The 54,986-nt window shown below is 55.0% G+C and carries 51 protein-coding genes and 10 pseudogenes; 30 read left to right on the plus strand and 31 right to left on the minus strand.

Features of this window, described 5'->3' with window-relative positions; translation table 11 throughout:
- Positions 1 to 688, minus strand: a 688-nt coding sequence (locus AC2FND_RS06755; protein ID WP_496768718.1) for a HesA/MoeB/ThiF family protein, incomplete at its 3' end; no start/stop codon positions are given.
- A 15-nt stretch (positions 689 to 703) separates the two neighbouring features.
- Positions 704 to 1,171 (minus strand): SET domain-containing protein-lysine N-methyltransferase, encoded by a 468-nt coding sequence (locus tag AC2FND_RS06760; RefSeq protein WP_496768720.1) that lies wholly within the window; start codon positions 1,169 to 1,171, stop codon positions 704 to 706.
- Between the two features lie 148 nt (positions 1,172 to 1,319).
- On the opposite strand from AC2FND_RS06760, the gene AC2FND_RS06765 reads away from it, so the two are divergent.
- The gene (locus AC2FND_RS06765; RefSeq protein WP_496768722.1) at positions 1,320 to 2,000 is read left to right on the plus strand and encodes an ArsR/SmtB family transcription factor; all 681 of its coding nucleotides are present in this window, start codon (positions 1,320 to 1,322) and stop codon (positions 1,998 to 2,000) included.
- A gap of 392 nt (positions 2,001 to 2,392) precedes the next feature.
- Here the strand turns inward: AC2FND_RS06765 and AC2FND_RS06770 are convergent, their stop codons facing one another.
- Positions 2,393 to 3,025 (minus strand): tyrosine-type recombinase/integrase, encoded by a 633-nt coding sequence (locus tag AC2FND_RS06770; RefSeq protein WP_093037018.1) that lies wholly within the window; start codon positions 3,023 to 3,025, stop codon positions 2,393 to 2,395.
- A gap of 303 nt (positions 3,026 to 3,328) precedes the next feature.
- On the opposite strand from AC2FND_RS06770, the gene AC2FND_RS06775 reads away from it, so the two are divergent.
- The gene (locus AC2FND_RS06775) at positions 3,329 to 4,243 is read left to right on the plus strand and encodes a homocysteine S-methyltransferase family protein (protein ID WP_480600899.1); all 915 of its coding nucleotides are present in this window, start codon (positions 3,329 to 3,331) and stop codon (positions 4,241 to 4,243) included.
- Positions 4,244 to 4,597: 354 nt separating this feature from the next.
- On the opposite strand, the gene AC2FND_RS06780 is transcribed toward AC2FND_RS06775, so the two are convergent.
- Positions 4,598 to 5,206: a TetR/AcrR family transcriptional regulator gene (locus tag AC2FND_RS06780; protein WP_496768725.1), complete on the minus strand. Its 609-nt coding sequence runs from the start codon at positions 5,204 to 5,206 to the stop codon at positions 4,598 to 4,600.
- Between the two features lie 109 nt (positions 5,207 to 5,315).
- Here AC2FND_RS06780 and AC2FND_RS06785 point away from each other — a divergent pair, with 109 nt between their 5' ends.
- Positions 5,316 to 6,161: a DUF6920 family protein gene (locus tag AC2FND_RS06785; protein ID WP_496768727.1), complete on the plus strand. Its 846-nt coding sequence runs from the start codon at positions 5,316 to 5,318 to the stop codon at positions 6,159 to 6,161.
- An 87-nt stretch (positions 6,162 to 6,248) separates the two neighbouring features.
- On the opposite strand, the pseudogene AC2FND_RS06790 reads toward AC2FND_RS06785, so the two are convergent.
- The 4 genes and pseudogenes from AC2FND_RS06790 to AC2FND_RS06805 form a co-directional block, all read right to left on the minus strand.
- Positions 6,249 to 6,716: pseudogene (locus AC2FND_RS06790) on the minus strand (DDE-type integrase/transposase/recombinase); the annotation flags it as partial.
- A gap of 233 nt (positions 6,717 to 6,949) precedes the next feature.
- A complete protein-coding gene (locus tag AC2FND_RS06795) occupies positions 6,950 to 7,975 on the minus strand; it encodes an IS110 family RNA-guided transposase (protein WP_496768729.1) in 1,026 nt (341 codons plus the stop codon).
- 68 nt (positions 7,976 to 8,043) lie between these two features.
- Positions 8,044 to 8,286 (minus strand): annotated as a pseudogene (locus AC2FND_RS06800) (IS6 family transposase); the annotation flags it as partial.
- Positions 8,287 to 8,412: 126 nt separating this feature from the next.
- Positions 8,413 to 9,258: an isocitrate lyase/PEP mutase family protein gene (locus AC2FND_RS06805; RefSeq protein ID WP_496768731.1), complete on the minus strand. Its 846-nt coding sequence runs from the start codon at positions 9,256 to 9,258 to the stop codon at positions 8,413 to 8,415.
- Positions 9,259 to 9,496: 238 nt separating this feature from the next.
- Here AC2FND_RS06805 and AC2FND_RS06810 point away from each other — a divergent pair, with 238 nt between their 5' ends.
- Positions 9,497 to 10,372: a LysR substrate-binding domain-containing protein gene (locus AC2FND_RS06810; protein WP_496768733.1), complete on the plus strand. Its 876-nt coding sequence runs from the start codon at positions 9,497 to 9,499 to the stop codon at positions 10,370 to 10,372.
- Positions 10,373 to 10,681: 309 nt separating this feature from the next.
- Here AC2FND_RS06810 and AC2FND_RS06815 read toward each other — a convergent pair whose 3' ends face one another.
- Positions 10,682 to 11,275 carry a TetR/AcrR family transcriptional regulator gene (locus AC2FND_RS06815; protein ID WP_170733120.1) on the minus strand — a complete coding sequence of 198 codons (594 nt, stop codon included), beginning with the start codon at positions 11,273 to 11,275 and terminating at the stop codon, positions 10,682 to 10,684.
- A 103-nt stretch (positions 11,276 to 11,378) separates the two neighbouring features.
- On the opposite strand from AC2FND_RS06815, the gene AC2FND_RS06820 reads away from it, so the two are divergent.
- Both AC2FND_RS06820 and AC2FND_RS06825 read left to right on the plus strand, forming a co-directional pair.
- On the plus strand, positions 11,379 to 11,804 hold the full coding sequence (locus AC2FND_RS06820) for a VOC family protein (RefSeq protein WP_170565567.1): 426 nt from the start codon (positions 11,379 to 11,381) through the stop codon (positions 11,802 to 11,804).
- 365 nt (positions 11,805 to 12,169) lie between these two features.
- Entirely contained in the window at positions 12,170 to 12,958 is a 789-nt protein-coding gene (locus tag AC2FND_RS06825; RefSeq protein ID WP_496768736.1) for a VOC family protein, read from the plus strand.
- Positions 12,959 to 13,207: 249 nt separating this feature from the next.
- Here the strand turns inward: AC2FND_RS06825 and AC2FND_RS06830 are convergent, their stop codons facing one another.
- Positions 13,208 to 13,438 carry a hypothetical protein gene (locus AC2FND_RS06830; RefSeq protein ID WP_480489035.1) on the minus strand — a complete coding sequence of 77 codons (231 nt, stop codon included), beginning with the start codon at positions 13,436 to 13,438 and terminating at the stop codon, positions 13,208 to 13,210.
- A gap of 97 nt (positions 13,439 to 13,535) precedes the next feature.
- Complete coding sequence (locus AC2FND_RS06835; protein ID WP_496768739.1) at positions 13,536 to 15,128, minus strand: tetratricopeptide repeat protein; 1,593 nt, start codon at positions 15,126 to 15,128, stop codon at positions 13,536 to 13,538.
- 163 nt (positions 15,129 to 15,291) lie between these two features.
- Between AC2FND_RS06835 and AC2FND_RS06840 the strand changes: the two genes are divergently transcribed.
- Both AC2FND_RS06840 and AC2FND_RS06845 read left to right on the plus strand, forming a co-directional pair.
- Entirely contained in the window at positions 15,292 to 15,603 is a 312-nt protein-coding gene (locus AC2FND_RS06840; RefSeq protein WP_170451072.1) for a hypothetical protein, read from the plus strand.
- Positions 15,604 to 15,623: 20 nt separating this feature from the next.
- Positions 15,624 to 16,223: an HdeD family acid-resistance protein gene (locus AC2FND_RS06845; protein WP_170451070.1), complete on the plus strand. Its 600-nt coding sequence runs from the start codon at positions 15,624 to 15,626 to the stop codon at positions 16,221 to 16,223.
- 67 nt (positions 16,224 to 16,290) lie between these two features.
- Here the strand turns inward: AC2FND_RS06845 and AC2FND_RS06850 are convergent, their stop codons facing one another.
- The 4 genes from AC2FND_RS06850 to AC2FND_RS06865 form a co-directional block, all read right to left on the minus strand.
- Complete coding sequence (locus tag AC2FND_RS06850) at positions 16,291 to 16,788, minus strand: DUF6653 family protein (protein WP_170733118.1); 498 nt, start codon at positions 16,786 to 16,788, stop codon at positions 16,291 to 16,293.
- 93 nt (positions 16,789 to 16,881) lie between these two features.
- Positions 16,882 to 17,259, minus strand: coding sequence for a nuclear transport factor 2 family protein (locus tag AC2FND_RS06855; RefSeq protein ID WP_496768741.1), 378 nt, complete (start codon positions 17,257 to 17,259; stop codon positions 16,882 to 16,884).
- Positions 17,260 to 17,298: 39 nt separating this feature from the next.
- Positions 17,299 to 18,228, minus strand: a complete 930-nt coding sequence (locus AC2FND_RS06860; RefSeq protein ID WP_170756587.1) for a DMT family transporter — start codon at positions 18,226 to 18,228, stop codon at positions 17,299 to 17,301.
- On the minus strand, positions 18,228 to 19,178 hold the full coding sequence (locus AC2FND_RS06865) for a glutathione S-transferase family protein (RefSeq protein ID WP_480537486.1): 951 nt from the start codon (positions 19,176 to 19,178) through the stop codon (positions 18,228 to 18,230). The genes AC2FND_RS06860 and AC2FND_RS06865 overlap by 1 nt, the downstream gene beginning before the upstream one ends.
- A gap of 115 nt (positions 19,179 to 19,293) precedes the next feature.
- Here AC2FND_RS06865 and AC2FND_RS06870 point away from each other — a divergent pair, with 115 nt between their 5' ends.
- Entirely contained in the window at positions 19,294 to 20,214 is a 921-nt protein-coding gene (locus AC2FND_RS06870) for a LysR family transcriptional regulator (protein WP_480489043.1), read from the plus strand.
- A gap of 206 nt (positions 20,215 to 20,420) precedes the next feature.
- On the opposite strand, the gene AC2FND_RS06875 is transcribed toward AC2FND_RS06870, so the two are convergent.
- Positions 20,421 to 21,350 carry a LysR family transcriptional regulator gene (locus AC2FND_RS06875; RefSeq protein WP_496768744.1) on the minus strand — a complete coding sequence of 310 codons (930 nt, stop codon included), beginning with the start codon at positions 21,348 to 21,350 and terminating at the stop codon, positions 20,421 to 20,423.
- A 90-nt stretch (positions 21,351 to 21,440) separates the two neighbouring features.
- Here AC2FND_RS06875 and AC2FND_RS06880 point away from each other — a divergent pair, with 90 nt between their 5' ends.
- A complete protein-coding gene (locus AC2FND_RS06880; protein ID WP_170367324.1) occupies positions 21,441 to 22,169 on the plus strand; it encodes a pirin family protein in 729 nt (242 codons plus the stop codon).
- 18 nt (positions 22,170 to 22,187) lie between these two features.
- The gene (locus tag AC2FND_RS06885; RefSeq protein ID WP_170367325.1) at positions 22,188 to 22,778 is read left to right on the plus strand and encodes an isochorismatase family protein; all 591 of its coding nucleotides are present in this window, start codon (positions 22,188 to 22,190) and stop codon (positions 22,776 to 22,778) included.
- A gap of 257 nt (positions 22,779 to 23,035) precedes the next feature.
- On the opposite strand, the gene AC2FND_RS06890 is transcribed toward AC2FND_RS06885, so the two are convergent.
- The 3 genes from AC2FND_RS06890 to AC2FND_RS06900 form a co-directional block, all read right to left on the minus strand.
- Positions 23,036 to 24,451 carry a pyridoxal phosphate-dependent decarboxylase family protein gene (locus tag AC2FND_RS06890; protein WP_216602535.1) on the minus strand — a complete coding sequence of 472 codons (1,416 nt, stop codon included), beginning with the start codon at positions 24,449 to 24,451 and terminating at the stop codon, positions 23,036 to 23,038.
- A gap of 518 nt (positions 24,452 to 24,969) precedes the next feature.
- On the minus strand, positions 24,970 to 25,272 hold the full coding sequence (locus AC2FND_RS06895) for an SH3 domain-containing protein (RefSeq protein WP_480501173.1): 303 nt from the start codon (positions 25,270 to 25,272) through the stop codon (positions 24,970 to 24,972).
- Positions 25,273 to 25,374: 102 nt separating this feature from the next.
- Positions 25,375 to 25,767 (minus strand): GFA family protein, encoded by a 393-nt coding sequence (locus AC2FND_RS06900; protein WP_496768746.1) that lies wholly within the window; start codon positions 25,765 to 25,767, stop codon positions 25,375 to 25,377.
- A gap of 251 nt (positions 25,768 to 26,018) precedes the next feature.
- Between AC2FND_RS06900 and AC2FND_RS06905 the strand changes: the two genes are divergently transcribed.
- The 9 genes from AC2FND_RS06905 to AC2FND_RS06945 all read left to right on the plus strand — a co-directional run bounded on the left by AC2FND_RS06905 (position 26,019) and on the right by AC2FND_RS06945 (position 34,967).
- Positions 26,019 to 26,324, plus strand: a complete 306-nt coding sequence (locus AC2FND_RS06905; RefSeq protein ID WP_496768748.1) for a WGR domain-containing protein — start codon at positions 26,019 to 26,021, stop codon at positions 26,322 to 26,324.
- Positions 26,325 to 26,851: 527 nt separating this feature from the next.
- A complete protein-coding gene (locus AC2FND_RS06910; protein ID WP_496768750.1) occupies positions 26,852 to 27,256 on the plus strand; it encodes a DUF3768 domain-containing protein in 405 nt (134 codons plus the stop codon).
- 221 nt (positions 27,257 to 27,477) lie between these two features.
- Positions 27,478 to 29,022: a ParB/RepB/Spo0J family partition protein gene (locus AC2FND_RS06915; protein ID WP_496768751.1), complete on the plus strand. Its 1,545-nt coding sequence runs from the start codon at positions 27,478 to 27,480 to the stop codon at positions 29,020 to 29,022.
- Positions 29,023 to 29,030: 8 nt separating this feature from the next.
- A complete protein-coding gene (locus AC2FND_RS06920; RefSeq protein WP_496768753.1) occupies positions 29,031 to 29,492 on the plus strand; it encodes a hypothetical protein in 462 nt (153 codons plus the stop codon).
- Positions 29,493 to 29,547: 55 nt separating this feature from the next.
- Positions 29,548 to 30,495, plus strand: a complete 948-nt coding sequence (locus AC2FND_RS06925) for a response regulator (RefSeq protein WP_496768755.1) — start codon at positions 29,548 to 29,550, stop codon at positions 30,493 to 30,495.
- Between the two features lie 66 nt (positions 30,496 to 30,561).
- Positions 30,562 to 30,861: an Hpt domain-containing protein gene (locus AC2FND_RS06930; protein ID WP_496768757.1), complete on the plus strand. Its 300-nt coding sequence runs from the start codon at positions 30,562 to 30,564 to the stop codon at positions 30,859 to 30,861.
- Between the two features lie 92 nt (positions 30,862 to 30,953).
- Entirely contained in the window at positions 30,954 to 33,017 is a 2,064-nt protein-coding gene (locus tag AC2FND_RS06935) for an ATP-binding protein (protein ID WP_496768758.1), read from the plus strand.
- A 16-nt stretch (positions 33,018 to 33,033) separates the two neighbouring features.
- The gene (locus AC2FND_RS06940) at positions 33,034 to 33,417 is read left to right on the plus strand and encodes a response regulator (protein WP_496768760.1); all 384 of its coding nucleotides are present in this window, start codon (positions 33,034 to 33,036) and stop codon (positions 33,415 to 33,417) included.
- Positions 33,418 to 33,587: 170 nt separating this feature from the next.
- Complete coding sequence (locus AC2FND_RS06945; RefSeq protein ID WP_496768762.1) at positions 33,588 to 34,967, plus strand: sensor histidine kinase; 1,380 nt, start codon at positions 33,588 to 33,590, stop codon at positions 34,965 to 34,967.
- A 173-nt stretch (positions 34,968 to 35,140) separates the two neighbouring features.
- Here the strand turns inward: AC2FND_RS06945 and AC2FND_RS06950 are convergent, their stop codons facing one another.
- The 5 genes and pseudogenes from AC2FND_RS06950 to AC2FND_RS06970 all read right to left on the minus strand — a co-directional run bounded on the left by AC2FND_RS06950 (position 35,141) and on the right by AC2FND_RS06970 (position 37,755).
- The gene (locus AC2FND_RS06950) at positions 35,141 to 35,596 is read right to left on the minus strand and encodes a CBS domain-containing protein (protein WP_496768764.1); all 456 of its coding nucleotides are present in this window, start codon (positions 35,594 to 35,596) and stop codon (positions 35,141 to 35,143) included.
- 251 nt (positions 35,597 to 35,847) lie between these two features.
- Positions 35,848 to 36,288: pseudogene (locus AC2FND_RS06955) on the minus strand (IS5 family transposase); the annotation flags it as partial.
- Between the two features lie 75 nt (positions 36,289 to 36,363).
- On the minus strand, positions 36,364 to 36,792 hold the full coding sequence (locus tag AC2FND_RS06960) for a pyridoxamine 5'-phosphate oxidase family protein (RefSeq protein WP_480489172.1): 429 nt from the start codon (positions 36,790 to 36,792) through the stop codon (positions 36,364 to 36,366).
- On the minus strand, positions 36,785 to 37,327 hold the full coding sequence (locus tag AC2FND_RS06965; RefSeq protein WP_480489170.1) for a DUF2867 domain-containing protein: 543 nt from the start codon (positions 37,325 to 37,327) through the stop codon (positions 36,785 to 36,787). The genes AC2FND_RS06960 and AC2FND_RS06965 overlap by 8 nt, the downstream gene beginning before the upstream one ends.
- Entirely contained in the window at positions 37,324 to 37,755 is a 432-nt protein-coding gene (locus AC2FND_RS06970) for a DUF3995 domain-containing protein (protein WP_480489169.1), read from the minus strand. The genes AC2FND_RS06965 and AC2FND_RS06970 overlap by 4 nt, the downstream gene beginning before the upstream one ends.
- A gap of 94 nt (positions 37,756 to 37,849) precedes the next feature.
- Between AC2FND_RS06970 and AC2FND_RS06975 the strand changes: the two genes are divergently transcribed.
- From AC2FND_RS06975 to AC2FND_RS06990, 4 genes and pseudogenes are all read left to right on the plus strand, one after another.
- Positions 37,850 to 38,389, plus strand: a complete 540-nt coding sequence (locus AC2FND_RS06975; protein WP_496768766.1) for a TetR/AcrR family transcriptional regulator — start codon at positions 37,850 to 37,852, stop codon at positions 38,387 to 38,389.
- A 147-nt stretch (positions 38,390 to 38,536) separates the two neighbouring features.
- Positions 38,537 to 39,220 carry an IS6 family transposase gene (locus AC2FND_RS06980; protein ID WP_496768779.1) on the plus strand — a complete coding sequence of 228 codons (684 nt, stop codon included), beginning with the start codon at positions 38,537 to 38,539 and terminating at the stop codon, positions 39,218 to 39,220.
- A gap of 97 nt (positions 39,221 to 39,317) precedes the next feature.
- Positions 39,318 to 39,599, plus strand: a pseudogene (locus tag AC2FND_RS06985) (transposase family protein); the annotation flags it as partial.
- A gap of 58 nt (positions 39,600 to 39,657) precedes the next feature.
- Positions 39,658 to 40,589, plus strand: a pseudogene (locus tag AC2FND_RS06990) (IS5 family transposase).
- 2 nt (positions 40,590 to 40,591) lie between these two features.
- On the opposite strand, the pseudogene AC2FND_RS06995 reads toward AC2FND_RS06990, so the two are convergent.
- Positions 40,592 to 41,080: pseudogene (locus tag AC2FND_RS06995) on the minus strand (transposase); the annotation flags it as partial.
- Between the two features lie 259 nt (positions 41,081 to 41,339).
- On the opposite strand from AC2FND_RS06995, the gene AC2FND_RS07000 reads away from it, so the two are divergent.
- The 4 genes from AC2FND_RS07000 to AC2FND_RS07015 are packed head-to-tail and all read left to right on the plus strand — an operon-like array spanning position 41,340 to position 45,700.
- Positions 41,340 to 41,720 carry a hypothetical protein gene (locus AC2FND_RS07000; protein WP_480508938.1) on the plus strand — a complete coding sequence of 127 codons (381 nt, stop codon included), beginning with the start codon at positions 41,340 to 41,342 and terminating at the stop codon, positions 41,718 to 41,720.
- A 44-nt stretch (positions 41,721 to 41,764) separates the two neighbouring features.
- Positions 41,765 to 43,765: a glycosyltransferase gene (locus AC2FND_RS07005; protein WP_496768768.1), complete on the plus strand. Its 2,001-nt coding sequence runs from the start codon at positions 41,765 to 41,767 to the stop codon at positions 43,763 to 43,765.
- Positions 43,766 to 43,782: 17 nt separating this feature from the next.
- The gene (locus AC2FND_RS07010; RefSeq protein ID WP_496768770.1) at positions 43,783 to 44,589 is read left to right on the plus strand and encodes a methyltransferase domain-containing protein; all 807 of its coding nucleotides are present in this window, start codon (positions 43,783 to 43,785) and stop codon (positions 44,587 to 44,589) included.
- 34 nt (positions 44,590 to 44,623) lie between these two features.
- Positions 44,624 to 45,700: an FkbM family methyltransferase gene (locus tag AC2FND_RS07015; RefSeq protein WP_480508944.1), complete on the plus strand. Its 1,077-nt coding sequence runs from the start codon at positions 44,624 to 44,626 to the stop codon at positions 45,698 to 45,700.
- A 3-nt stretch (positions 45,701 to 45,703) separates the two neighbouring features.
- On the opposite strand, the gene AC2FND_RS07020 is transcribed toward AC2FND_RS07015, so the two are convergent.
- From AC2FND_RS07020 to AC2FND_RS07030, 3 genes and pseudogenes are all read right to left on the minus strand, one after another.
- Positions 45,704 to 46,651 carry a class I SAM-dependent methyltransferase gene (locus AC2FND_RS07020; protein WP_496768772.1) on the minus strand — a complete coding sequence of 316 codons (948 nt, stop codon included), beginning with the start codon at positions 46,649 to 46,651 and terminating at the stop codon, positions 45,704 to 45,706.
- 607 nt (positions 46,652 to 47,258) lie between these two features.
- A complete protein-coding gene (locus tag AC2FND_RS07025) occupies positions 47,259 to 48,998 on the minus strand; it encodes an FkbM family methyltransferase (protein ID WP_496768774.1) in 1,740 nt (579 codons plus the stop codon).
- A gap of 303 nt (positions 48,999 to 49,301) precedes the next feature.
- Positions 49,302 to 49,927, minus strand: a pseudogene (locus AC2FND_RS07030) (IS6 family transposase).
- A 244-nt stretch (positions 49,928 to 50,171) separates the two neighbouring features.
- Between AC2FND_RS07030 and AC2FND_RS07035 the strand changes: the two are divergent.
- Positions 50,172 to 50,881: pseudogene (locus AC2FND_RS07035) on the plus strand (IS6 family transposase).
- Positions 50,882 to 50,944: 63 nt separating this feature from the next.
- On the opposite strand, the pseudogene AC2FND_RS07040 reads toward AC2FND_RS07035, so the two are convergent.
- Positions 50,945 to 52,170 (minus strand): annotated as a pseudogene (locus AC2FND_RS07040) (IS256 family transposase).
- Here AC2FND_RS07040 and AC2FND_RS07045 point away from each other — a divergent pair.
- On the plus strand, positions 52,169 to 52,627 hold the full coding sequence (locus tag AC2FND_RS07045; RefSeq protein ID WP_496768775.1) for a DUF6778 family protein: 459 nt from the start codon (positions 52,169 to 52,171) through the stop codon (positions 52,625 to 52,627). The pseudogene AC2FND_RS07040 and the gene AC2FND_RS07045 overlap by 2 nt on opposite strands.
- A gap of 615 nt (positions 52,628 to 53,242) precedes the next feature.
- Here the strand turns inward: AC2FND_RS07045 and AC2FND_RS07050 are convergent.
- Together AC2FND_RS07050 and AC2FND_RS07055 are read right to left on the minus strand one after the other, a co-directional pair.
- Positions 53,243 to 53,443 (minus strand): annotated as a pseudogene (locus tag AC2FND_RS07050) (transposase); the annotation flags it as partial.
- Positions 53,444 to 53,566: 123 nt separating this feature from the next.
- Positions 53,567 to 54,986, minus strand: a 1,420-nt coding sequence (locus AC2FND_RS07055; RefSeq protein ID WP_496768777.1) for an AMP-binding protein, incomplete at its 5' end; no start/stop codon positions are given.

Here is a 54,986-nt window from a genome sequence, read left to right on the forward strand (position 1 = left end):
ATTCGTAGATGCCTTCAAGGCTGGGAAACCTGGGCAGGTAATTGAGTTGCATGACGATCAGCTTCTCGACGTCATCCCTGTCGAGCTTCTTACCCTCTGGGATCTGGAACAAATCCTTGAGTGTTGTTCCGCCACGCTCGAATTTGTAGATGTTCGCCCCCCAACCCCAGACGCACGAGGCGAGAATGCACTTAGTGCGCTCGTGCTTTTGGAAGGCATCGTGTAGGGCGTAGCGCTCTTCGATCAGGTAAACGTCTGTTTGATCGAATACCAGATCACAGCCATTGACGAACTCTTCAGCCGTGTGGGTCTGGATGCCCTCGGGAAATACTTCCACCGTCACATCACTCACCATCTCTCGGACAACTTCCCCAACAACGATGGCTTTGTTCCGGCCCAGCGTTTTCTCTCCGGCACCAAGTTGCCGGTTAATATTTGAAGCCTCAAAACTGTCTGGATCGGCCAACTTAATGTGACCTACACCCAGCCGTGCCAGAGTCATGGCGAGTAATCCTCCGATGCCGCCGCAGCCCGCGATCCCGACGACCGAGTCGCGCAATTTTTCTTGCGATAACCGCTGCTCCGCTTCATCAACACCAAGAAAGCAACCGTTGCGGTTTACTCTGTCCCAGTAGAACTTTTCGTCAAATACGGCCTCATGGTGGATGATCCGGGGTTTCTTAAGCATTTCAGAGTCCTTAAGTTAAGATTGCCAAAATTCCGCACCCTGGTACTCGTCCAGGTTCGCGTAGCGCATCGTGATTTCCTCGCCCTTTTTGATGGGCTCCAAAGCGACCAAGTGTAGATATTCAATGGAAGATCCAGACACCCAAACCACCTCTGCATTCGGCTGATCAGAGTGATTACAAAGTGACACAGGTCCAAATGCCAAATATCCCGGCGCAGATTTTTGCTGGCGCGAGTAAGACCGCGGATTGAAGAACACGAACTTGTACAGATCCAAGATACGTGCCTCAAACCGGTCACTGTCCGGCAGCTGATAGGTCGGACATGTGTCGATAACGTCACCGATATCGAAATACGCACCAGCTCTTACCATCACACCCTTTGCGCTGCACTGCCCAAGGAAAACTTTTCCGTGGAAAGAAGCGTCAACTGGAGACACCTCGTCTGGCAGGCGCAAGAGAGCTTCTTGCGTCAGTATAGTCATTTCTACATCCAGAGATTGATTCACGATACGCTGCCAGTCAGCACTCGACCCATCGACATTGCAATTTCTTTTGATACGATGATTGTCGAAACGTCGATGCGACGATTTTCCAAGACAATTGCGATTAACCTATTGAAAGAAAACAACAATGAATATTGACGAATTCGGACGGGCTATTGGTCACAAGAGTCGTGCTTCAATTCTGTTAGCGTTGATCGGCGGAAAGGCGCTGCCTGCGAGCGAACTCGCCTATAGAGCGAAAGTTTCGAACCAGACTGCCAGTAGTCACCTGTCAATTCTGGAAGATCTAGGAATGATCAAAGCCCAACACTGCGGCCGTCACCGATACTACGAGCTTGCTGAACCAGAACTCGCGCACGCAATCGAAGCCTTGTCTAGCAAGCTCCAGCTTGGCTTACGCGCCGCTCCCCAGGTGTCGTTAGAACTTCGTAGCGCGCGATTCTGCTATGATCATCTGGCCGGTGCATTGGGCGTTGCGCTAACGCATGTAATGTTGGACCACGAAATCTTGCGAGAGGGGGCGGAGGCTTTTGAACTTGGCCTCACCAATCACCCGCTTCTTGAAACACTTGAAATAGACATCTCAGACATCAAAAGAAAAAGACGCCAAACCTGCCCAAAGTGCATCGATTGGAGCGAGCGTGTCCCGCATGTGGCGGGGTCTTTTGGTGCAGCATTGGCCAAATCTCTGGAAAACATCTCAGCGATTGAGCGTTCGCCGGATGACCGTTCCGTCAGTGTCACACCAAACGGTTTTGAGTTCTTAGAAAAGCACCTTGGTATCACTAAAGAGCGAATTATTTCGTAATTTTACTGAGCCCAGTCGCAAGCATTGTGAGTCAACAAAATTATGGTCTCAGACAATCTGAGCCGAAAACGCCGATGATCTCGCGCCCGGCGAATTATAATCTCACTCCGCCGCATCTAGTGTTTTCCCTAAGGTTGAAGACGTGACGGAAGAGTTCGACCGGGACTGTGTTGGGTTAATGTTGTGACAGAGAAATCAAACATCTCTGACGTTCAACAATAGCCGACATTCAAAACGACAACCGTAACGGCGGCTCAGTCCGCGATGTGTGAGTCCACTCAGTCTCCAATTTTGCAAGTGCAGCGAACAACCGCTAAGCGGGCTGCGTCTGCAGCATTCTAGACCATGGTTGAGTGACTGGTATGGGCCGTCCGCGAAGACGGCCCAAGTTGTTAGATTTCAATGGCCTCTGCGATCGCAAGCGCATCTTCCAGCTCAACACCGAGATACCGGACGGTGCTGTCCATCTTGGTGTGCCCAAGTAGCAGCTGGACCGCCCGCAGGTTGCCGGTCTTCTTGTAGATCTGTGTGACTTTTGTCCTCCGCATCGAATGCGTTCCGTATGCACTGGCCTCCAGACCGATCGACGTGACCCAATCCCGGACGATCCGGGCGTACTGGCGTGTCGAGATGTGCAAGCGTTCATGGAAACGACCCGGCCATAGGTACTCCGAGCCGACCATGAGCTCATCTTCCATCCACTTTTCAACCGAGGCGCGTGTGCCTTCGGAGATTTCAAAACGAACCGGCTTCTGCGTTTTGCTTTGCAACACCGAAGCTCGTTCCTTGATCTGGCCGGACGCCATCACGTCGACGACTTTCATCTTCACGAGATCGCAGCCACGCAGTTTGCTGTCGATTGCCATATTGAACAGCGCCAGGTCCCGATGGTTCTCGGCGAGTTCAAGTCGAACACGGATTGCCCAGACGTGTTTTGGTTTCAGTGGCCGTTTTTGCCCAACGATGCGCCCTTTGTTCCAAGCCGGGCGAAGCGCACGAATGGCCGGTAAGTTTGGTGTTTCCATGACTGATCCTCCGATCCGCCATGCCCTCCCACAACGACAACCTGACGTTGACGATGCCTCCATATCACGGGATGCTGCGTCGCATCCGAGGTCGGGGCTGAGCCCACTCTGACCGATGCTGCGAAGAGCGCCAATGTCCGAGACATATCAATTGCCGTCATCCTTTGGTCTGACAACATGGTCATTTCCGGAACCCCATCCTATTGTAGTCGTGGAAGGAGGCTGCCTGAAAGTCGAGGATTTGTGCTCTCCCGCCTCGATCTGTAAAATTAAACTGAAACTGGAAAAAGGGAGTGGTCATAGATGAAACGTTTCTTGCCTCACGAAACGGATCAGAAATTTCTTATTTTCGCCGCGACCGGAACGGACCTGATTTTCAATCGCAGGGTTGAACTGCCTGGGTTTGCGTCATTCCCCTTGGTTGAGGATGCCAACGCCCAGCCGATTGTTGTCGACCAAATGCGCGATCTGATGAAGGTGGCCGCCAAGGCCGATCTGGGTTGCATAATCGATACACTCACGTGGATGGCAAACCGCGACCGTGCGGCACCGCTTGGCTATGGAGCTGACCGCTTGGCAGCTTTGAACCAGAAAGCAGTGGCCCTTATGTGCAACTTGCGAGACGAGGCAATGCGCGATGATGTTCTGGTGGCGCTCTGCATCGGTCCCTCCCGTGATGCCTATGCCAAACTTCCGCCCCTGACGGTCGCGGACGCGCGCGCCTATCATGCTATTCAGATAGGCGCAGTGGCTGACGCCGGAATCGATTTGGTTAATGCGTACACTTTCAATCAAGTAGAAGAAGCCGCAGGTGCTGTACTGGCAGCCAAGGATTGCGGGGTGCCGATTGCGGTCTCATTCGTTGTGGAAACCGATGGCTGCCTGGACAACGGAACTGGTTTGGAAGAGGCGATTGATCGCGTCGACGCACTCACCGATGGGGCTGCGGCCTATTTCATGGTCAACTGCGCGCATCCCGATCACTTCAGCCATGTTTTGACAGGGCACCCGCGGCTGAAAGGAATGGCGGTGAATGCCTCGCGGTGCAGCCACGCTGAACTCGACAATGCGACCGAGTTGGACGACGGAAATCCGAAAGAACTCGGTGCCGAGGTTGCGCGCCTCGTACGCAGTTTCCCGGATATCTCTGTTGTAGGCGGCTGTTGCGGTTCGGACATGCGCCACATGAGAGAGATGGCGGCCTGCATCAAGGCATGAAACCATGGATTGCTAAGGCTTTATGACGGTGTTCAACTGTAACCAGTCAAATGACTGCAAGTACCTAATTTTACACGTTCGCTAAAGAAGAGCGAACTCACACTTTGTCCGCGCTCCAGACCTCCGTCACTACCGAAATCGAGCTGGTGCAGCGAATGTCGGAAATGCGGACTGCGACCGCAGCATCTAGGAACGTCGGTGAAGGGCAGCTTTGGGCCGTCCTCATCGTTGTAATCTTGGCCTAGTCCGAAGATGCTGCAGTCGATCTTACGGCGGCAGTGAGCCCATACTGACCGATGCTGCGTGGCGCATGAATGTCAGCTCTGCGTAGATAACTCCGAGTTGGTCAGGCGACTAATGCGCCGGTAATCTCTCGTAGAGCCTGCCAAAAAGACTGACGGCTCGCCGCGATCGTGCTTCAATCTCGTCTTGAGACAATGCTGGGACCGAGCCAAGACATTGCTGCATTTGCAACTCACCGATGAGGAGACTGACATACATTTCGGTCGCCGCTTCAACACCATGATCAAATATATACTTCCCTGACGCCTCCAGGTCCGCCAAGTGTGCCTTGACACAACGAAGCATCGCTTGGCGGGCATGTGTTTCGATTGCCTGAGACAGAAGTCCTGTTTCTTGCACATCTGCAACAGCCGCCCTGTTGACAATGATCGCCTTCTCCGTAGCTGTGAAACCGAGAACCAGCTTTCCCAGTTCGAAGAGATCGTCACTGCCGCCAGTGAGTGTACTCTCTAGAGCTTCCTCAACTGCCCCAGCGTTGGCCACGATGAGGCTCTGAAACAGGGACTGCTTGTTGCCGTACCAAGCATAGAGAGTCTCGTTCGATGCTTTCGCTTCCTTGGCGATCTGCAACATGCTGGCCTTCTTGTAGCCAACCCGCTCGAGCACCTTGAATGCGGCGGCTTCGATTTCGGCCCGTCGCGTCGTTTGATCTTCACCCATCGTGGTCTCCAGATTTCTGTTGACTCGCACCGTACACAAGTTTACGGATCCCGTCGACAGCCGTACATGTGTTTACGGTTATTTTGCTTCTCGAGGAAAGGAGTCGCAAATGAGCATCTTGAAATGGATCGGCGGAGGGGGGCTTGTCGCTCTCATCGGCATCGCAGCAACTATCGGTATCGGTACTTTCCTGACCGAGCGTGACATTCGCCAGTTTCAGGAGCAGGTGGAGGACATCGCGCTCAGCGCACCGTCTCCAGCGGCCACTCAGGCAGCCATCTCGAACCTGCCTGAACCGGTGCAACGCTATTTCAGGTTCGTCTTTCCTGGCGGCATTCCAGAAACACGACTGGTGCGCTTGACGTCAGAGGGTCAGTTCCGTCGCCCACAGACTGACGGCTTCAATTTCACAACATCCGAACAGGTGATCGCGACAAACACACCGGCGCTCATGTTCTCGGCCACAACGCCCGTCATCCCCGGCGTCTGGGCGCGCGCCTACGACTTCTTTGCGAATGGCGAGATGGAGATGAAGGCCAAGGTGCTGTCCACATTGACGGTGGTGGACGAACGCGAAACACCTGAGTTGAATGTCATCTCGCTGCGCCGCTGGTTGTTGGAAAGCGCGCTTTTTCCGCATGGGCTCCTGCCAGGTGGGCCGGTGACATGGGAAGCGATTGACGGCCAAACCGCCCGTGCCATCGTCGCAGCGGATGGAATGCAATCCTCGATGATCGTGAACTTCGGCCAGACTGGCGAGATCACGCACATGGTCGCCGAAGAAGATGGCGATCTGACCACGTCGTATCACGGATCAGGTGAACATGTGACCCGATCCGACTACCGCAACGTCGGCGGCGTCATGATCCCGCATGCTTTTGTTATCTCAAGGATGGCCGGAGGCGACATCTATCCATTCTTCGATGCTCGGCTAACCAGCATCGTCTTCGAATAGCCCGTGAAGGAACCAGATCATGTTACTCAAGACGGGACTGTTGCGTTAATCTGCTTAGCTCGGTTTAAGCTGCGCAAGGGTAGTTTATCACGCGGCCGCGAAAAGTTGGCTGATGAACTGGATCTCGCCTATGACCCCTGCTTGTTTGTGATGGACGTGGCCGCGTTTTATGGTCCGAATCGTCTCGTTCCCGCTCAGGGTTGCCTTGGCCGATCGCAAGGATCGAAAGCTCTGACGATAGCCAAGGAGGCGTTTCATGGCCGCATGATCGCTCTCGACCAGATTGTTGCGCCACTTTCTGTCGATGTGCCGGATGCTGTCGAAATGCGGATCGTAGCGATGGTTGATCTCGCGAATGACCCGGGCGTAGGTCGGGGCTTTGTCTGTCACAATGACGACCGGCCGATGCAGGCGCACCCGCTCAATCGCCTTGTTCAGAAAGGCCTTTGCCGCCTTCGCATCCCGCCGTGCGGTCAGACGGAAGTCGATCATTTGCCCGTTTGCGTCGATGGCACGCCAGAGGTAGCGCCACTTGCCGCCGACGCGGACATAGGTTCTTTAATTGAGCAGCAGCTCTCGGTGACTTTATTCCAGTATCGACCACCTGCAAGGTTCTTTCCGAAGTCATCCTGTTGGAGCTCCATCTCGGCGTTCAAGGCATCAACCCCCAAAGGTCTCATGCGCGGTCTGGTTAAAAGGGCCGCATGTAGATCTCGCGGGTTCAGTCGACAGCCTGCCGTGTTGGTCGGTACGGCAACTCGTGTTCTGTTAGTCCGCTGATATCTTGATTATCCCTCCTTCAATTGAAAGGTTGATCCGCTTGTCCAGATGGCATGCATCTGGACCGCAAGTTTTCGAGCCAGCGCGACAACCGCTTTCTTGTGACTGGTTCGGGCTTTGAGAGCCCGAGCCCATCTCTGTAACTCAGATCCCTTGCCCGGCTTCACGCGGTTCAGCAAACTACTGGCCGCTTCATAGAGTGTAGAGCGCAGCATGGGATCGCCCCGTTTCGATATTCGCCCCCCATAATCGATGTCCCCCGATTGGTAACGCCGGGAAGTCAGTCCTAGATAGGCTCCGACCGATCTGGATTTCGAAAACCGACGCGGATTGTCGATGGTCGCCACATAGGTCACGGCACTCACGGGGCCAACGCCGGGGATCGTCATCAATCGTTGGCAGGCCTCATCGTCTTTCGCATGGCGCGCCATTTCTTTACTCAGCGCAGCCGCTTGCCGCAGGGCGGTTGTGCGCAAGTCCGGCAAGGGCAGGATAACCCTCGACAAGACGGGCCGTTCCTTCAGGATCGCGTGGACACGCTCTTCATAGGTGTTCAGATGTTTTGGCAACCGCAGTCCGAAACTGGCCAAAAGACCGCGGATTGTGTTTTCCACATTCACGCGGGATTTCAACGCCACTTCCCGAGCTTTCAGCAATGCCCGCCGCTCCTGGGCGAGCCGGCTCTTAACCTCTACCTTCCGATAGAACCCCGTGCGCGCCAGCTCTGCTAACATGGCGGCATCATTGGCATCAGTCTTGTTGTGCATCTGGCTGAGAACAGCATGAGCCTGACGGGCGTCGATGCAAACCATCGGCAATCCCCGATCCGAGAGCTCAGTATAGAGCCAGTTCGCCATTCGACCGGTTTCGAGGACGACGCATTTGAGGGAACCAAGGTGTTTGCGCAGCACTTGGAAAATGACATCCGGTTCGGTGACTTTCTTCGCAGCAAACACCGGATCACCGTTCTCGTCGCATAAACAAATAGACGTCTCAGCTTTCGAAACATCCAATCCGACAAAACACTGTTCCATTTTACTCTCCTGTCTTTGTTCCGATGCCATCATGCACCGGCCAAGAGAGCTGCTGGTCAATTACTCAGAGTTTCATCGACATGCCAGTCCACGCTGGCCCGGCGCAAGTGTTTCTCGGCCCGTTTGGTAATCTCCGGACCAAACTTCTGAACCCAGCGATACACGGTCGACCGATCAATGGTGATCCCGCGCTCTGCGAGCAAATCAACGACATCCTGATAGGATAGCGGGTAGCGCAGATACCACCGCACCGCGCAAAGGATGATTTCGCTTGGAAAACGGTGATGCTTGAATGGTGATTTCCGGCGCATGATCGACCTCAAAAGATCGAACTTGGCCAGATTGGGCGATTAACGCAACAGTCCCATAGAAGGACCTGTCTGCTCGTTCGTCGGCGCGTCGCGTCCGCTATCCAAGGCAATTGGTTTTGAGCGGCTTCAGCTTGTCGCCCGCTGAACAGTTCTCATTTGATTGGCGGCGTCAGCATCCGATATCGCTTTGTCAGCATAGGTGTAGGTCCCGCGCTCCTTTAGCTCGGTCGCGGCGCGGATCATCTCTCCGAGCGCGGCGCGTGCCAGAGACCCGCCGGTGCTGATGCGCCGCACGCCAGCCTTTGAAAGGTCGTCTACGGAGTAAGTCGTGGCGGAAAGCCCCACCACGACATTGACTGGCACCGAGACCGCTTCGCACAGCTTGCGCACACAATCGACGTCCGGGAGGCCCGGCGCATAGACCACATCGGCTCCTGCTTGCTCGAAGGCTTTCAGACGTCGGATCGTATCGCCAAGATCAGGGCGACCATAGATGAAGTTTTCCGCCCTGGCGGTGATCAGGAAATTTTTCGCTCTTTTCGCCTCAACGGCCGCACGTATCCGTTCAACCGCGAGCTCGAAATCGTATATCGGGTTGTTTGGATCGCCCGTGGCATCCTCGATGGCACCACCGCACAGCCCGGCGGCTTCGGCCTCACGCACGGTTTGAGCGCAGTCTTCAGGCGACGCGCCGAAACCGTTTTCCAGGTCTGCGGAAACGGGAAGGGACGTGGCTGAAACGATAGAGCAGGCGTTGTCCAAAACCTGTTGGCGCGACAGGCTGCCGCTGGAATCCCGTAATCCCATCGAAAAGGCCAACCCGGCGCTTGTCGTGGCCAAGGCTGGAAAGCCCAGCCCTTCGAGTATGCGAGCTGTCCCGGCGTCCCACGCGTTCGGCATCAGGAACGCACCAGATGTCTGGTGAAGGCGGCCAAACTGTTCAAGCTTTCGCTGATAGGTGGTTGGTAGCATGGACCTACGCTCCTTTCGCTGTTCAAAGGACTCCGCCACGACTTTCTCATTCGAGACGAAGCGCCGGTCCCCCACGTGTTCCATCGTTGCCAAGGGTCTCATGCGTGTTGCTACGAACATACTCTGAGCAAGTATTCCCAACATCTTGGTCACCTCCAAGATCAGGGTAGGATAGCTTTTTAGATTTTTGAAACGAATAGGTTTGCTAAACGTAATGAGTATTGTTTATCTTAGATGCATGAAGCGTGATCTCGAAATTGATCTTCTGCGGTCCTTTGTGGCCGTCGCTGCCCATCTCAATTTTACGCAAGCGGCGAACGCGGTCGGCCGTACCCAGTCAGCGGTGAGCCTTCAAATCAAACGGCTTGAAGAGATCGTCGGAAAGCGCCTCTTTGACCGAAGCCGTCAGTCCGTCGCAGTCACGCATGCAGGCGAAGCTCTACTGGTCTATGCCAACCGCATCCTCGCAGCGAATGACGCCGCGCTTTCTCATATTCAACGACCCGACGCGACCGGGCTGGTGAAGATCGGTGCACCGGACGACTACGCAACATATCTTTTACCACCCATTCTTTCGGCCATCGGCAAGGACTACCCCAGGCTTCAATTGGAGGTCACATGCGACAATGCCTGCGATCTGCTGCCGCAGCTTGAAGATCAGGCCCTAGACGTCGTCGTCGCAACTCATCCGACAAATTCTGTCTCCGGTGAGATTGCGCGGTACGAACCGCTTCACTGGGTCGCCGCGCCAGACTATCTGGACGACCCGGCGACGGCGCTGTCACTGGTCCTGTTTCCGGCGGGATGTGTCTGCCGTGACATTGCTTTGGATGCTTTGAAGCGCATCGACCGACCATGGCACGTAGCCTATTCCACCCGGAGTATCGGTTTGATGGAGAAGGCCATCCTGGAGAACGGAAGCGTGTCGGTGATGGAAGCTTCAACCATCCCCGGCAGCCTCAAGGTCATCGACGGGAGAGAGGGTTTTCCCTCACTGCCCGATGTGGTGATCTCAGTTCACAGACTGAAAAAGAGCGAAACGCATGTCTCTCTCGTGGCCGACCATCTTTTGGCGAAACTCGCAGGCACCCAATCGAGAAACGTCGTAGGGTAATGAGCGGCCCGTCCTGATACTGGACATAAACCTCCTGTCATAACCTTCGTGCCAATAATGGTCGTTTTGGCCACTGCGCCCCGCCCTACTTAGGGTCAACCGCTTAGCTGGGACAAAACCCCCGGCAAAACCTCTGCAGCTTTGGCAGGTTTTTGTCATTGTTGAGAATGGGCATCCGCCACCATCTGTGAATGTCTGCTTCCGGGAAGCTGCGATGCAGCACTGGAGCGTACGCTCGGCGTCCGGTTTGAGCCGAGTAACTCACGGAAGAAAGGGTAGGGACCCATACTGCGGGGCTTCCGAGGTCTGCTAGTTGCCCTTGAGTACTTCACCAATCAAATGGTTCATAACCTCCTTGTAGACCTCCGGATCGCCCCCATAGGCGATCTCAAGAGCGGCGCGATCAAACGCGGCCGACAACAAATTAGTCAAAGCATCGATCTGTTTTGGTGAATGCTTAGGAAGAGCCCGCGAAAGCCCTTCACGAAGTTCCTCTGTTCCATTGGCCCGGGTCAACGCGACAGCGGTGCTGTGCCCTAATACCGCTGGGGCCTCTTCCATCAGGAGGCGCACCCGACCTGGAACCAACATCGCATCAAAAAAGGCATTCGATCCTGTCACCATGGCCTGTTCGGGATCGGCCACATTGCGCGTTTCCTGGTCAATATGGTGTGAGATTGCTTTGGCCTCCTCTTCTGCGACGGCGCGGAAAAGGTCAGCCTTGTCCTTGAAATGATGATACAGCGCGCCGCGGGTTACGCTGGCCCTACGCACGATGTCTGGGGTTGCAGTATCGGCAAATCCCGAATTCACAAACAGTTCTCGGGCAGCTTCTACGAGTTTGGCACGCGTTTCGGCGCGTCGGTCTGCCTGGCTGCGTCGGGCGGGTTTTTCTGTGGGCAAATCTAGCGGCTCCGAATATCACTACAAGCACCTTACATACATCTTGCATGTATTTGCAAATCTATGATACATACAAAGTGCATGTAAGTTAGGGAGATCAAAAATGCGTGTCACTCAATATTATCCGGTCATTCAGTCTGAAACGGTTTCTGAGACGGCAGAGTTCTACAAACGTCACTTTGGCTTCCGCTCGGCATTCGAGGCGGATTGGTATGTGCATCTACAAAGTGAAGTGGATTCGTCGGTCAACCTCGCGATCGTCCAGTCGGACCACGAGACGATCCCGGAGATTTCCCGCGGTGCGTCTACGGGCATGATCCTTAATTTTGAAGTCGAGGATGTCGACAAAGTGGATGAACGACTTCGGTCGGAAGGAGTTCCGGTGGCAAAGTCACTTGTGAGCGAGCCGTTTGGCCAACGCCATGCGATATATCGCGATCCAAACGGGGTACTGATTGATGTTATCACTCAGATCCCACCCTCAGAGGAATTCCTGTCTCAATATGCAGCCGACGCGGTACCGTCGTAATTCGTGGTGCCGGATGGCCAGGTTGGTTCGAAGCAGTTGGAACGATTTGCCCGCGTGTAAAGCGACCAATTCTGGACAGATCAGTGACCCTTGCCGAGTTAGCCACCTTTGATACTGGGGCGGCCTTGTTATCTGTGCCCTTGTTCGAACGCTACACCGAACACGGCCGCCTGATACAACCCTTCAGTGAAGCCGTTAACGCTGGTAAATACTGCTTCGCCTAGCCTTCGGGTCGCCCCGCAACGGATGCTATGGGTAAATTTGCAGAATGGCTGACCGCCAACGGAGCCACTGAATTGAGTGACTTCACGGACCAGAACCGCGCAAATTGATCTGCATCAATATTTGGACCGCAAACGAGAGTTATGGCGAACGGAAACAGTTTGGATGAAGTCGCGGTGACAAAAGAAAAAGTTGGCCGAGTTGTCTGGCACGATCTTTTCACGCCTGATGTGGAAGCTTCCAGGTCATTTTACGAAAGCGTGGCAGGTTGGAGCTATATTGTCGAACACGCCACAGATTTCGCATGGGGCGGCGGCCATCGAGATTTTGTCCTCGCAACTCTCGATGGAGAGGCAGGGGCCGGGGTCGTTTCTCAAAATCAGGTGCTCTTTGAAGGGTGGATTCCTTATGTTGAAGTCGAAGATGTAGATCAGGCCGCCAAACTCGCCGTCAAGCTTGAAGGATCAGTAGTGAAACCTCCCTTTGAAGTTCCGGGGGTTGGCCGAAACTGCCTCTTACGTGATCCGCTTGGCGCGTTCTTCGGTATATCTGTTTCGCGTCACGGCTATCCTGTCCCCGTTCGTCAGTTTACGCACGAACACTACCTATCTCGCGGCGGCGCATTCCCGGACAACTTCTACCACCAAATGTTCGGATGGAATCTCTCACCTGCTAGAAACGTACCTTCGTCACAGAGACTGATTAGTTTGAATAAGGACGTGTTGGCGATATGTGCAGCGGAACCTGCAGCTCCCAACAACAACGTTGCGTGGGCGCCGGGTGTTCGCGTCCAATTTCTCGAAAACGCGCTCAGCAAGATCAACTCAGGCTCAGGTTCCGTGCTTGCTCGTCATCAGAAAAATAAAAATACTTTTGAGAAGGGTCTGGTATGCGATGCAACTGGGGCATTGTGCTGTGTCGTCCAGAATTGATGCTCGGTCGCAAGGTTCGCAGTCTATTGTCTATAACGGCATCCTCAAGTGGGTCAAAAATCTCAAATCCGATCTTGGTGCTAGCTTTCGCAATCGCAGCGAATACAGGAAAGCGTGCCGCTACCGTCGTGTAAGAGAACTATGCTTAAGGTTCGGATTGGGGCGATCGCACTTGATAGTTGTTGGAATTGCACACATACAACATCCTGATGAGAGTCGGCGTGGATTGGGTTTGTGAAGTAGGGCCGGCTAATCGAGAAATTCGTCGATGGTCGAGGCGACATCAACCGCGGTTTTTACATCGGACATGCTGGTGTTCTCAAAGGCGCTGCCGCTTTCAACACCTGGCCTGAGCCTCTCATAAATGGATAGGATTTCCTCTTCCAGTTTGGTCGGCTTTTCTTCGGACCAGCTGGCCTTGGTTTTTGCGATGTCCGTTGCGAGTTTCATAAGATCAAGGCGCTGAGGCAGAGTTAGCATTGGTTGGTTCCGGGTCTGTTTGCGATGTCAGGACCAGCCTACGCACAGTGGTCGAACGGGCAGAGTGAGTCACCGTTAAATTCCTGACGGCCGGACCTCAGTCCAGCGCCCCGGTTGCGCGCAGCGCCTCAGTCATTTTCTGTGAGATGTCAGATGGCACATGCCAGATCGCGTAGAGCGTCTGGATAAAACGGTCAACATCGGGAATGTTGGTCTTCAGGGCCAACAGGGTTGAATCCAGGTCGGCGTCCGGTTCCGTGTAAGGGATGCACATAAGCTCAAGCACTTCAGAACCATTCCACATGCCACCACCGACTTTGCGCGCCGCTGACTGCGCGCCGCTGTAATCACCTTTCATGAAACAGATCAGGAACGTGCCTGCGTGGTACCAGCCGGGCGGGTTGGGGCTCAGCTCGATCGCCCGGGCGCTCAGTCTCGCGGCCTGTTCCAGATCGCCGCGCAGGGCAAAGCAGGCTGCCAGATCGGCCAGCATGTCCGGATAGTTCGGATTGGCGCGCAAGGCTTTATCAGCCGCGTCTTCAAAGCTTTCGAACTCGCCGCGATGAAAATGGGTCAAAAACAACGCGTGCTGGCCGGTTGCATTCAGCGGATCCAGAGCGACCGACCGCTGTGCGGCCTCCAGCGCGCGATCAAAGGGCGGGGGGGACTTGTGAAAATTGAAACCGCCGCGCACTTCGTCCCCGTAGACAATCGCAAGCATCCCCCAGGCCCCGGCATATTCGGGATCGATCTCAATCGCGCGCTCCAGCAGGTCGCGAACCTTCTTGTGTTTTTCGGCCGTGGGTTCACGCCAATATTCGCTGGCCAGCAACCTGCACTGATAAGCATCCAGCGTGTGCGTCTGTGCCCTGCGCTGCACTGCACCTGTTCGATGGATCACTCCGTGGGGTTCCGCGATTTCCGTGGCGATCCGGGCGGCGATGTCGTCCTGAATTTCAAACAGGCTGTCCGCGCTCAGGTCGCGGTCATAGGTGTCGGCGGAAACCTGTTGGCCGGTTTCCGCGTCAATCAGCTGGGCGGTCACGCGAAGCTTATTGCCCCAATGACGCACGCTGCCTTCAACCAGATACTGCACATCCAGTTCGCTTCCGACTGCGCGCGGATCGCGGCCGCGCCCGCGAAAGCGAAAGGTGACGTGCCGAGACAGCACGCTCACCTCGCGAAACCGGGCGATGGCCGAGATGATTTCCTCGGTAAACCCATCGGCCAGATATTCCTGCGACGGGTCTCCGCTCAAGTTGTCAAAGGGCATCACGGCCACCGCGACCCGTCCGGTTGCCGCCGGGGGCGTTTCGGCATCGGTCCGGCGTTCGGGGTCAAACGCGATCTCAAAAACCGGGGCGTAGGACCCCTTGGGAATATGTATTCGAACCGGGTCCTCGCGCCCTTCCTGAGCGTAATAGAGATCCAGCCGGCTGCGCATTTTATTGGCCTGAACCCGAACGATCGTGTCGATGGTGGGGTCGAAATCCTCGGGCTTGTCGAAAACGTCAATGCCGATTGCATAGCCTTTCAGCGTCTCGGACCGACCCGCTAGCGCTTCGCCGACAATATGCGACAGAAAGCGGTTCAGGCGCGTGGTATCCGCGAAATGCGGACTGACGAGGACGCGCTTCAACTGTTCCTGAATAGCGCTTGGATCGATGGCAGAGCTTACTTCGGCAAGCATGTTTCCCTCCGTCGCTCAACTTTGTCCGATGACGGGCCGCGTCACAAGACAACCCGGCGGTTTAACCGTGACTCACTCGGATGCGGGCCGTGGATCTGCGAGGGTCTGGGCCATGGCGCTCAAAAGAGCCCAGCAAACATATGACCCATGAAAGGACTGAACCATGACAACATTTTCCGAATTCGTACAGAAAGCCAAAGACGACTATACCCGTGTCGAGGACGAGCTGAAATCGTTCGAACAGAAGGTCAAGGACGCGGGCGACGCGACCGACAAGTGGACCCAGGAGCAGGTGACAAAGCTGCAATCCGATCTGCAGGAAGCAAAAGACAAGGTCACTGACCTTGCCGATCGCATCCAGAAAGAAGGCGAAGACGCTGTGACGGACGCGCATGATCAGGCGAAGAACCATTGGGAAGCCTTGCACGCCGCCGTTGCCGCCTATCGCGATCATCTCGACAAGTCGGTCGCCTGACCCTGATCCTGGAGGTCGACATGACTGATTCAGTTAATGAAACCGTGCCGAAACCCGCGCTCATGGAAGAGGTCGCCGGTTGGCAGCCTCGACCGGTCTGGCTGATTGTGCTCGGCGTCGCCATGCTCTGCGTCGGGCTGTGCGCCGTAGCCTTCCCGCTGATGTCCACGCTCGCTGTCGAAGCCTTTGTCGGCGTGGCCCTGCTGGGCGGAGGCATCGTCACAGCGATTCAGGCATTTGCGGAAAAGGCGTGGAAAGGGTTCTTCTGGCTGTTGGCCATCGGTGTTCTGAACGCGCTTGCGGGGCTTGTTCTGTTGCTTGATCCGTTCGGCGGCGTTCTGGCACTGACCCTTGCGCTTGGCGCGGTTTTTCTGGCCGAAGGTGTGTTGCGGATCGTAATTGCCATTCGGTCGCGTCAGGAGCGGCCCATGGCGCTGATGATTGCGTCCGGCGCGATGGCCATCCTGCTTGGCGGCCTGATCCTGACCGGTATCGTCAATGGCTCGTCCCTTGTTCTGCTGGGGGTTCTTGCCGGCCTGAACCTGATTTTCGCCGGTGTGTCCCTGATGTCTTTGGGGCTGTCGCAGCGGTCCTCGGCGCATGGGGGTCCACAAGCTTAAGCGTGTCCTGGCAGACCCGGAATGGCAGGGGCATCTGATGCTCCTGCTTTCCGTTTTCACAGCGCCGCTATTTTCCTTGCCAGGTGCTTGCTGCCCGAGTGTCTTCAAACAGCCAGACCATGCGGTCCAGAAACCACAGCTTCCCACCCATAACCAGCAGCAACCCCAGAAGCGTCGGCCAGAATTGAAGCTGCCAAAGCCCCCAGACCAAGGGGCCGATTCCGACCGCGCTGACTGCGGCCAGAATAAGAGTCATCCGGCGGTGCCTTGCAGGGATCGGCGATTTCGCGCGCGCAAGCCAGATCCGTTCCCCAAGTACACCTTTGGACATCCAGTTTTCCGGATTGCCCGTTTTGCGGAAGGCGCGGGGGTTCCACCATGTCCAGAATACAACAACAACGACCGGAACAAGGCACCACCAGCCCAGCCAAACCCGGCTCCAGACGGCCAGAACGAACAGGGGCGGGATGCTCAGGCGGCTCCAGCCGCTCCACGGGTTGGTGTGCCGGTCCCAGACGTCGTCGGACATCGTCATGAGCTGTTCCAGAATGCTGCGATCGGTCATCGAACCCTCTTCCGAAGCTGGATCGCAATTATGGCCGTTTATGCCCGTGTCGGCCAGAGCGGCAGGCAACGCGCGCAGCCCTGGCCAAAGGCATCAAAGACCGGAGATATCCACATACACCCGGTAATCCGCGATCCTGTCCTCGCGAAAGTTGAACCGTGCAGCAAAGCGCACGTCGTGCGTGCTTTGGTCCTTGCGCGTATAGTGAACGGTGCCGTCGCAGAACGTAGTATCGCCGCTGGACCAGATGCCGGTGATGGTATGTTGCATACCCTGGATCGTGGCAAAGAACCCTGCGTTCGCGGCTTGCACGGCTGTGCGCCCGTCAATCTGTTCGAAATTGCCAAGCTGGAACTGCACGTCTTCGGTGACATGCTCGACAACGCCGGCTTCGTCCAGCGCGTCAACAGCGGTGTAAAGGGATGCGATCCGGGGCGCGTGGGCCGCTGTGGTGGGGGCAGTGATTTGCATGTTTTGGTTTCCTTTTCTGTTTGAAAGTTATCGGTGGGTCTAAGTCTGGTTGGCCTGTGACCGACGGTGCAGGACCGGCGGGAGTTTCAGGTGACCGTTGGTGACGGCTAGCCCAAGGAACAGGATTGCGAGGGACCCCAGCAGCCCAAGGCCAAGAGGTTCCCGAAAGACAATTGCCCCGATTGCGATGCCGGAAAGCGTGGCAAAATAGCCGACCTGGGCGAACCCAACGCCATCCGTGCGCCGCTGTACTTCGAAGGTCAGCGCATAGCTGAGCGCAGTGATGGATCCGATGCCGAAGATTGCGCCAAGCAGGGCAGGGGGCACCGAGACGTCGCTGATTGTGGTGCCGCGTCCCAGTATTAGGGCGGAAATCAGCAACAGCTGTGACAGAAGCGTTCCGGTCGCCAGCCCCAACGGATCGCCGCCGGGCGGGTAGGCATAGCTGCGAAAGACGTTGCCGCAGGCCAGAAACAAGGGCCCCAAAAGCGACAGGGCAATCCACGCCGGCTCGACTCCCGACAGGTCAAACCCACCCATGGTGGCAAGGCTGACACCGGCAAGGCCGATCAGAATACCAACCAGGCGGTGCAACGGCAGCATCCTGCGCGCGATCAGTGCCGTTATCGCAAAGGTAAACAGCGGTGACAGCGTGACGAGGGCGGAATAGAACCCAAGGCTCACATGCTCCAGCACCAGAAACCCGATCACAGCGGGGCCGCTGACACCGAAAACTCCGGCGCCGACATAATAGGGAATGTGCCGCGCGTTGAGCGCCACGCGCTTCTGCGACAGCAAACACAACGCCAACAGCGCGATGCTGGCCAGCAAAACCTGCCAGAACAAAGCGGTCAGAGCTGATATTCCTGCCATCGAGACGAATTTGGACAAAGTGAAACTGACCCCCACCAGGACACCGATGGCCAAGATCAGCGCGGATACAGGGGATCTTCTGACAATATCAGGCATCACGCGGCCCCCATTTCCGGCACATCGGTTAAGCGCAGAGAAGCCGGGCCGATCGGGATAATTCCGCTGGGGTTGATGTGCCGATGGCTGAGGAAGTAGTGCTGACGGATATGGGCCATGTCCACAGTGTCAGCCACGCCCGGCAACCGCATGATGTCGGCCAGATAGCGGGACAGGGCAACATAGTCGCTGATGCGTTTGTAGTCGGTCTTGAAGTGGGTCACATAGACCGGGTCAAACCGCAGAAGTGTCGGAAACAGCTTCAGGTCAACCTCTGTCAGCACGTCTCCGGCTAGGAACCGGCGTTGGCCAAGCGTTTCTTCAATCGCGTCGAGGCAGGCAAAGAGCGCCGTTACGGCCTCGCCATACGCGATCTGGCTGGTTGCAAACCCGGCGCGATAGACGCCTTCGCGGATCGGTGACTGAATTTGTTCGGCGATCCGGTCGATTTCGTCGCAAAGATGGGACGGGCGAAGATCGGGTCCCGCAGCATCGAGAAATTCCGTCTGAAGCATGCGCATGATCTCGGCCGATTCGGTGCTGACGATCCGGCCCGTAACCTTGTCCAGTAGCACAGGCACGCTGATCGGACCCGTGTAATCCGGCTTGGCGTGCTGATAGACTTCGTAAAGGAAGCGGGTGCGTTCTACACCGCTTTGATCGTTGAACAGCGTCTGGTCGATGACCCAGCCGTTTTCCGACATGACCGGGTCCATCCATGTGATGCTGAACGCATTGCGTAAGCCTTTCAAAGTTAGAATCAGATCGATGCCATGACACCAGGGGCAGGCTTTGGACAGGTAAAGGTGGTACCGGCAGGGCGTGTTCGGAAACGCGGCGCCCGGTTGCACGCTGATGTGGCTCGTGAATGGGCTTTGCAGGCGGTGAAAACGACCGTCCGAGGCGAGCGGTCTGTCACGCAGAACTCCGTTGATAAGCATCATGGGCATGGCAGCCTCCGGCGTTAACAGGACATGCAGATACCTATTAGGCTTTCTATTTGATGATAATCGTGTGAATTTGAAACTTATAGGTGAGAAAAATTCGCCCAAAGGATCGCAAAACATGACTGAAATTAGCGCTATCCCCGTTTTTGTTGCTGTGGCGGACCATGGCGGGTTCGCAGCCGCCGCCCGGCATCTGGGTCTTACAAAATCAGCGGTCAGCAAGCGGATCGGCGTGCTGGAGGCCCATCTGGGAACGCAGCTCTTTCATCGGTCGACGCGGTCCATTTCCCTTACCGAGGCGGGCGAAATCTATCTGGCCCACGCGGCGCAGGCGCTTGACGCAGCGCAGGACGCCGAAGACGCAGTTGCGGCGTTGCAGGGGCAACCGGTTGGATTACTAAGGCTCAGTACACCCATGTCCTTTGGACAACTGCATGTTGCGCCTATGATTGCTGCATTCCTCAGGCAATATCCGGGGATCAGAATTGACCTGACGATGGATGACAAATTTGTCGATCTCGTCGAAGGGGGCATCGACGTGGCTTTACGCGCCGGAACGTTGCCGAACTCGGCCCTGATCGCACGCAAACTCGCCCCGATCCACAGCGTGATTGTCGCTGCGCCGGATTATCTTGCGCAGTCCGGAACGCCAGAGATACCCGAGGATCTTCTGTCACACACCTGCCTTCACTACGCCTATTCGCGCGACGCTTCGGAATGGCGCTTAGCCGGTCCCGCGGGCGACGTGCGCGTTCAGACATCCGGTGTTCTGCGCGTAAACAATAGTGAGGCCCTGTGCACCGCGCTGCTTGACGGGCTTGGCATAGGTCGCCTGCCGACCTTTATCGCCGGAGCCCACCTGTCTAGTGGCCGTCTGGTCAGGGTGCTGCCCGACTATCGTCTGCCTGAACAGGCGTTGTACGCCGTCTTTCCTGAACGAAAGCACATGCCAGCGAAAGTTCGCGCGTTTTTGGATTTCGTCGTGGAACGCATCGGGCACGACGCACCCTATTGGGATTTGGATGCAGGTCCGCTTTAGGGACAAGGGCCGATGATACTCTAACATTAAACCTGGACCGACCAAGAACACCCAAAGTGCGGGGCAGTCCGGCAATGTCTTCTTCGGGGAATGCTGTGGTGCAGAGTCGGATATTCTTGAACGGCTGGATTGGGCCGTTCCTATCGGCTGACTTGGAGGGAGGCAGGCCTAATCGTCACGGTGCCAAACCGAGCTTTGGTAAGCTGTTAGACTTTCTCGTATTGAAGCTCTGTCCCCAGGAAGCCGTTGTTGCCGCATGCATCCAGGATATGGCGCCGTACCGCCGCAACCTGGGGAGCAGCCAAACGTTCAGGACGGCAAAGCAAAGTCAGTGCCACTGGATCGGCAGACCAGTCAGGGATCAGGCGCACGAGATTGCCAGCTTGAATATGCACCTCTGTCAGTAAGGACGGGAGCAGTGCTGCTCCTTGCCCGGCAAGGACAGCTGCAAATGCAAGCTCCATCGAATTGACGCGCAGGCCGATCGTCGGCTCGATGATCTCCTGTTGCCCTTCCTTATTTCGAAACGCCCATTTGCCGGATTCTTGGGTGCGCAATACACAGGGCAACCTGGCCAAATCAGCAGGCCGAGAGAGACGGGGCATCCATTCTGCAAAGGCCGGGCTGGCAAGAGGCGCGCGCTGCGCGGACGGCAGGGCAGCCGAAATAAACCGCCTTTTATCTGCAGGGCCGGTTCTGAAGGACAGATCTATGTCCTCTGCCGCAAAATCCGATTTTGAATCATCGGCATGCAATTCAAGTTCGATAGCCGGGTAGCGGGACCGAAGGCCTGCCAGAAGCGGGACAAGCACGGTGCAAAGAAGACTGTTGGGTCCTGAGACTGACACCCGTCCTGCAATCTTCCCGCTTCGGACGAAGCCAAGCTGCGCCTCGGCCTCAAGCGCTAGATCCACCGGGCCTGCGCAAATCTCGAAAATTCTGCGCCCAGCCGCGGTCGGGGCCACCGCCCGCCCAGACCGGTCCAGCAGGACCAGCCCCAATTCGGCTTCAAACAGCGCCAGCTTTTGGCTGATCGCCGACTTCGTGGTGTTCAGCTCCGCAGCTGCCGCGCTCATCGACCCGGCGCGCACAGTGGCCACCAGGGCCTTGGCGCAGGAATAGAATCTATCGTTCATAAATCCGAACAGTAGTTAACAAACAGATCATTTTCCAGAACGAAAGAGATCCCTAAATTCTATCTCAGCGAACAGGCCAGGAGATGAGAAATGCAGACGGAGATGGTCTATCACCCCGCCGCGACCCGTGAGTTCAAGGACTTCGGCTTCATGCAGGCGCATCTGTCGTTCAAGCCGCACCTTGCAGAAGGGCGCCGGCGGTTCGGCCCGCTGATCACAATTGACGACGGCACGCTTGCACCGGACGCCCAAGGCTTTGGCCTGCATCCGCACCGGGATGTCGAAGTCGTCACCTTCATGGTGAGCGGAGAGGTTTCGCATATCGATCCGGTGGTGCCCGTTCACAACGGTACTGTGAAGTCGAAAGGTCTTCAGGTGATCACCGCCGGTACAGGCATCCTGCACAACGAGGTGAACAACTCGCGGACGAAGCCAATGCGTGCGCTGCAAATCTGGTTCGAGCCGCGGGCCAGAGGCCTGGCGCCGACTTATTCCAGCAAGGAGCTGGAAACCTCGGACCACAGCAACCGGTTCCAGCTGGTGCTGTCGCCAGACGGCGCCGAGGACTCACTTGTCGTGCAGCAGGAGGTGCGCCTTAGCTACGGCAACTTCGACCGCCGCAGCGTGCTGAACTTCAGCCCGTCCAGCCCTGACCGCAGCCTCTACATCTTTATGATCGAAGGCGAGGCAACTGCTGCCGGCCGCGCCCTCAGGAAAGGGGATGGGCTGGGACTGCTCCGTGCCGGGGACGTGGCGGTTGAGGCTGCAGCCGGCGCTGAGCTCCTGATCTTCGAACTGCCCGCATCCGAAATCTCTTAACCAGGAAAGGACATCAACATGACCTCCAAAAAAGTGACCCCCGAAAACGCAGCCATTGTTCTGATCGACCATCAGGTTGGCACCATGAACTGGGCAAAGTCCGTTGACCGCGATCTGATCGAAGCCAACACACGGGCCCTGGCGCGGACGGCGGCGGCGCTTGGCATGCCGCTGGTGCTGACTTCCAGCATGGAAGACAACATGCAGGGGCCGCTGATGCCCGCGCTGGAAGAGATTGCCCCGGATGCCTTCGCCGCGCGGATCAAGCGCCCTGGCGTGGTGAACTGCTGGGATGACAGCGCCTTTGCCGCTGCCTGCCGCAACACCGGGCGCAGGCATTTCATCATGGCAGGCATAACCACTGACGTGTGTCTTGCCCCGCCTGCGATCAGTGCCGCCGAAGAGGGCTTTGCCGTGACCGCGGTGGTTGATGCTTCCGGGTCTCCCACTGCGCTGACGGATGAGATGGCGTTCCGCAAAATGGAGCGAGGCGGTGTCGAGCTCACCACAACCAGCGCGCTGCTTGCGGAACTTTCGGTCAATTGGGCCAGCGAGGCCGGACAGAAAATCATGCAGATCCTCGGCGAGGAAATCCTGAGCCGCGGATAGGCTCTCTGCCTCATTGAAAGTAATGCGAGAGCGGCCGCCTCATTCATGGGGCGGCCATTGAACTTCGCAGGTGTTGCCAACTTCGAGAAAAAGCTCCCGATCAGGCAAAAAAAGGAGCTTGAAAACGGCTGCTATGGGACGGCTGCGCAGGGGGTGCCAGGCGGGTCGAAGGGTTGCTCGCAGTGACACCGAATGGCCCATTCGAGCCCATTGAAGCTCATTAATGCCTGACTGCAGCAATAAAATTTCTGGCCAAATCAGAAAACGCCAGCAGCACAAAGACGATAAGCTTCAATGATCTCGGATGACAGAAGATCAGCATCCTCTTCCCTCATATCGTATCCGATTACAGAGGCTCGAATGATCTTCCGACCCGCCCATTCGCCGTGGGTAGGGTATACCTTTCCATTGTCTTGAACGCGCTGAAGGACCCGCATGGTCAGATCGTTGCCATCCGGCCCCTCGCCGCAGCAGATTGCGACCTGATTGCTGTGGATCTGGTTCAGAACTGTCAGGCCGGGCTCGTTCGAAACCGTTCGGGCAATTCGCTCCGCCAGGCGGCAATGGCGTGCTACCAGTTCGCAAACTCCCGTCCGGCCAAGGTGCCGAAGTATCGCATAGCTCGGGACACCTCTTGCACGCCGGGAGAGTTCCGGCGTTGAATCACTTGGTTCCCAATGCTCTGTTGTTTCCGGGAGATAGGCGCCGCGGGCAGACATTGACGCAACGAGCGGCGCCCGGTCGCGCACGATAACCATGCCAGCATCGAATGGAGCATTAAGCCACTTGTGCAGGTCAATCGCCCAACTGTCCGCTTCAGCAACCCCCTCCAACCGGTTTGCCAGTTCGGGTACAGCAGCGAGCCAGAGCCCGAAAGCACCATCCACATGAACCCAGCCGTTCCGCTCGCGCACCATTGGGATGAGCTCGGCAAACGGGTCGAAGGCGCCGGTGTTTATTTGACCTGCCTGCAGGATGACGAGCGGCGGGCTGCTGCAGCTGTCCAGGGCAGCCCGGAACGCATCCGGCTTTATCCTCCCTTCGCCGTCCGCCGTGACGATGTTTGTCCGGCCCGCGCCAAAGCCAGCATAACGCAGGGCAGCGAATGGGGCGGAATGCGCATCCTGCCCGATCAAAACGGGAATCTCGGGTGCCGAAAACAGCCCGTCAGCTTCAACATTCCACCCCTGGGCAGCCAGCAGCGCATTGCGTGCGGCCATGACGCCAACCATGTTTGCCACTGTGCCGCCGGTCACAAGACCGGCTCCGCTTTCGGGCGGCAGTGACAGCAACTCTATTACCCAGTTGCAAACAGCGCGCTCCATTCCGGTTATTGCAGGCGTTTCAAAAGATGAGCCCGCGTTCTGCCCCCAGGCTGATACCAGAATGTCGGCGGCTACACCGACGGGATGCGACGCGCCGAGGACATAGCCGAAGAAGGTCGGCCCCGCCATTTTGTGCAGACCGCCTTCAGAAAGTTGCACGATGTCCCCGATTACCTCACTTTCCGGCACCCCCGTTTCAGGAAGAGGGCCCAAAAAGCGGCTGGCAGCTTCACCAAGTCCCAAGACAGGCCGGGCCGGCCCATTTGGCAGTTCCTCGCGGTAGGTTTTGGCTGCCTTGAAGGCCGCCTCTAAAGCTTGCGCCTGCCCTTCACTCAAACCTCGCCGCACTCGTCCCATCTCAAATACCCGCTACCAGAATACTATCCGTGGGAAGGTAGCATGGATTGCACCGGAATGCCTTTGTTTACATGTGGCCAAAGAGCGTTTCGCACCGGCCGAGGCATTGGTTGGATAGAAATGCTGCATCTGGTTGCTAATGGCCGCTTTGGCGACCGCTGCATGCGGCGGCGGGTTGTGACGAATGTCGGCTAGGCGTGTCTGGATTGCCGCTTGGCTTTGCAATGGAAATTGAGCGCGAAGTATTGATCGCGCCTTGAACTCGATAGGTCCACTTTGTCCGCGATCCGAGAGTTCGAACCAGGTCAAATTTTGCGGCTGCAGCGAATGGCGGCAATGCGGGCTGCCGATGCGGCATCCGAGCGGTGCCCTGGATGTCGGCTCTGGGCCGGAAACACGATCGTGGTTTCCCGCTTGATCTCATCACCGGCAACAAGAAAGCTTCACTGCGGCCTTTTCTGCCAGCATTCTATTATTACAGTAAGATGGCATCACTGATCATCGTCGTATTAGATTTTCCGCAAGTATGCCCAAGAGACATACCCCTTTAGTCTACGAGCACGCTCCAATGAAACGCGGCACCAACGTGTGCCACCGGTCTGCTCGCAGCTGTGAACTCGTAGTGCGGTTCCATTTGGAAGACCAACGATCACATTGAACCCTGTTCCAGGTCCGCTGCGCATTTTTAGCATGTCACCGTCTTCGACTCCAAAAACCTCATATGGTCCCAGTGACGCCGCCACAGCCGGCTCAACGCCAATGACGACCCCTAGGAACAAAGCCGCTAAGGGTGAGAAGATTGCATTGCGCATCTTGATGTCCTGCTTGTTGCCTCAACCACAATCGTAGCAATTCGGGTCACCAGAAGGAACAACTCCCAGAAAGAAATGTACGTGATACCAAAGCCTAAACCCCTACATATCTTCCAAGTGGTGGGGAACTCTGGCCCAGTTGGGGGCATCTTTCGCAAAAACCTTTTTCGATGGGCTGAAGTTGTTTGGTTCATCCAGTGTCCCAGCTGTAATGCTCGTCAATCCGAAGGCTGTCACACCCCACAAGCCTGACCCGCAGGTACCGCAGAAATGCTTGATAACAGGTCGGCCTTCCTTTGAGGTCTTCTCAAAGGTCCGTGGTTTGCCCTTCAGTAGCTGTAGATTTTCTGACTTTATCATGTACCCGGCGTAGCCATCTGTACCGGTCATCGATAGGCAATCTCTGCAAAAACACATGAGTTGCAGTACCGCTTCACCGGTGATCCGGTAGCGCACTTCACCACAGAAGCACCCACCTTCCAATGATTGTGCCATGTTCGTTCATCCCTCTATGTCCACTGGGAAGAGTAGTGAACATCGTATGCGCCCTAATCTGAGGCGGCAACATTTCCACATTGCTTCTGGCTATCTCACGCGGAATTTCATCATCTGACTAAATGCGGCAGTTTCCGGCCGTGAAAAATTCTCTTCTGCGTGAGTACGGTCATTAAAGAGAGAAAACTGTGCGGATGTCCGCTCAGTAAATGTAGGTCCGTTCCATTGAGGATCAGAATCCATTCCGACGAATGGATCTTGCAAAGTCATTGGACAGACGGTCTGAATTGACCGACAATCGGATCATGGAGCTGACGGCAACCACAACTGTCCACCTGATCCATGTGGACCCGGACGTCAACATGGCGCGGTTCTATGGAATAGAGTTGCAGCCAACGCTGTTTGGCGAAGTGTCCGTCCTTCGTACCTGGGGGCGTATTGGCACGAACGGCCAAGCCATGATGGTGACATATGATGATGAAGCCTTGGCTAGTGAAGCGCTCCAAAAACTCGAAAAGCAAAAGCGACGTCGAGGCTACGTCCCGGTCGGTGAGTGATTTCGGGCTGCAGCTTTTGCCCCATGGCAAATCCCGAGCCAGTTGGCTCGTGACCGGGCTCTAGGTTCCAGCCGACGTATCGGCTTCCACCCAGAACACCCCAGCATGATCTCCCTGACGCAATAGCCCCTGAACCGTCTCATGCGAGCCGGGGCAGGGGCTTTGGGCCATGGTCGCTCCATGCTGGGATGATCTGCTCCTCCGGGTGACGATCCCTTTTGCGCTCCCGCAGGATCGAAGATCCTTTGGCTTTTTTTGTTGGTCAGGCGGGATTTGGACAAGCCAAACGCCCCCCGACGTCAGGGGGAAGGCGCGGCCTCCCCCCTCGGACAAGACAAATAGACAAGACCGTGTCCTCGCGCGTTGCGCTGCGGGCCGCACCACACTTGTCGATTTGTCCTGTCTCGCCCCTCTCCGCGTTCGCCACGGGGCAGGTTTTAGAGACGACGCCCTTTCAGGGCTCGGCTCAAAACCAGCACCAAAAGGGGATCAACCCCGGAGGTTGCACGACAAAAGGAGAGACGGTTTTGAACAGTGAAGCAACAACAGACATCGAGAATGACACCAGCCTTCAGGCGGCTGAAATCGCAGCCCAGAATGACCTGTTTCGGAAAGCCCTGATCGATCCAAATGCGGCGATTGAGATGCACTCTATAGGCATTCAAGGGCAGGTGTTTGTCACGCCTGGCGTGTCCGGCGAAGGGGTGGAGTTTCAGACCGCGGCTTTGGCTGCAGTGGCGTCGGATGACCAGTTTGATGAAGGCAATGACCCTTATGGCGATCACACGTTCGGAACGGTGACAGTCAGCGGTCAAAAGCTGTTCTGGAAAATCGATCTGTATGACGCGGATTACAGATACGGCTCCGACCGCCCGTTTGACACGTCAGTGACGCGTCGCGTCCTGACCATCATGTGCCCCAGCGAATACTGATTTCCAACGCAGCTCAGAAAGGGGGTGATGAAAATAAGTCAGGAAACCTTGCAGCAACGACGGCGCGAAGCCGTTGAGCTGGTCAAGAAGGGAGGTCTCTCCGCCAAGATCGGCCTCGCCTTCTTGAGACAACACGCAGCCGCCTAAGCGGCCCCGCTCTACCCCGGAAGGGGTAGGGCACCCTTAACACAAAGCGAAACACTCAAACAAGGATTTGCCCCATGAGCAAAGTCGAAACATTCACCGCACCGGAAACCATCGAAACCCTCGCCCTCTCCGATCTCTACCTGTCTGATCTGAACCCACGACAGGACGTAGCCGAGGACGGCATCGCCCTGCTTGCCGATAGTCTGGTCATGTGCGGCCTGATCCAGAACCTCAGCGGTCTGCGCGATGCGGATGGCAAAGTCGCCATCGTCGCCGGCGGTCGCCGCCTGCGGGCTCTGAACATCGCCGTGACCGAACGCGCCGATCTGGCACAGGTTCCCGTGAAGGTCACAGACAATCGGTTTGTGGCCGAGCAATGGGCCAATGCGGAGAACACCGCCCGCGAGGAACTGGACCCGGTGGACGAGGTCCGCGCCTATGGCAAGATGGCGGAGAAATCCCTGTCTGTTGCCAAGATCAGCAATGCGTTTGGCGTAACCGAAGCCCATGTGCGCCGCCGCCTCGCGTTGGCTGGTCTGCCTGCTGCAGTTTTGGATGCGCTCAAGGCGGGTGAGATCAGCATGGGGCTGGCCAAGGCCATGACCGTCAGCACCGAGGAGGAGAAAATTCTGCAGGTGCTGGAACAGGCCAAGGCGTGCCGGTGGTTTAGTGAGCATGATGTCAAACAGGCCCTGACATCGGAGGCTGTCCGCAGCACCAGCCGCAAGGCCGTGTTTGTGGGGCAGGAGGCCTATGTTGAGGCGGGCGGCACGGTCACCGCTGATCTCTTTGCCGATGAGACCCTCTTCAATGACGGCGCGCTACTGGATCGTCTTTTTGCTGAGAAACTGGCGGCAGAGGCAGAGAAACTGCGTGAAACGAAAGGCTGGAACTGGGTGGAGACCCATGAAGACAGCTACATTCCCTATGGGTTCTCGGGCACCGCAGGCATGCACCGTCTGGAGATGGTGAGCCGGGACTTCACCGAAGGACAGGCTGAACGGTATGACGAACTGGCCGCACTTTATGAGGCTGAGGCTCTGGACGAGGCTGGCGAAAAGGAACTTACGGCGCTCGACGACTATGCCGCGCCGTATTATTCCGACGATCAGCGTAAGCTGTCCGGTGTGTTTGTCTATGTCGGCAATAGCGGCGAGATTAAAACATCCTCGGCTTATGTCGCGGTAGAACATGTGCAAGTCGCCATTGAGGGTGGTGTTCTGGCCCCGGTCAAAGAGCCTGAGGTTAAAGAGACACCAAAACCGGCCTATTCGCAGAAGTTCATCGACGACATGGTGGCGATCCGGTTGGCGGCGGTTCAAACGGCTCTGCTGGACAAGCCTGACTATGTGTTAAGCCTGTTTGCCTTCTTCGCAACCCCGGCCTCCGGTCTGACCTGCACCCTGTTTGGGTTTGGCTATGGTGGCGCTGAGCGGAACACGCCGGAAATCGACGACCAGTTCATCCTCGACCCACGTCTTGGTGGGGAACGGGATGAGGCCGCAGAGGCAGCCTATGACCAGTTCCAGGAGATGGCCGCACAAGGCAGCGTGGAGGCGTTCAGGCCAACCGCCGCGTTGACGAACATACGGCGCAAAAGGATCTGGTCGAAGAACTGAAAATCGAATTGGAGGCTGCGGAGCGGTCAGGGGAGCCGGTTGATCTGAACGATATGCAGGCTCTGGTTTCTCAGCACATGAACGAAGCTCAGGAATACGACCTGTATCACCCCTACTATTCGTCCCTTGCGGATCTGTCCGGCGATAAGGGTTTTCAGGATTCCGACGACTACCAGTCGCCCGGTGATCGCTATGTTCAGTATATGCAATCCGCTTTGGGGCAAGCCGGTTTCGAGAACTACGAACAGCAGACCAAGGACATTGTGAACTCCATCGAGAACATGGAGGCTCTTGCACGAGAGGTTGAAGATCCGCATCTGCGTGCCGCAATGGACGTGCAGATCGGAGAGCTGAAGGGCGATGTTGCCGAGCTACGCCCATATGACACCGACCTGCAGGCGTACACTGTTGCTGACGACAGTTACACCATACCTTTCGTCTACAATCCGCTTGACCAAGCGATCGTATAGTTTTCTATCTATGCGGGAAGCTTTTTTCTTAATCACCGCATAGCATGTGAGCAATATGAAGATTTTGGTTGTTGATGACGAACCATTGTTTTGCGAATTGATTTCGGCTGAACTTGCTGCATGCGGGTTTGATGACGTTCACACAGTAAACTCCGGAGCTGCCGCGATTTCGCTGGTGAGAGAAATTTCCGACCCATTCGACTGCATACTGCTGGATATTGATATGCCCGGCATGGATGGCATTGAGGTCTGCCGCCTTCTGAGAGTTGAGCCCAGTACAACTGAGCTTCCGATCGTAATGGTTACAGCACGGTCCGAAATCGAAAGTGTGGACAGGGCGTTTGCCGCTGGTGCCACCGATTACCTTACCAAGCCAATCGATCGGCGTGAGCTGCAAGGGCGCATGACAATGGCTTCGGGTATGGCCCGCGAGCGTGCCGCTCGCCGGGCCGCACTGGCACGGAACACGTCAACAAATAAGTTATCTTTTGAAGAGTCGTTTCGGCTCCAGATAGATCACTCCAGCATGGATTACCTGGCCATGCAGAACTACGTTCTGAAACTCGGAACTATGAGGTTGTTTAGTCTTGTCGCAATTGCGTTTCAGGTCATCAACGCGAGGCAGCTTTACCAAACTCTCGACAGCTCGGATTTTCAAGACACAATGTCTGACGTTGCCGAGGTGATCGCCGAAGCTTTGGCGTTCAATGATGCGATCGTGTCCTACGTTGGTTCAGGTTTCTTTTTGGCATTGGTCAGCCGTATTCCAGATGTATCGGTCGAGGAAGTTGCCGCTCAGATCGAACTGAAGCTGCAAGACATGAACGAATGGTACGCCAACCTGGATCAGATGCCGGTTCTTATGAGGGTTGGAACGCCCTGTTCCAGGGGAATTGTCAACCTGTCTTCGGCGACTGAGCTACTCGACACAGCTATGCAAAAAACAAAGGAATCCACAGCCGTAGTAGGCGGGGTTATTGCTGAAAGTTCAAAAGTATATTGAAGGCGCGGATGAGCTTGGTGACATAGGATGACAATTAGGTCTGGAACTACAACTGGTGCAAGACAAATGGACGAGGTTCTCAGGCAACTACGTGCCAAATTCGTCATGTCGTGCCAAGAGCGGTTGGAAACTCTCTCTGCTGCCGCAGAGGACCTGAAAGTTGATGCTGAAAACTCTGACGCTCTCGCTCGGGTTCGGCGAGAATGTCACAAGATCGCAGGTTTGGCCGGGTCGCTCGGGTTTGCCACCATTGGCGATCTAGCTGAGGAAATCGACATTAATTTAAAAAAGAACCAGCTTGCTTGGGCACAGATCGAGCCAAGGGCCCAAGATTTGATGGCGCGCTTGGCAAATATCGGGGACTAGGCAACGCTTCTTCGAAACATGTTTTGAACGCACTATTCTGAATATCGCTCGAGGAAAAACTAAAGAACACTGCTATACGTTGGGAAGTCGCATTGAGCACGCAACAAGAAACGCTGAGACAACTAAAGCGAAAACAAAAGCGGACGTTGTCGCTGATTTACGCTGCGATTATTCTTCTTGGATGTTTAAGCATTATTCTTATGGACAAGGCGATTACCAAACAGAAACTTGCGGCAGAGCGGTCCGCCGTTCAACGGTCTCTCAATTTGACCACGTTTCGCTTGGAGCGGCTTATTGAAAGCTACAGCCACATGTCGCGGAGTCTTTCTGTGGCGCAGATGACCGAGACTGAAGTGGAATTTCAGACTTTGGCCCAGTTGCTTCGTGATAACAATCCAATCATTATCAACATCGCGCGTTCGCAAGATTTTATCATCACGGATGTCCATCCGATCGAACCGAACCGAGCCCTTCTTGGATACGATTACCGCGACTATCCTCAGCAACTGGCCACGGTGCAACACGCGTTGGACAGCCAGGAAACGGTGATCTACGGTCCGATCAGCCTGCTTCAAGGTGGGTTGGGTCTTTTGCTGCGAAACGCCCAACCCGGGCCCGACAATGTGGTCGGAACTATCGTTCTCGATTTCAACCGGCTTCTGGCTGAAGCCGGCATGGTAGCCGAGCCGCATGAATATGCGTCGTCGGCGCGAACCGAGATTGCGGAATTAGGCACTCAGATCGTTTTTGGAACCGAAACCGTATGGTCGGATGCCCCGGTACTGACCGAAGTTGAGCTGGGGGATGTCAGGCTGGAGTTGGCCAAAACACCCGCGGGTGGTTGGATGCCAGATACGGCGCATCGTCCGGTGTTGATACTCACAACAGCTGTTCTGGTTATGATTGCTCTGTTTGGAGTTAACTATGCGCGACGGCTGATCGTGGAACGGTCGGACGCCAGACGGCGACTTGTCGATGCAATCAACTCGATTAATGACGGGTTCGTCATTTTCGACAGACAGGACAGATTGCTTTTGTGCAATCAGAAATACCGTGATTTCTTCAACGTTTCCAGCCACCTTATCGAACCCGGGACACCTTTCGAAACAATCCTTCGCGACGAGGTCAGGCAAGGCCAGTACCCAGAGGCGGAAGGGCGCGAAGAGGAATGGATAACAGAACGACTTGAGCTTCATGCCAACCCCAATGCCCAAACTGAAATCGAACTTGCCAACGGAAGCTGGCTAAAAGTTTCAGAATCTCAAATGAGAGACGGGAGCACCGTCGGGATTCGCACAGACATCACTGAACTGAAAAAAGCGCTGCAAGCGGCAGAAGAAGCGATCAGTACCAAGACCGAGTTCATCAACAACATGAACCACGAGTTGCGTGCGCCTTTGACTGTCATTTTGGGATACATTTCATTTTTTAGGAAGGTCGAATTGTATCCACAGTACCAAGCCCTAAAAAATGCGATTGGTACAGATGCCGAGCTGTCGCGATTGTTGGATGATTTCACGGGCGTAATCGTCAATCAGGCTACAAAGTCCGAAGCTTCCGGAAAGCACCTGCTTGGCTTAATAAACTCTGTTCTGGATTGGGCCAAGTTAAGCTCCGGCAACGTTGAACTAAACTTGGAAACCGTACAGCTCGGCACACTCTTGACCGAATTGAGCGAAGAGCTGGGCCCTACAGCCGAAAAGAAAGGGCTTCGGCTGGAGGTTCGGGTTGAACCGGTTTCGATTGAGGGAGACCCATTGCGCCTGAGGCAGATATTCGTCAACTTGCTCAGTAACAGCATAAAGTTCACAGACAAAGGGTATGTCGCCGTTTCCGTCGTACAGGATGGTACCTCGGTTGTGGTCTCAGTCAAAGATAGTGGACGTGGCATACCGGACGATCAGTTAAATTTGATATTTGATCGCTTCATCCAGGTTAACGCAAATCAGAAAGGCCAGACAGGAACTGGACTTGGCCTTACGATTACAAAAGACCTGGTCCAGTTGCATGGTGGGCAGATTACGGTGTCCAGCACTTACGGTGTAGGCAGTACGTTTCAGGTCAGGTTCGAGAAGGATACTCCCGCTTCCCGTGATGCGGAAAACAACGTTGCTGAGAAATCCGATGTTGTTGAAGTTGGTGCCCAACCTGTTTGAACAAAGGGTATATTCAATGAGTCTCTTGAAAAAAGTGGTGCATGTAGACGACGATGAAGACATTCTGACTATCACTCGTATGTCGTTGGAACTCGTCGGCGACTTTGAAGTCACCCAATTCAGCTCTGCAAAAGATGCATTGAATAATCTGGTGGGCTTGCAACCCGACCTTTTCCTTTTGGATGTGATGATGCCGGACATGGATGGCCCCGAGCTTCTTTGCGAGCTGCGAAAGCGCCCGGAATTTCGAGATACGCCTGTCGTGTTTATGACAGCAAAAGCTGAATCCAGCATTCAGAACACCCCCATCAGTGAGAGTGCTTTGGCGTATATAACGAAACCGTTCGACCCTTTCGCACTTCCAGAACAATTGAAATCCTTACTTGAGAACGGTGTTTGAATTTCAATTGCTTTACAAACGCTTAGAATGTCCTCGCTTCCTAAATTGTCGTGGCGTCACGGAGATAAGTTTTTGTTGCTTTCAAATTGCGGTTCTCTACCATAAAGAGTGTTCTAATGCACTGTAGTGCCTAGAAAGTGTATACTTTGAGAAATTAAGGGGGCTATGACTTGAGCAGTCCGCCTGAGTCTGAAACGGGTGGCGTGGTCAACTCTGAAGTGTCGCTTTTGATGCGACAAATGATCGACTATTGTCAGGTTGGAATAGATCTGACAGGGCAGCGGTTGCTCATTTTCGCAGCGGCTCTCGCACTTGCGGCATACTACTATGATGACAAATTTGCGGGAATCCTGCTGGTGCTGGTAATCGCATCAGAACTCTTTGATTATTGGCTTTTCAACAAGGTGACGTCGCAACAAAACACAGATCATCAAGCAGCCAGACGTCTTTTACCCTGGCTTTATCTGAGCACACTTCTCAGCACATCATTGATCATCGCATACTCGATTGGCATTGCATTTATTCAAGGACCGACAAGCCATTTCATGGCTTCATTCTTTCTTTTTGCGGCAGCCCTTTTTGCAGCGATGCACAGCCACTATGTCCTGCACGTTCTGGTAACCCGCCTTTTATGCTTCGGAGTTGCCTTTCTGTTTATACCGATCAGGGATATCGTGATTACGGATGCTCCCATTCAATCGGAGCTCTGGGCACATCTATTCACAAGCATCTTTGTTCTTACATTTATCGTCGACAGTTCGTTGGGTTACCTCAGGATTTACCGACAGCGCACTGCACAGTTCGACCTGCTTCAGGAAGAACATGAAAAATCAAAAATGGCATACAAGGCGAAATCTGAGTTCATTTCAACAATGAGCCATGAACTCAGGACACCGCTGACATCAATCCGGGGGGCAGTTGGTCTCGCACGCTCAGGCAAGCTAGGTGATTTGCCGGAAAAAGTAGCCGATGTTCTGGATGTCGCCAACCGCAACTGCATCAAGCTTCTAAAGCTTGTAGACGAAATTTTGGATCTTCAAAGCGTTGAGTCCGGTCGCATGAAGTACGCGCACGAATTGCTCGACATACGTCAGGTTGTTTCCGACGCAGTTGAAGACACAAAATCCTTTGCTGTCGAACGTGCTGTGTCCATTAAGTCGACCCTGCCGGATCAAGCGATAGTTGTGCGCGGCGACAAATACAGGCTTCAGCAGGTTTTCGAGAACATTTTATCAAATGCCATTAAGTTTTCGCCTGCCAAAAGCGAAGTTCTGATCTCGGTGGAGATTGAAGACACCAGGGTGAGAGTATTGTTCCGAGACGAGGGAATAGGCTTGTCCGAACAGGACCACGAAAAGGTTTTTGACCGTTTCACACAGGTGGATTCATCAGATACTCGGAAAATCGGAGGCACCGGCTTGGGCATGAACATTTCCAGGCAAATCATGAGTGCGCATGACGGAAGCATCAGTTACAAAAAGAATGATGGCCCAGGAACCACTTTCCTCGTAGAGCTGGAGCGTGCCTTCAATAGCTCAGGACTTCGTTAGGCGCCTATTGCGATCATGGAGCCCACCAATGGCTTTCGCGTGAAGTTCGAGTGTTACAATACGAAGGTTCGGTATAACGCTCATCTGCGCCTAAAGGCGTATACCACAATCGAACCCGTTATTCGTTGGTGGGCTGCAAGTTAACATAACGACATCTGGCGAGCACTTGTAAATCACCCGCCGCGGACTGCAATGTGCGCCAATGCGGCGATCAGGTCTGTCCGCGTGACAATCCCGACAATGCGTCCGTATTCGAGGACAGGGACGGCGTCGACATCCTCAACCGCCATCATCGGAAACAGCACCCCGAGGGGTGAATTTGTCGTCACGCGTGGGCCTGCCACTTCCATGATGTCACCCGCTGTCACAGGCATCTCCGTTTTGCGATCCAATAATCGGTTGAGTGACGGAAGATATCCGCGCTTCAACCTGATCGCGTCTTCACGGGCCTGTCTGATCAGATGCATCTGAAAAATGACGCCCAGGAACTTTCCATCCTTCCCTACGACAGGAAGAGAGGTGAACCTGTGCCTTTTGAACAGGTCGGCAACCTCTCCGAGCGCCGTCTCGGGACCCACTGTGATCAGACTGGAGGACATGATATCTTTTGCCGTCAAAGGGGCGGTCACGTGTGTGAATCCCGGAGACAAAATGGCCACTGAAACGGTTGGATGATCTGACCGTCGCGGAGCAAAATTCCGCAGTCTGACACCTGAGGCGAACGAGCTGAGGGTGGGGAGATGTATTCAGTGGAACTTTATAGCCGGGTGCGGCGGGCATGCCATGTTGACGGGATGAGTAATAGCGCTGCGGCGCGTCTGTTTGGCATTGATCGTAAGACCGTTGCGAAGATCCTGAAGCACTCGGTTCCGCCGGGTTACCGGCGTGAAGGGCCGCCAGTTCGCCCCAAGCTTGATCCGTTCGTGGCGATTACGCCTTCCGCCTTGATCCCGGTCGCATCGATCAGGAGGTGCAAGGGGCCTGCTCCGCCACGATACGGGATGGAGACGTTCAATGTTTTCTGCCGCCGACACAGGGTGCTGAAATCCGGCACCTTCCAGTCGAGACCAGCCAACCGCAACAGGCTCTCAACGAAACCGGTCGTCTGACGAAGGGGCAGACCGAATAGAACCTTCATTGTCAGGCAAACCTGGATCGCGGCGTCGCTGAATTCAGGTTGTCGACCGCGCTTGCCTGTCGCTGGCGCATACCAGGTCATCTCGGGATCAAACCAGATCGATAGTGAACCGCGCTGCTTCAGCGCCGTGTTGTACGAAGGCCAGTTCCTGGTCTTGTACTTCGTAAGGGACCAACTGCTCATGCCCATCAGCTAGCACTCTGGATTCAAACAGTGAATCCCTCACCCCATTTGTGCAACAAAGCCGGCCAAAGGCCGTCAAACATCTGTTTGACGCTCCCAAATCTCGGGTTGTGTGACCATGGAGGCGATTTCGATCCGCGACGGCGAGATGATAACGACAGCATATTCGGGGTCGTCCACGCCTGAAACATAGGCTTTCAGCCCATCGAACCAAAAGTCGCGCCGATCCTCCGCAGATGTTGAAATCCGCGCATTGCCATCGACTTGCAGCCATTGCTTCGCAAAAAAGTCGGTGGCCCCGAGCGTCACATGTATGGCGGGCGTGCGCCGAATCTGTGCGATCTTGCGGGAGCTAAGGTGGGTACTGAATCTCACAGTAAGATCCTCGTCCATTCTGCCGACGACATATCGGACCCAAGGCAATTCATCATGAGTTAGCGTTGCAACGGCCATCAGTTGCAGACCGGGCGCGAGCGCGCGGATGCGATCAGCAATATCACCCATTTCTTGAACTCCCCTGTTCTTCGGTATGGTGGTTGGAGTGCGCCTTGCCGATCCTTTCGAGCTGACGCCTCACAATCAGGAAATGAAACGGCAGGATGGCCATGAGATAGGCCTTCCCGAACATACCATGCGTGCGCACGAGCGATGTTGCGCAAAGCTGGCGAGCGTCGCCGAGGTTTTCAATCTGATACACGAGCCGCACATCCGCATGCCGATCGTCGACGCCCAGAATAGTTGCGCCGGATGTTTCCGCGTTCTGGTCAAAGGGTGCGATGGCAGCAGGGCCAATGGGCTTCAAACCAAAGGGCCGAACCATAATGTCGCGGAAGCGGCCAAGGAGCTGCTCGACGTGCCCGGTCCCGCGTGCGGCCATCATTTGCGTAATAGTCCTGCGATCATCTTGCGCGACCCTGATGTGCATTGTGTCGGCATAGTCGAAGTCAAATCGCGCCAGCTCGCCGCAAATCTTTGCTCTGGCATCATCGAAGTAGGGGCCGCGCCCCCTACCAGGAGATTTCTTGAACGGGGTCTTCATGACAGGGCCACTGCAAGGCTGGCAATGCCGAGCGCCATAACGAGCGGCGAGAACAGCCGGTCGTCCATCCACGCGAATTTCGTGCTGCGGACCCGTTTCGAGAAGCCGATATAATGGAAATCGCCGATCGCCCTGAGCACAAAAATCGCACCCGCGCCCGTAAGGAGCGCACGGGAGGCCGTGGAGGTGAGCCGCAATTCAAGGTCGTGATGCACTAAAAGCGCGAGGCCCGCGACGAGGGCTAGGTAGGTCGCGGCAAGCATGGTTCCGAGCGGGGATGGGTGGAACAGTTTCGACCCATCCTCGCGCCGCGTGGGAATGACATGATCGGCAAAAAGGCGCCCACCTGCAATCCAGTAAAAATGGAAAGCACAGACGGCCAATAGGGTTGTGACAAGAAACCCAATGACTAGGACTTGGACCAACATCCGCTCCTCATTTAACATACATTAGTGTATTTTATATATTTGCGCACCCGCGCCATTGTCAATACAGTGCTGCATGTTACGCAAGGGGGAATCGATGGGCCGACCACATAAGCTGACGACCGAGGACTGGCTGAGGATCGGGTTCGACGCCTTGAAGAAGAAAGGCTTCAACGCACTGAAAGCCGATGCTCTAACTAAGGAACATTCGGTCACGCGGGGCAGCTTTTACTATCATTTTAAGGATGTTGCCGAATTTCACCGCGCCCTTGTCGCACACTGGCGAGAGACGGCTACAGAAAATGTCATCGCTGGACTGAACGCTTTGCCCTCGGGCCGAGAGGCGCTGCGCTCGCTCCTGTTCTTGGCTTTCGGCGCAGTGGATTCCCTGGAGCGGCAAATGCGGTTCTGGGCAGCTTGCGACGAAATCGCTGCCAGCGCCATCCTTGAGGTGGATCGCCGGCGCATCGACTATCTCCGGCACATTCTCATGGAGATGGGCCTCACTGAGCAAAAGGCTGCCGCTCGCGCAGAAATCATCTACGACGCATACATCGGTTATAGTTTGAGGCGCGAGGTTCAAGCCGGGACGCTTGGTGATCTCGTTGCTGAATTGATGGGCTTTGCGGAAGGCTAGGCGCTTCACCACGCCTTGAAGAACGCCCTCCGCATCGGCCGCCAAGGTGAAATCCGTGATCGCACCGGTTCTGTCGCAAACTTTGTTCCCACCTGTCAGGTCAAGCTTAGTTTTGGTAGCGCATGCTCCAAATTACAGGAGCAGACCGTGACAATCTCATTCAAGGGTGCACACTTTCCGAAAGAAGTGATCTTGTATGCTGTTTTCTTCTATCTGCGATACGGCGTGTCTTACCGGGATCTGGAAGAAATCATGGCTGAACGTGGCATTGAACTGGATCACGCGACGCTGAACCGTTGGGTGAGTCGATATGCCGGTCTTGTAGCTGATGCTTCACGGTACAAAAAGCGCCCTGCCGACCGTTCATGGCGCATGGATGAGACCTATGTGAAGGTGAAGGGTGAGTGGGTTTATCTCTATCGCGCCATCGACAAACACGGAAAGACCCTTGATTTCATGCTATCCAAGCGCCGGAACAAAGCGGCTGCGACCAAGTTCTTCGCTCGCGCGCTTGAGACGAACGGTTTGCCACGGAAAATTGTCATCGACAAAAGCGGTGCGAACACAGCTGGCATCAAGGCAATAAACAAGATGCTGAAAGGCTTTGGTTGTCCGGTACCGATTGAGATGGTCAGGCGGAAATACCTCAACAACATCATTGAACAAGACCATCGCTTCATCAAACGTCGGATCAGGCCCATGTTGGGTTTCAAGTCTTTCGATTCAGCTGCATCTGCCCTGGCTGGCATCGAACTGGTCAACATGATCCGCAAGGGTCAATTCACGCCCGGACTCCGTCCGTTTCAGCAGTTTGTTCAACTGGTAGGATAATCAACCCACCTGCGCCATCTCCCCAGCCTTCAATGAAAATTGCGACAGAATCACGCAGTTCTGGTAATGCGTGCTGGAACATGGCGGGGGGCAAACCGTGACAATCTCATTTAAGGGCGCGCATCTTCCGAGAGACGTGATTTTGCACGCGGCTTTCTTCTAGCTGCGCTACGGTTTGTCATATCGGGATCTGGAAGAAATCATGGCGGTACGCGGCGTTGATCTGGATCATGCAACGCTGAAGCGCTGGGTCAGTCGATATGCTGGTCTCATTGCGGACGCAGCGCGGTGCAGAAAGCGTCCCGCCGACCGTTCGTGGCGGATGGATGAATCCTATATGCGGGTCAAAGGGAAATGGGTTTATCCTTATAGAGGGCTCTGTTGCACAAAACCTTTGAGGGATTCATCTCGTGAATCCAGCATGGTAGCTGGGATGCATGGGCAGACCCACATCCCCGACCTACAAGACCAGAAACTGGCCAGCCTACAATGAAGCGCTCAAGCGCCGAGGCTCGCTGGCAATCTGGTTCGACCCTGAGATGAGCTAGGATGCCGCGCCGACAGGCAGGCGTGGCCGCCAGCAGAGCGACAGCAACGTCGCTATACAGACTGCCTTTCGATGAAGGTGCTGTTCGGGATGGCGCTGCGGCAGACAACCGGCTTCGTCGAAAGCCTGTTGCGCCTGGTTGGCCTCGACTGGACGGTGCCCGACTTCAGCACGCTGTCGCGCCGTCAGAAGACGCTGGCCGTCAATATCCCGTATCGCGGCTCCAAGAGTCCGTTGCACCTGCTGATCGACAGCGCCGGCATCAAGGTTGAGGGCGAAGGCGAATGGCACGCCCGCAAGCATGGTGGCCCGAAGCGGCGGGTCTGGCGCAAAATCCACCTCGGGATTGACGAGGAAACGCTGGAGATCCGGGCCGTCGAGATCACCGGGAGCCACATCGGCGATGCGCCGGTCTTACCCGACCGGCTCAACCAGATCCCGGCGGACCAGGAAATCGGCAGCGTCACGGCAGACGGCGCCTACGATACACGCAGATGCCACGATGCCATCGCTGACTGCGGCGCCCACGCTGTCATCCCGCCCCGCAAGAACGCGAAGCCCTGGAAGACGATCACCGCCGGAGCCGTGGCGCGAAACGAAGCTCTGCGAGCATCGAAATACCTCGGTCGTGCCCTCTGGCGACGATGGAGCGGATACCACCGCCGAAGCCGCGTCGAGACAAAGATGCATTGTGTGAAACTGCTGGGGCAGCGCCTCATGGCACGAGTCTTTGACCGACAGGTCGCGGAGCTTCAGGTCCGCATCGCCGTCCTGAACGGATACACCGCGCTCGGCATACCCGTAACGGAAGCTGTGGGATAAGTCCGTCCGGGGATAGGGGAACCTCCGCGTTCAGCCGATTTGTGCAACAGAGCCAGATGCCGGTAAAAATGCTCGCCACGCCCATCCTTGGAATAGGCAAAACGGTAGATCGTCTCGTGGCTCACACGGATCGGGTGGCGTTCCAGGCGCATGCGACCTGCGATCTGCTCCGGAGACCAGCCAGCTTTCAAGCGTTCCTCTACGGCAGCCTTCAAATCCGGATGCGCGATCATCTTCCGATGGATGGCCCGGCGGCGTTCATACATATTCTGTGCTGCTACCGCGTGATAACCGTTCAGCTGCGGCAGCTCTTTGTCCCTGAAGAAATTGCGTTTCAATTTGCGATAGATCGTCGACGGAGCGCGACCCATCCGATCCGCGATCTCTGGCACCGGCATTTTGTCTTCACGCCACTTGGCAATCTGGCTGCGTACCTCCAAACTCAGGTGAGGGTAACGGTTCCGATCGCCAAGACAGTTCGGTAAGTTCAAAACTTTGTAAGAAAGCCGGCTCACGCTTATTCCAATCCACGTCAGATACCTTGGCAATGCCGATCCCAGAGTTTGCGACACATCCTGGAATAGTTCGATTTGCTTGGGGTCTGCTTGGTCTCTTGTCACTTGTATCTTGCAACTTTATAAGAACCCCCGGAATATTTTGGATGCCAAGACAGCGACAGAGTGCTTCGCAGGGATGGTTGTGTAAGGAATGCTGCAAGGCGCAAAAAGCAAGTCCGGACAAGGGGACAGAATGGAAGAGCTTGCAGGGCAGGTCGCGGCGCTGAATGAAAAGGTAGAAGCCCTTCAAAGGCAGCATGCCTTTGATATGCGCCAGATGGAAATTGCTTTTTATCAATCAGAAGTGCAGCTGCAGCAGCAAATCAGAGAAATCCTGCGGCAAACCGGGAATATGGGCCTCACAACTATTCCAAGTCACACATTTATCCGCGACACACTCTGGAAGCGTATCGTTTTCCGCAAAACCGGAAAGCCAAAAAAGCTGTTCAAAGTTGCCTTTTTCAAGTCCAATGGCAAGGTGCGCGGATATGCCAAAAGAATTGTTTTCAAGAAGGACGGCTCTCCTCGTCCACATTTCTTGCCCGAACTTCAGATGCAAGCAAATAATAGATGAATGCTCTTTGTGCTGCAGATAGCGCACTTTTTTCGGAGACAGAAATGTCAGATGACTCCCCGCAAAACGCTTCTGATTGCAGCAGCGACGCCCCTTTGGTTTCGATCGTTATTCTGAATCTCAACAAGCCAGACATGACGATCGACTGTCTGAAAAGCATCTGGAAAAACACGACAGGCATCCCGTACGAAGTTATTGTTGTTGACAATGGTAGCTCTCCAGAAAATCAAAAGCGCCTTGCAGCCTATGAAGGGCCGCACAAATTGGTTCCGCTTGCGATCAATCGCTTCTTTGGTGAGGGAAACAATGTCGGAACGGAATTTGCCAAAGGCACATACCTGCTCTTTTTGAACAATGATGTCATCGTGACGCCTGATTGGCTGCCGCCTCTGGTCGATGTTTTCGACTCCCATCCCGATGCGGGATGCGTAGGCCCCAAGTTCATCTATCCAAGCGGTGAATTGCAAGAAGCCGGAGCGCTTCTCGATCCCGAGGGGTTCTCCGTTCAGATTGGTAAGTTCCAGTCTCCTGATCAGCCGCGCTTTAATCGAATGCGGGTTGTCGACTACGTCTCGGCGGCCGCTGTTTTGATGCGCAAAGCGGATTTCGATGCCGTTCTGGGCTTCGATTTCCGTTATGAACCTGCCTATTACGAAGACTGTGACCTTTGCCTGAAGATAGGCACTTTTGGGAAAAAGACGTATTACGTCCCTAAGTCAGAGGTCATCCACCGTGAAAATGCCACTACAGCTGACAAGAGCCTTAAAGACAAGCTTAACAGTATCGTTGAAGTCAACCAGGCCAAGTTCGTTGATCGCTGGCACAGCTTCCTGACGACCGGCGTGCATGACGGCAAATTCTATAGTGCACCACTGCTGCCGGCCCGGGTTGCTTCGGCACGTAAGACAGCGGGAATTTTTACGCCCTATAATATTATCCCCGGAGGGGGAGAACGCTACCTGTTCAGCATTATGAAAGTGCTGGCAGCGCACGGCTATGGTCTTACGCTCATTGTGCCAGAGCTTTACTCCCGGCTTCGTATATCGCTGGTTCTTGATCAACTCGACCTTGATCTGGATGGGATCGACATCATCACGCATGCCCAGGCGGAGGCGGGTGCGCAATTTGATCTGTTCTATTGTCTGGGGAATTCGCTTGTTCCGACATCGCGCGCTATGGGGCACATCAATCTGTTCTGCTGTCAATTTCCCTTCAAAACCAACGAAGATCATACCCGGCAGCATCTATCCTTGCTCCGGGACTACGACGCGGTGATCTGTTATTCGGGATTTGTCGAGCAAGAGATCCGCAAACAGTTGCGCCATTTCGAGGCACCCGAGCCTGCCATTCATGTGGTGGCCCCACCGGTCGGGATCGTTGCCGAGGTCGATCCACAGACGGCAAAATCAGGCATTCTCGGAATTGGCCGTTTCTTTATCGGAGATCATTGCAAACGTCAGGATGAGATGGTCAAGGCCATGAAGACTCTGTCTGAGCAGGGAGCAGATACAAGCCTTGATCTTGTCGGCTCTTTGCATCCCGAACCGATCCATCGCGAATATTTGGCCAATTGCCGACAGATAGCTCGGGATCTGCCGGTTTCATTTCATATCGACGCCCCTGTCTCTGTCCTGTCGGGGCTTTTGCAACGCGCGTCGATCTATTGGCATGGGGCGGGTCTTGGTGTTGATGTCAAAAAGTGGCCTGAGCATTGTGAGCATTTCGGCATCAGTGTCGTAGAGGCGATGTCAGCAAGGGTCATCCCGATCGTTGTGAACAACGGAGGGCCGTCCACGATTGTCGAGGACGGCATATCGGGGTTCCATTATGGCTCCCGGGAAGAGCTTGTGCAGATCACGCACGCGCTTCTGTCCTATTCGGAGGATAAGTTGATCGAATTGCGTGATAATGCGCAGGCCCGAGCCCAGCTTTATTCTTTTGCGGCTTTTGAAGCACGTTTTGCTGATGTCTTGGTGTCAATGGAGAAGAAAGTATCCCAGCGCTTTGAAACCTCATCCGCACATGCTTCTGTCAGCACGCGCTAGTTACTATAAGGTGCCATATGAAAACGGAATTCTCTCCAGATTACCAAATCTCTTTTGCTTGCAATATCTGTGGTCGGTCTAATACCCAGGTCGCAGGCACCTTTCACAGAGAGGCCCCAAATTGTTCTGGCTGCGGATCCACGCCGCGTTTCCGCGGGATTATTCACGCTCTCAGCCTTGGCCTGATGAAGCAGTCGCTTCCGCTCAAACAGTTTACTTCTGACCCTCATGTGAAAGGGATCGGAATGAGCGAGTGGGAGGGATATGCGCGGATCCTTTCGGAGAAATTCGACTTCACTAATACGTTCTTTCATCAGGAGCCATTCCTTGATGTGGTTTCACAGACGCATTGGCAAAACTATCAAGGTAGTGATTTCCTGATCTGCACCGAAGTCTTTGAACATGTGCTGCAGCCTTTGGAACCTGGGTTCACGAACATGCGCAAGATGCTCAAAACGGGCGGCCATCTTGTCTTTTCGACCCCGTTTGGTGATGCGCCGAAGACCATCGAGCACTTTCCGGGCATGGTTGATTTTGTAACATGCCAGATGGGAGAAGACTGGCTGGTTGTCTCGAAAAAGAGCGATGGCAGTTATCAGGTATATGATGAACATGTTGTTTTTCACGGTGGCCCAGGCACGGTGCTCGAAATGCGGATTTTCGGGCGCGACGAGCTGGTCAAGCAGTTGGAAGCGGCTGGTTTTGAGGTCACCGTGCTGGATGAAGCTGTGCCAGAGATTGGGTACTACTGGCCCAGTATCGTAGATCGACCGGAATTCGGACATATCGGTGAACACTACGTTTTGCTCTGCAAAGCTGTTTGATTGATAGAATCCGGCGTCACATGAAGGAGGTGATATGACTTTTGTTTCCTATGCTCAGAATTTTGAAGACCTCATTCTTTGGCGCGCCCTCAAGGATGTCGAAAAGGGGTTCTATATTGATCTTGGTGCCGCCTGGCCGAGCTTTCATAGTGTCACATTGGCATTTTATGAACGCGGCTGGAGCGGAGTTAATGTGGAACCCAATCCAAGACTTTTGAAGGAGCTCAACAAAGAGCGGATTCGTGACACGAACCTTGGCGTTGTGATTGGTGACAGCGAGGGAGAGGTGACTCTCAGCATCTTGAGCAATGCCGGATTGTCTACAGCTTCTGACGAGATTGCTGCCAATCATGTCGAGGCCGGGTTTAGAAAACAAACTGTTGTGGCACCGATGACGACTCTGACCGATCTATGTGACGCCCATATGGGTGATGTGTCCGACATCCATTTCCTGAAAATCGATGTGGAGGGCTATGAGGCCCAGGCCCTTCGTGGCAATGATTGGGGCCGCTTCCGGCCTTGGATCATTTTGATCGAAGCGATGGAGCCAATGTCCCAGGTGACCAATCATCACCTTTGGGAACATCAGTTGACAGTGGCGGACTATCGCTATGTCTATTGCGATGGTTTGAACCGCTATTATTTGGCGGCAGAACATTATGATCGTCTTGTCCCGGCCTTTGCCTATCCACCGAATTTGTTTGACGATTACATGAGTGTGACGCAGCAAACAGCGATGGTAGAGGCAGAGCAGCGCCGTAATCATATTGTAGATTTGCAGCAACAGATCACCGCCGCAGCTATCCGCGAAAGCCAGATGGAAGCGCAGAATGCAGAACTGATGAATGAGCTTTCGGCGCTACGCAAACACGTGGAGGTCGATGCCACATATCAGGCCTCTCGCGGGATGATTGAGGCTGTTTTTTTCAAGATCAGTGGAGAGCCGAAAAAAATTGTGGCCAACCTGCTTTTTCACTCCTCAGGGCGCATTCGCTCTATCACCCGCAGAATTGTTCTGAAGCGCAGTGGTCAACCTCGCGCATCTTTCAGAAAGTGGATGCACTCGGCAACCTATCAAGCGCTCTCTAACGCTTATAAACTGCCGAGATAAAGATCAGATTGGGCGGGCAAGCCATGCTGGCCCCATCAGACCTGTGGTGTCGGGGACCATTTCGCCCTGCAGCTCTGTACGTTTGAGGAGATCAAGAAAGAAGTCTTCACGAAAGCCCAGTTCCAGCCATTTGTTGCATGTGATTGCCCAGACAGCTTCCCCGTCATAGCGCAGCCCCCAAGGGAAAGAAAAACCGTTGGAAATCGGCTCTGCAAAAAAAGCGATAACACCGTTTTCTGTCAACACATTCTCACGGATATGGGTAAGCAGGCCCTGAAACTCGAAGCAGTGGTGAAAACTTGATGAAAACAGCGCCACATCATAGCGTTGTCCGGGGTTGCGCGCCGCTTCGAGGAAATCGGCATGATAAGTGCGCAGGGATGTGGACAGCGCTTTTGCCTCATTGGTGATGCGTTTCAAAAAAGCCTGATCGATATCAACTGCACAGACATCCATACCGGCCCGCGCCATTGGAATGGCCGTATTGCCCCAACCAGCCCCAAATTCTATGATGCTCTTGGCATGAGGAGCATGCTGTGCGATAACGCGAAACCCTTGGACCGCCTTGCCGATCTCATGCGCCACGACGCCCAGATTGTCTGATGTCCATGGAAAGCCACGTGCAAAAGCCTCATCCGAAAGATGTGAAGACGTCAATTCATTCTGAACATCGTAGGGTGTGTCGACGAGTTTCTGATAAAGCTCCGTGACCTCTTGGCGATATGCATCCGAGAAGGGATCATCTGCCTGCATGGTGTAGGCAAAGTTGAATTTTTTCCACAGTGCACTGAGTTCATCAAAGTTTTTGGCTGCTGCCAGTTGCTCTTTATAGGCTTGAGCTCGTGTAATGAACTCTGATGCCTTCGCAGTCTTTGGGGGCAAGGGTTTTGACACGGCCAGTGACTGCGGGGCCGCCCCTGGAGTGTTCTTTTTGGTTTTGAACCAGCGCACGGAAGGTATCCTTGTCTCTTTTTAGATGTGTAAAGCGGCTTTAGAGCTTTTCGGTTTTGGGGTCACTGCATAAAAGTGACTATATTATCCGGCTTGCGCGAACTTTACGGGAACATCCGCGTTTTCAGTCGGATTTCTGGTCTCTGAGAACGTTGTAGAGGTTGGTTTTGCTGATTTTTAGGTGCGCTGCTGCCTCTCGGGCAGTCAATCCATCACTGAAATGAGCTCTGGCCTGCTCCAGCTTTTGGGTGTAACGAAAGGCTTGCGTCCGCCTTTTCGGGACGTGGGGCTGAGCGGAACGGTATCCCGCCATAAGAGGCCGATAAGGCTCCGTCGCAAATTTCTTTGCCGCGCAGAGGTCCCTGAGGCGTGGGTTCTGCATGGCCCTTGGTCCTCAACTGATGCGCACAGCGTGCGCCCGTGGCCGGTGATACCTTCAGGCGCAACACTGACGCACACCTGCTTGACCTTTCTTCAATGTATCTCTGAAACCGCGTCCAAAGTGCCGATGGCAACGGTGCTGACATGATCCACCCTACCAAACAGGATGAATCACAGATCAGCACTCAAGGGATTCCCTCGCAATTCAAGTTCAGCCCGAAACGCTTTAGCGCCACATCAGGAGATCTTTGAATTGCCAATCTGACCCAGATAGATACTCAATGATTTCATCGACTGATATATTTTTTTCGTCCCCCAATTGCCGGTTGGGAAAACTTTCAAATCGTGCCCGGAGCGCATCCATATCGAAATCTGGTTTTTCGATGCGCCAGATCTCGATCAAGGCGACATCGATCCGTTCCCAGATCTCCATGGGTGTCCGTGTTATAATAACTTCGTCAAAACCCTGCGTGTCCGATTTCCAGACTAAGGCTTGTTTATGTCTTACGTGTTCGGCCATCCATGTCTGAGTATCATGCTGGCTGACGCGCACTTTTTCAAAGCTGCGCGCGCGCATGGCATCCTCATTCAAAGAGTAATTCCCGATGTTTTGCATGTCGCGGTAGAATTCCACTATGCCATCTTCGCGGCCAAGGGCTGCGTTGAAAAAGGTTACGCGATCGGAGAACGGGGCAAGATTGAACTTTAGAGCCGCAAAGTTGTGATGGTCTGGCTCAACACAAAGCGCATGCTCAATCTGATCGGACAGGACCTGAATTTGCCGGCTAAACATGCCGATATTCGCGCCAATATCGAGCAGTGTATAGCGTCGGCCCTCTTTGAGGTGCCCAGCAAAAGCAGCGAGGTTTTCATATTCCCAGCGCGCATCTGCAATGATGGCCGGGCTCATTGTCTTGTCATCCGGGACAAGCAGCCCCTGTCCCGCAGTCCCCAACGGGCCGTCTTTTTTGAGGGTAAAAAGAAGCCCGGTTCGGCTCAATGTGTCATGCATGTTGTCTGGCCAGTCGCCCATGGCATTTATCTTGCGGTTTTGTGCCACCAGCGTTTTTTGTGTCTCATCCAGATCATAGGCCAAAGATCGGAACAGCGATGTGCCATGGCGATTATGGCTGAGCTCTATAGTTTCCCAATCATCGGGCAAATTGCCGAAACAGGCCACGATCAGCCCGTCTCCACTGAAGGATTCATGTACGTCATGTTCCGCGACAATGCGGGCCCCGGATTTCTGCAGGATATCGACGCATTTCTGGTGCGTCAGGGGGTCACCGCTGATCTGGTGGGCATGAGTGGAGACACAGACCCAACCGATTTTGCCGGACGAAAACAGCGGTTTGCAGCTTTCCAGAACAGCAACCTCATCGCCTTGAATGTCGCAATGCAATAGATCGAGATAGTCCCATTTTTCTGCGGACATCAGATGGGCAACCGAATAGCAGGTGCTGCGCATCTCACCGCTCGCCTCACCGGTAAAGGGCATGTCTTCGACGAATTGAGGCCCTGCAAAACCGGAAAGGAATTTGGGTGCCAGCCCATTGAGAGCGGCATTGGCCTGACCAACGGCCAGATGTGCCGGTTCCGGCTCAAGAACCACCGCTTTTCGATCGGGGCTTTGGTTGAGGAACCACAAGCTGTAGTAGGCCCAAAATCCGCCTAACTCTATCATTCGAGCCGAGGCAGGCAGTCTTTTGACAACCTCGTGGAAGACTCGCTCTTCTTGAGGTTCGTGGTGTCCTTTCGCCGCGCGGATGAGATTGCTCATCCACGCTCCGTAATAGCCACCGCATAGCACACGCAGCCCATTATGCATGATCTGGATGCGGCTGCCGTTTTCATCCTCATAGATGGCACCAGCATCGCTGACTTTTGGAATGGCATCTGCATCAGAGCATTGCAAACCCATGGCAACGCGCGCCTCAAAAGATGCCACCGATGGTGGATAGTTCATGCGAGTACTCCCGAAATTTGCTTGCTAGTTGTGTTTGCCGAGTGGCTTTGGGATGTCAATAGAGACTCCCGGCAAACCCAGCGCGGTTCTGTCGCTAACTCCGCCCCCACCTGTTAGATCGAACGCAGTTCTGTTAACGCATGATGGAACATGACAGGAGCAAGCCGTGACGATCTCAGTCAAGGGTGCGCATGGTTCCGTAGCAAAGTTTGCAGTTGTTCAGAAACCCGCTTTTTTGTCGATGGGTTAGGCAGCCAGTTCTGCGAACTGTAGAAATGAACAGAGTCCGGGCGTGAATTGGCCTTAGCGGATCATGTGCGCGACTTCGATACCTGAAAGAGTTGCAGATGCGGATTCAAAAGACTTGAAGCCAAGCATCGGGCGGGTTCGTCTTTTGATAAACCTGTGATCTTGTTCCAAGATGTTACATAGGTATTTTTGCCTCACCATCTCGATCGGGAGCGGGCAACCAAAACCTTTGAGCATCTTGTTTATGGCCTTGATACCAGCTGTGTTGGCGCCGCTTTTGTCAATGACGATTTTTCGCGGTAGACCATTGACCTCCTACATCTGAGCGAAGCGTTTTGTCGCAGCCGGTTTGTTTCGACGTATTGAAAGCATGAAATCGCGAGTTTTGCCGTGCTTGTCGACCGCTCGGTAAGGGTAACCCAGGTGCCTTTCACTTTGAAATACGTTTCGTCAATTCTCCAAGAGCGATCACACGGAGCCTTACGATGGCGCGCTGTTTCAGCAATTACGCCTGCAAACCGTGTCACCCAGCGGTTCAGCGTTGTGTGATCGACGGAAACACCTTGCTCATGCATGATCTCTTCTAGATCGCGGTATGACACGCCGTACCGGACATAGAAAAACACAGCAAACAGGATAACATCCTTCGGATATTGCGCGCCTTTGAAATAGATCACCAATGGACTTTCGACTTTAAAATTTCGATAGCCATTCATCCGAAGCACTCTTGAGCGTCAACAGTCAAAAGTTTGCAACACATCCTTCAGGAGAGAGAGAAGCGGTCAGTCACACCGAAGTAGTATATAGGCGCTTCGTGGCAAAGTGGAAACAGCGGTCACCAATGGCCACGCCCGTTTCTCCTCAGTAGCTCACCAAAAGGCATTGCCAGTTGATTGGGTTGTCCTTCTCGGATAGCGCGGTACCATGACCATACCGACCTCATTGCCGCGGCTGAAGGGCTTCCGTTTTCCTCGCGAAATCATCGCCTATGCGATGTGGGCATATCATCGGTTTGCTCTCAGCACAGCAGATGTCGAGGACCTCCTGGCGGAGCGTGGCGTCATCGTCAGTCGTGAAGCGGTTCGTCTCTGGGTGAACCGTTTCGGGTCTCAGTTCGCGGTTTGTATCCGACGCGACCGGCCCCGGCCGCACGACAAATGGCATATGGACGAAGCGGTCGTCCCGATCAACGGCGTAAAACATTGGCTGTGGCGTGCAATCGATGGCAACGGAGATGTACTCGACATTCTGATCCAGCCTCGCCGCAATGCCAAAGCCGCAAAGCGTTTCTTCGGCCGACTGGTTGCAGCCTATGGCGAGCCGCGTGTCGTGATCACGGATAAGCTGCGCAGCTATACCAAGCTGATCAAGGCCATCACGCCAGACGCCGACCATCGGGCGCACAAGGGGCTCAACAATAGGATTGAAGGGTCACACTGGCCGACGCGAGAACGGGAAAAGATGATGGGTCGGTTCAAGTCACCACGCCAGGCGCAACGATTTCTCGTCGCCCACGACCATATCAGTACGATCTTTGCCCCCGCCGCTATCGCCTTTCCACTCTCTCCTACCGCCATGCCAGAGCCGACACGTTCAAGCTGTGGGAAGGTTATGCTGCCGAACTATCGGCCTGATTGCGCGGTCCCACGCTTATTCCAATCCACGGCAGATAACTTGGCAATGCCCCAAGAAGTCTTTCAGTATCGGAGGCGAATACCGTTGCACCTGACGCTGATATTGTGTGGCGAGAAGACCCGCCCGGAGATAGATATTAACAAGTCGGCCGTATCATGCACGATACAGTAGCGCGTGAGACTGTCGGTCTGCCATTCGCCATTCTGCTCGAACAGCACAGCGCCGATCAGGCGTGTGATCGATGCTTCGTTCGGGAAGATGCCGACGACATCCGCCCGGCGCTTCACCTCCTTGTTCAGGCGTTCGAACGGATTGGTGCTGTGCAGCTTGGTCCGGTGCTGACGGGGGAACGCCATGTAGGCCAGCACGTCGTGTTCGCTCTCGTCCATCAGGTCTGCCAGTTTTGGCCATCGCGACCGTATCTGATCAGCCACGCGGCGCCAGGTTTCGCCGGCGGATGCCCGGTCTGGTTGGTCGAAGGCCTGTCGGATCGCGGCGGCGACGAGGGTGTGCTGGCCGCGTGAGACGCGGGCCAGGGCATTCCTCATCCAGTGAACGCGGTAAGCGCTGCCAGGTAGCCTCGAAGACACGCTCTATCGCTGCCCTGAGACCGCTGTGAGCATCTGAGATCACCAGCTTGGTGCCGTCGAGCCCACGGGCCTTTTGGGCCGCGCAGGAATCCGATCCAGAAGGTTTCCGCCTCGGACGGCCCAAGTCCCAACTCGATGATCTCGCGTCGCCCGTCGGTGTTTGCCGCCACTGCGATTATGGCTGCGACGCTGACGATCCGCCCGCCCTGGCGCACCTTGAGATAGGTCGCTTCGAGCCAGACATAGGGCCACTCGCCGGTGAGCGGGCGGGGCAGGAACTCGTTCACCCGTTCGTCGATATCCTTGCAGAGCTTTGACACGGTGCTCTTGGAAATCCTACTGTGTCCCATGGCCTGCGCCAACTCGTCGACCCGGCGGGTGGACACGCGGCCGATCCACGCCTCCTGAATGGCGGCCGAAAGCGCCTTCTCCGAGGTCTTGCGCGGTTCAAGGAAGCCGGGGAAATAGCCGCCCTGCCGCAGCTTCGGCACCTTGAGGTTCAACGTGCCCAAACGGGTATCGAGAGCGCGCTCTCGATACCCGTTGCGCCATGTCGCGCGATCCGTGCTGCGTTCATGCTTGCCGGCGCCGATCAGGCCCTCGACATCGGACTCCATGATGAGCTGCAGCACTGCCTCGGCGACGGCGCGAAGAAAATCGCCGCCATCTTCCTTTTGCAGAAGTTCGGAAAGGTCCATGTTGTTGGTCTTCGGAGTCTCCGTGTGGTTCGTGGTTGAAGCGGTCAAACTCCACTTCGACCATACACCTCGATGGCCACCCGGATTACACCGTCAAAGGCGCAGAAATTACACCACGTTCGCGGACACTAACGTTCAAAAAGCTGTTCGTGTAGAAGTGACAGTCAATCGCTTCCACGCCCTGACTGAAAAAACCCGCTACTCGAACTATCAGGTCGGTGTTCACAATATCGGTTTCGCGATCCGTGTCATAGATGCACATTCTGGCATCGTGCTGGCGTCGGAAGACGAAGTTGATGCCGATCTGATTGCGTATACGGGATTGCAGGCACTTGAAGCCGTCAGGCGCGGAGAAACGCAGCGTGTTCGCATCACACGCCACGTCGCCGCCGTCGTCGCCGGTTGGCTTGGAACAGGTCCGGACGTACGAGGTGCCTTCTCGCGGTCGGGCAGATAATCAGCCCGGCCGTGTCGCATGGACCGTTTTATCAGCGTGGCCAGGTGATTGGGTTAATGACGGGATGGCGGGGTGCCTATCAAGCACTATGCGACGCGGCGGGAAAGTCCGAGAAGGCCAAGTACCGGGGTTCTGTTGCGAAGTTTACTGAAGTTCTGAGAAATACATCTGACTAGCGGAGTCAAGCGACCAGCACATTGAATTGCTGAAAGGGACAGAGTCCTGTGTCCGACGTCAGGGTTTTAGGAGAGTTGAGGCTGTACTATAACCGAGGCTCTGGTTGTGTTTATGTTCCAGTCTAGGAGGCCCCTGTGGTGTCCTGGCAGCTACTTCTGTTGCGGCCATTCATCGCTTCTCTGAACCTTTTGGCCGGGGTGCTGCTGCTGTAAGGTGCGCGTTTCAGCGAGACATCAGGTGTCTCCTTCATAGTTTCTCTTGAAGCGCTTCCGACCAGCGCCGCTTGCCATCCCGCCCGATCAAAACCTCATGGCCCGCAACAGACTCCAAATGCAGCTCCCGATGGACCCCCATAATGACCTCCTGACAATTCTACACTCCTCAGCGGAATCGCAATTCAGTCAGACTTCTGGAAGGTGGGGTTGCGACACCGCTTACTTTCAAACGGCTGTTCTCGTCTTCCAGTTCAGGCAGGCGACGCATTTCAGATGGCAACATACCCGCATACTTTTTCTTCCTGTGGAATTAGGTCGCAGAGCTGATCCCGGCCTCACGGCACACTTCGGCAACCGTCTTGCCTTCTTCAACCTGCTTCAAAACAAACGCCTTCTGCGCGCCCGTTAATCTCGCTGCTTTCATCACTTCCGCTCCTTCCCACAGCCAAGGACTCGTTGCGGAAAACTCCAATCAAAATCGGCCGGAAAATGGGTTTCAGAGCACATCCCTCAGCCCTTTGTTTACGCCTAGTAGCGATGGTCTCGCTCAAGTGGGGCGCGTATCGCGTTCAGTCTCTAAGATACGTTTAAGTTTCGCGCGATCGACTTTGGAGGCATGACGCTTGTCCATAGGGATACTATCTACCGAAATCACATTCGGAACGCCAAAACCAAGCGCAGATTTCCTCCAAACCTCAAGGTGATCAGGGGATCCTTGGACGCAAAGTGTGGGGCCTGCTTTCGAATTGACAAACGCGCAGCGATCTACGCCAGGCCAATGCTGTGCTGCGACTTCGATAGCAAAGGGGAAGAGCGTGCCTGAAGCGACTTCAATTTCGGACCCGACCTGCCCCCACAGCCATAACCGTCCGTCATCATCCAACGTACCAGCGTCACCAGTCCGGTGCCATATAACGTCACCTTCCTTGATTTTGTTTTTCTTTGAGTGAGTTGGGTTCAAATACCCTTCATTCACATGTGCGCCAGCGACTTGAATCTCATTGTCGCGAATGCGGAGCATGATGTCGGGCACTGGATAGCCCACGAGAAGACCCCCTCCAGCAGCCATGTCGCGGTGATCCTCCTCCGAGATGCCCATAGCATCGAGATGGGCAATCGGTTCAGCCTCGGTCGATCCGTAGACGCAAACAACCGAAAGTCTGTGCCGGGTTCTCAACGCCTCCACCAGGTTTGGAAATACAGGTCCGCCGCCGGTGAACACCGTGTGTAGCGGCCCGGTGTCGTTGGATTGAAGCAGTTTTTCACACAGCGATGGAGGGAACAGGGCCCGGGTGATTTTTTGCGCCTGAAGCCAGCGTTCCAACTGCGCAGGCGACAGGCGGTCCAGCTTGCTTAGCCTCCAGTTAGGTAAAACACTTGTACGCCCGGCCGCCAGGTTGATCAGGGTGAACACCGGAAAGGCCACCAGATCGCGCTCGGCCTTGCCACTGTCGAGGAGGGGCGCAATAGCATCGTGCTGTGCCATCAGAAACGCGTGCGTGCGTGGAATGGCTTTGGGCTTACCGGTCGTGCCGGAAGTAAAGGAGATAAGGGCGATATCATCCGTTTGCACCTTGTGTACCGTCGGGGTGCTGTGGCCTTCTCTAGGCGTCAGCAAGGGTAGGAACCAAAGGTCCGGAACCAGAAACTTCAGCAAAGAATACACGCCCGTCGCACAGAACGCTTTTGGTTTCGTTGTCCGGGCGGCGTGGCGCAGACCGGCCAGCCCCATGGCCGGCTCCGGCAATACAACGGTGGCGCCAAGGGACCATAGGGCGGCCAGACTTGCGTACAGGTCCGCGTTGACAGGCATGGCCAAAAGCACACGATCACCTGGCCGGATACCCTTGTCCTGCCACTGACCTGCCAAGTGCTGAACGCGCGTGTGCAGGGCTAGAAAACTGATCAGGCGGCCCTTACCGTCCACTATTGCGGTCCTGTCTGGGGACCGTTCAACCGCAGCCGAA

This window comes from Ruegeria sp. BHSB056, assembly GCF_059613305.1.

Bases quoted from the DNA above. Each gene is read 5' to 3' on its own strand.
- AC2FND_RS06760 (WP_496768720.1), bottom strand. From the start codon at position 1,171: ATGACTATACTGACGCAAGAAGCTCTCTTGCGCCTGCCAGACGAGGTG.
- AC2FND_RS06765 (WP_496768722.1), top strand. From the start codon at position 1,320: ATGAATATTGACGAATTCGGACGGGCTATTGGTCACAAGAGTCGTGCT.
- AC2FND_RS06770 (WP_093037018.1), bottom strand. From the start codon at position 3,025: ATGGAAACACCAAACTTACCGGCCATTCGTGCGCTTCGCCCGGCTTGG.
- AC2FND_RS06775 (WP_480600899.1), top strand. From the start codon at position 3,329: ATGAAACGTTTCTTGCCTCACGAAACGGATCAGAAATTTCTTATTTTC.
- AC2FND_RS06780 (WP_496768725.1), bottom strand. From the start codon at position 5,206: ATGGGTGAAGATCAAACGACGCGACGGGCCGAAATCGAAGCCGCCGCA.
- AC2FND_RS06785 (WP_496768727.1), top strand. From the start codon at position 5,316: ATGAGCATCTTGAAATGGATCGGCGGAGGGGGGCTTGTCGCTCTCATC.
- AC2FND_RS06795 (WP_496768729.1), bottom strand. From the start codon at position 7,975: ATGGAACAGTGTTTTGTCGGATTGGATGTTTCGAAAGCTGAGACGTCT.
- AC2FND_RS06805 (WP_496768731.1), bottom strand. From the start codon at position 9,258: ATGCTACCAACCACCTATCAGCGAAAGCTTGAACAGTTTGGCCGCCTT.
- AC2FND_RS06810 (WP_496768733.1), top strand. From the start codon at position 9,497: ATGAAGCGTGATCTCGAAATTGATCTTCTGCGGTCCTTTGTGGCCGTC.
- AC2FND_RS06820 (WP_170565567.1), top strand. From the start codon at position 11,379: ATGCGTGTCACTCAATATTATCCGGTCATTCAGTCTGAAACGGTTTCT.
- AC2FND_RS06825 (WP_496768736.1), top strand. From the start codon at position 12,170: ATGGCGAACGGAAACAGTTTGGATGAAGTCGCGGTGACAAAAGAAAAA.
- AC2FND_RS06830 (WP_480489035.1), bottom strand. From the start codon at position 13,438: ATGCTAACTCTGCCTCAGCGCCTTGATCTTATGAAACTCGCAACGGAC.
- AC2FND_RS06835 (WP_496768739.1), bottom strand. From the start codon at position 15,128: ATGCTTGCCGAAGTAAGCTCTGCCATCGATCCAAGCGCTATTCAGGAA.
- AC2FND_RS06840 (WP_170451072.1), top strand. From the start codon at position 15,292: ATGACAACATTTTCCGAATTCGTACAGAAAGCCAAAGACGACTATACC.
- AC2FND_RS06845 (WP_170451070.1), top strand. From the start codon at position 15,624: ATGACTGATTCAGTTAATGAAACCGTGCCGAAACCCGCGCTCATGGAA.
- AC2FND_RS06850 (WP_170733118.1), bottom strand. From the start codon at position 16,788: ATGACCGATCGCAGCATTCTGGAACAGCTCATGACGATGTCCGACGAC.
- AC2FND_RS06855 (WP_496768741.1), bottom strand. From the start codon at position 17,259: ATGCAAATCACTGCCCCCACCACAGCGGCCCACGCGCCCCGGATCGCA.
- AC2FND_RS06860 (WP_170756587.1), bottom strand. From the start codon at position 18,228: ATGCCTGATATTGTCAGAAGATCCCCTGTATCCGCGCTGATCTTGGCC.
- AC2FND_RS06865 (WP_480537486.1), bottom strand. From the start codon at position 19,178: ATGCCCATGATGCTTATCAACGGAGTTCTGCGTGACAGACCGCTCGCC.
- AC2FND_RS06870 (WP_480489043.1), top strand. From the start codon at position 19,294: ATGACTGAAATTAGCGCTATCCCCGTTTTTGTTGCTGTGGCGGACCAT.
- AC2FND_RS06875 (WP_496768744.1), bottom strand. From the start codon at position 21,350: ATGAACGATAGATTCTATTCCTGCGCCAAGGCCCTGGTGGCCACTGTG.
- AC2FND_RS06880 (WP_170367324.1), top strand. From the start codon at position 21,441: ATGCAGACGGAGATGGTCTATCACCCCGCCGCGACCCGTGAGTTCAAG.
- AC2FND_RS06885 (WP_170367325.1), top strand. From the start codon at position 22,188: ATGACCTCCAAAAAAGTGACCCCCGAAAACGCAGCCATTGTTCTGATC.
- AC2FND_RS06895 (WP_480501173.1), bottom strand. From the start codon at position 25,272: ATGCGCAATGCAATCTTCTCACCCTTAGCGGCTTTGTTCCTAGGGGTC.
- AC2FND_RS06900 (WP_496768746.1), bottom strand. From the start codon at position 25,767: ATGGCACAATCATTGGAAGGTGGGTGCTTCTGTGGTGAAGTGCGCTAC.
- AC2FND_RS06905 (WP_496768748.1), top strand. From the start codon at position 26,019: ATGGATCTTGCAAAGTCATTGGACAGACGGTCTGAATTGACCGACAAT.
- AC2FND_RS06915 (WP_496768751.1), top strand. From the start codon at position 27,478: ATGAGCAAAGTCGAAACATTCACCGCACCGGAAACCATCGAAACCCTC.
- AC2FND_RS06925 (WP_496768755.1), top strand. From the start codon at position 29,548: ATGAAGATTTTGGTTGTTGATGACGAACCATTGTTTTGCGAATTGATT.
- AC2FND_RS06930 (WP_496768757.1), top strand. From the start codon at position 30,562: ATGGACGAGGTTCTCAGGCAACTACGTGCCAAATTCGTCATGTCGTGC.
- AC2FND_RS06940 (WP_496768760.1), top strand. From the start codon at position 33,034: ATGAGTCTCTTGAAAAAAGTGGTGCATGTAGACGACGATGAAGACATT.
- AC2FND_RS06960 (WP_480489172.1), bottom strand. From the start codon at position 36,792: ATGGGTGATATTGCTGATCGCATCCGCGCGCTCGCGCCCGGTCTGCAA.
- AC2FND_RS06965 (WP_480489170.1), bottom strand. From the start codon at position 37,327: ATGAAGACCCCGTTCAAGAAATCTCCTGGTAGGGGGCGCGGCCCCTAC.
- AC2FND_RS06970 (WP_480489169.1), bottom strand. From the start codon at position 37,755: ATGTTGGTCCAAGTCCTAGTCATTGGGTTTCTTGTCACAACCCTATTG.
- AC2FND_RS06975 (WP_496768766.1), top strand. From the start codon at position 37,850: ATGGGCCGACCACATAAGCTGACGACCGAGGACTGGCTGAGGATCGGG.
- AC2FND_RS07000 (WP_480508938.1), top strand. From the start codon at position 41,340: ATGGAAGAGCTTGCAGGGCAGGTCGCGGCGCTGAATGAAAAGGTAGAA.
- AC2FND_RS07005 (WP_496768768.1), top strand. From the start codon at position 41,765: ATGTCAGATGACTCCCCGCAAAACGCTTCTGATTGCAGCAGCGACGCC.
- AC2FND_RS07010 (WP_496768770.1), top strand. From the start codon at position 43,783: ATGAAAACGGAATTCTCTCCAGATTACCAAATCTCTTTTGCTTGCAAT.
- AC2FND_RS07015 (WP_480508944.1), top strand. From the start codon at position 44,624: ATGACTTTTGTTTCCTATGCTCAGAATTTTGAAGACCTCATTCTTTGG.
- AC2FND_RS07025 (WP_496768774.1), bottom strand. From the start codon at position 48,998: ATGAACTATCCACCATCGGTGGCATCTTTTGAGGCGCGCGTTGCCATG.
- AC2FND_RS07045 (WP_496768775.1), top strand. From the start codon at position 52,169: ATGTTGTTGGTCTTCGGAGTCTCCGTGTGGTTCGTGGTTGAAGCGGTC.